This window comes from Ewingella americana (genome assembly GCF_006438725.1).
Taxonomy (GTDB): domain Bacteria; phylum Pseudomonadota; class Gammaproteobacteria; order Enterobacterales; family Enterobacteriaceae; genus Ewingella; species Ewingella americana_A.
On record NZ_RCZD01000016.1, the window covers coordinates 57,672 to 102,845 of the forward strand.

The 45,174-nt window shown below is 53.7% G+C and carries 47 protein-coding genes; 3 read left to right on the top strand and 44 right to left on the bottom strand.

What is annotated here, in order from left to right:
- Positions 1-397 precede the first annotated feature (397 nt).
- The 7 genes from EAH77_RS22130 to traD all read right to left on the bottom strand — a co-directional run bounded on the left by EAH77_RS22130 (position 398) and on the right by traD (position 12,330).
- Positions 398-1,462, bottom strand: coding sequence for a Replication protein (locus EAH77_RS22130; RefSeq protein ID WP_140475159.1), 1,065 nt, complete (start codon positions 1,460-1,462; stop codon positions 398-400).
- 286 nt (positions 1,463-1,748) lie between these two features.
- A complete protein-coding gene (repA, locus tag EAH77_RS22140) occupies positions 1,749-2,000 on the bottom strand; it encodes a replication regulatory protein RepA (protein ID WP_140475161.1) in 252 nt (83 codons plus the stop codon).
- A gap of 159 nt (positions 2,001-2,159) precedes the next feature.
- A complete protein-coding gene (locus EAH77_RS22145; protein WP_140475163.1) occupies positions 2,160-2,696 on the bottom strand; it encodes a phospholipase D family protein in 537 nt (178 codons plus the stop codon).
- A complete protein-coding gene (locus EAH77_RS22150; RefSeq protein WP_140475165.1) occupies positions 2,696-2,965 on the bottom strand; it encodes a hypothetical protein in 270 nt (89 codons plus the stop codon). Before EAH77_RS22150 ends, EAH77_RS22145 begins: the two co-directional genes overlap by 1 nt.
- Before the next feature lie 60 nt (positions 2,966-3,025).
- On the bottom strand, positions 3,026-3,820 hold the full coding sequence (locus tag EAH77_RS22155; protein WP_140475167.1) for a DsbA family protein: 795 nt from the start codon (positions 3,818-3,820) through the stop codon (positions 3,026-3,028).
- An 81-nt stretch (positions 3,821-3,901) separates the two neighbouring features.
- Positions 3,902-9,664, bottom strand: coding sequence for a conjugative transfer relaxase/helicase TraI (gene traI / locus EAH77_RS22160; protein WP_140475169.1), 5,763 nt, complete (start codon positions 9,662-9,664; stop codon positions 3,902-3,904).
- Complete coding sequence (gene traD, locus EAH77_RS22165; protein WP_140475171.1) at positions 9,661-12,330, bottom strand: type IV conjugative transfer system coupling protein TraD; 2,670 nt, start codon at positions 12,328-12,330, stop codon at positions 9,661-9,663. The genes traI and traD overlap by 4 nt, the downstream gene beginning before the upstream one ends.
- A gap of 88 nt (positions 12,331-12,418) precedes the next feature.
- On the opposite strand from traD, the gene EAH77_RS22170 reads away from it, so the two are divergent.
- Positions 12,419-13,540 (top strand): hypothetical protein, encoded by a 1,122-nt coding sequence (locus EAH77_RS22170; RefSeq protein WP_140475173.1) that lies wholly within the window; start codon positions 12,419-12,421, stop codon positions 13,538-13,540.
- 430 nt (positions 13,541-13,970) lie between these two features.
- Here EAH77_RS22170 and EAH77_RS22175 read toward each other — a convergent pair whose 3' ends face one another.
- From EAH77_RS22175 to EAH77_RS22310, 28 genes are all read right to left on the bottom strand, one after another.
- Positions 13,971-14,318, bottom strand: coding sequence for a hypothetical protein (locus tag EAH77_RS22175; protein WP_140475175.1), 348 nt, complete (start codon positions 14,316-14,318; stop codon positions 13,971-13,973).
- A 223-nt stretch (positions 14,319-14,541) separates the two neighbouring features.
- Entirely contained in the window at positions 14,542-15,276 is a 735-nt protein-coding gene (gene traT, locus EAH77_RS22180; RefSeq protein ID WP_140475177.1) for a complement resistance protein TraT, read from the bottom strand.
- Between the two features lie 128 nt (positions 15,277-15,404).
- Entirely contained in the window at positions 15,405-15,974 is a 570-nt protein-coding gene (locus tag EAH77_RS22185) for a hypothetical protein (protein WP_140475179.1), read from the bottom strand.
- 22 nt (positions 15,975-15,996) lie between these two features.
- Complete coding sequence (gene traG / locus EAH77_RS22190) at positions 15,997-19,149, bottom strand: conjugal transfer mating-pair stabilization protein TraG (RefSeq protein ID WP_140475181.1); 3,153 nt, start codon at positions 19,147-19,149, stop codon at positions 15,997-15,999.
- The gene (gene traH / locus EAH77_RS22195) at positions 19,142-20,509 is read right to left on the bottom strand and encodes a conjugal transfer pilus assembly protein TraH (protein ID WP_140475183.1); all 1,368 of its coding nucleotides are present in this window, start codon (positions 20,507-20,509) and stop codon (positions 19,142-19,144) included. The genes traG and traH overlap by 8 nt, the downstream gene beginning before the upstream one ends.
- Positions 20,506-20,892 (bottom strand): hypothetical protein, encoded by a 387-nt coding sequence (locus tag EAH77_RS22200; RefSeq protein WP_140475185.1) that lies wholly within the window; start codon positions 20,890-20,892, stop codon positions 20,506-20,508. Before EAH77_RS22200 ends, traH begins: the two co-directional genes overlap by 4 nt.
- Positions 20,893-20,985: 93 nt before the next feature.
- Positions 20,986-21,627: an F-type conjugal transfer protein TrbB gene (gene trbB / locus EAH77_RS22205; protein ID WP_140475187.1), complete on the bottom strand. Its 642-nt coding sequence runs from the start codon at positions 21,625-21,627 to the stop codon at positions 20,986-20,988.
- A complete protein-coding gene (locus tag EAH77_RS22210) occupies positions 21,624-21,836 on the bottom strand; it encodes a hypothetical protein (protein WP_140475189.1) in 213 nt (70 codons plus the stop codon). The genes trbB and EAH77_RS22210 overlap by 4 nt, the downstream gene beginning before the upstream one ends.
- A complete protein-coding gene (locus tag EAH77_RS22215; protein ID WP_140475191.1) occupies positions 21,829-22,314 on the bottom strand; it encodes a hypothetical protein in 486 nt (161 codons plus the stop codon). Before EAH77_RS22215 ends, EAH77_RS22210 begins: the two co-directional genes overlap by 8 nt.
- Before the next feature lie 339 nt (positions 22,315-22,653).
- Positions 22,654-23,451 (bottom strand): type-F conjugative transfer system pilin assembly protein TraF, encoded by a 798-nt coding sequence (gene traF, locus EAH77_RS22220; protein WP_140475250.1) that lies wholly within the window; start codon positions 23,449-23,451, stop codon positions 22,654-22,656.
- A complete protein-coding gene (traN, locus tag EAH77_RS22225; RefSeq protein ID WP_140475193.1) occupies positions 23,451-25,289 on the bottom strand; it encodes a type-F conjugative transfer system mating-pair stabilization protein TraN in 1,839 nt (612 codons plus the stop codon). The genes traF and traN overlap by 1 nt, the downstream gene beginning before the upstream one ends.
- The gene (trbC, locus tag EAH77_RS22230) at positions 25,286-25,915 is read right to left on the bottom strand and encodes a type-F conjugative transfer system pilin assembly protein TrbC (protein WP_140475195.1); all 630 of its coding nucleotides are present in this window, start codon (positions 25,913-25,915) and stop codon (positions 25,286-25,288) included. The genes traN and trbC overlap by 4 nt, the downstream gene beginning before the upstream one ends.
- 9 nt (positions 25,916-25,924) lie before the next feature.
- Positions 25,925-26,917: a conjugal transfer pilus assembly protein TraU gene (gene traU, locus EAH77_RS22235; RefSeq protein WP_140475197.1), complete on the bottom strand. Its 993-nt coding sequence runs from the start codon at positions 26,915-26,917 to the stop codon at positions 25,925-25,927.
- Positions 26,887-27,321, bottom strand: a complete 435-nt coding sequence (locus tag EAH77_RS22240; protein ID WP_241673513.1) for a hypothetical protein — start codon at positions 27,319-27,321, stop codon at positions 26,887-26,889. The genes traU and EAH77_RS22240 overlap by 31 nt, the downstream gene beginning before the upstream one ends.
- 231 nt (positions 27,322-27,552) lie before the next feature.
- Positions 27,553-27,828, bottom strand: a complete 276-nt coding sequence (locus tag EAH77_RS22245; RefSeq protein ID WP_140475201.1) for a hypothetical protein — start codon at positions 27,826-27,828, stop codon at positions 27,553-27,555.
- On the bottom strand, positions 27,825-28,445 hold the full coding sequence (gene traW, locus EAH77_RS22250) for a type-F conjugative transfer system protein TraW (protein ID WP_140475203.1): 621 nt from the start codon (positions 28,443-28,445) through the stop codon (positions 27,825-27,827). Before traW ends, EAH77_RS22245 begins: the two co-directional genes overlap by 4 nt.
- On the bottom strand, positions 28,442-28,858 hold the full coding sequence (gene trbI / locus EAH77_RS22255) for a type-F conjugative transfer system protein TrbI (RefSeq protein WP_140475205.1): 417 nt from the start codon (positions 28,856-28,858) through the stop codon (positions 28,442-28,444). The genes traW and trbI overlap by 4 nt, the downstream gene beginning before the upstream one ends.
- Positions 28,855-31,521: a type IV secretion system protein TraC gene (gene traC / locus EAH77_RS22260; protein ID WP_140475207.1), complete on the bottom strand. Its 2,667-nt coding sequence runs from the start codon at positions 31,519-31,521 to the stop codon at positions 28,855-28,857. The genes trbI and traC overlap by 4 nt, the downstream gene beginning before the upstream one ends.
- Positions 31,514-31,771: a hypothetical protein gene (locus tag EAH77_RS22265; protein ID WP_140475209.1), complete on the bottom strand. Its 258-nt coding sequence runs from the start codon at positions 31,769-31,771 to the stop codon at positions 31,514-31,516. The genes traC and EAH77_RS22265 overlap by 8 nt, the downstream gene beginning before the upstream one ends.
- A gap of 1 nt (position 31,772) precedes the next feature.
- Entirely contained in the window at positions 31,773-32,339 is a 567-nt protein-coding gene (traV, locus tag EAH77_RS22270) for a type IV conjugative transfer system lipoprotein TraV (protein WP_140475211.1), read from the bottom strand.
- A gap of 278 nt (positions 32,340-32,617) precedes the next feature.
- Complete coding sequence (locus EAH77_RS22275) at positions 32,618-33,004, bottom strand: hypothetical protein (RefSeq protein ID WP_140475213.1); 387 nt, start codon at positions 33,002-33,004, stop codon at positions 32,618-32,620.
- A gap of 7 nt (positions 33,005-33,011) precedes the next feature.
- Positions 33,012-33,212 (bottom strand): hypothetical protein, encoded by a 201-nt coding sequence (locus tag EAH77_RS22280; RefSeq protein WP_241673514.1) that lies wholly within the window; start codon positions 33,210-33,212, stop codon positions 33,012-33,014.
- A 15-nt stretch (positions 33,213-33,227) separates the two neighbouring features.
- Entirely contained in the window at positions 33,228-33,767 is a 540-nt protein-coding gene (rfaH, locus tag EAH77_RS22285) for a transcription/translation regulatory transformer protein RfaH (RefSeq protein ID WP_140475217.1), read from the bottom strand.
- Between the two features lie 14 nt (positions 33,768-33,781).
- Entirely contained in the window at positions 33,782-35,182 is a 1,401-nt protein-coding gene (gene traB / locus EAH77_RS22290; RefSeq protein WP_140475218.1) for an F-type conjugal transfer pilus assembly protein TraB, read from the bottom strand.
- Positions 35,179-35,910 carry an F-type conjugal transfer protein TraK gene (traK, locus tag EAH77_RS22295; protein WP_140475220.1) on the bottom strand — a complete coding sequence of 244 codons (732 nt, stop codon included), beginning with the start codon at positions 35,908-35,910 and terminating at the stop codon, positions 35,179-35,181. The genes traB and traK overlap by 4 nt, the downstream gene beginning before the upstream one ends.
- A 4-nt stretch (positions 35,911-35,914) precedes the next feature.
- Positions 35,915-36,514: a TraE/TraK family type IV conjugative transfer system protein gene (locus EAH77_RS22300; protein WP_140475222.1), complete on the bottom strand. Its 600-nt coding sequence runs from the start codon at positions 36,512-36,514 to the stop codon at positions 35,915-35,917.
- 49 nt (positions 36,515-36,563) lie between these two features.
- Positions 36,564-36,866: a type IV conjugative transfer system protein TraL gene (gene traL, locus EAH77_RS22305; protein ID WP_140475224.1), complete on the bottom strand. Its 303-nt coding sequence runs from the start codon at positions 36,864-36,866 to the stop codon at positions 36,564-36,566.
- An 8-nt stretch (positions 36,867-36,874) separates the two neighbouring features.
- Positions 36,875-37,300 (bottom strand): type IV conjugative transfer system pilin TraA, encoded by a 426-nt coding sequence (locus EAH77_RS22310; RefSeq protein WP_140475226.1) that lies wholly within the window; start codon positions 37,298-37,300, stop codon positions 36,875-36,877.
- 93 nt (positions 37,301-37,393) lie between these two features.
- Between EAH77_RS22310 and EAH77_RS22315 the strand changes: the two genes are divergently transcribed.
- Complete coding sequence (locus EAH77_RS22315; RefSeq protein WP_241673515.1) at positions 37,394-38,113, top strand: Arc family DNA-binding protein; 720 nt, start codon at positions 37,394-37,396, stop codon at positions 38,111-38,113.
- A 43-nt stretch (positions 38,114-38,156) separates the two neighbouring features.
- Here EAH77_RS22315 and EAH77_RS22320 read toward each other — a convergent pair whose 3' ends face one another.
- A complete protein-coding gene (locus EAH77_RS22320) occupies positions 38,157-38,546 on the bottom strand; it encodes a relaxosome protein TraM (RefSeq protein ID WP_140475228.1) in 390 nt (129 codons plus the stop codon).
- 829 nt (positions 38,547-39,375) lie between these two features.
- Between EAH77_RS22320 and EAH77_RS22325 the strand changes: the two genes are divergently transcribed.
- A complete protein-coding gene (locus EAH77_RS22325; protein WP_140475230.1) occupies positions 39,376-39,918 on the top strand; it encodes a lytic transglycosylase domain-containing protein in 543 nt (180 codons plus the stop codon).
- A gap of 127 nt (positions 39,919-40,045) precedes the next feature.
- Here EAH77_RS22325 and EAH77_RS22330 read toward each other — a convergent pair whose 3' ends face one another.
- The 8 genes from EAH77_RS22330 to EAH77_RS22365 all read right to left on the bottom strand — a co-directional run bounded on the left by EAH77_RS22330 (position 40,046) and on the right by EAH77_RS22365 (position 44,974).
- On the bottom strand, positions 40,046-40,336 hold the full coding sequence (locus EAH77_RS22330) for a DUF5983 family protein (RefSeq protein WP_140475232.1): 291 nt from the start codon (positions 40,334-40,336) through the stop codon (positions 40,046-40,048).
- Between the two features lie 57 nt (positions 40,337-40,393).
- Positions 40,394-41,218: a DUF932 domain-containing protein gene (locus EAH77_RS22335; RefSeq protein WP_140475234.1), complete on the bottom strand. Its 825-nt coding sequence runs from the start codon at positions 41,216-41,218 to the stop codon at positions 40,394-40,396.
- Positions 41,219-41,309: 91 nt separating this feature from the next.
- Positions 41,310-41,687 (bottom strand): hypothetical protein, encoded by a 378-nt coding sequence (locus EAH77_RS22340; protein ID WP_140475236.1) that lies wholly within the window; start codon positions 41,685-41,687, stop codon positions 41,310-41,312.
- A gap of 992 nt (positions 41,688-42,679) precedes the next feature.
- Complete coding sequence (locus EAH77_RS22345; RefSeq protein WP_140475238.1) at positions 42,680-43,435, bottom strand: N-6 DNA methylase; 756 nt, start codon at positions 43,433-43,435, stop codon at positions 42,680-42,682.
- Positions 43,432-43,803, bottom strand: a complete 372-nt coding sequence (locus EAH77_RS22350) for a DUF3085 domain-containing protein (protein ID WP_140475240.1) — start codon at positions 43,801-43,803, stop codon at positions 43,432-43,434. Before EAH77_RS22350 ends, EAH77_RS22345 begins: the two co-directional genes overlap by 4 nt.
- A gap of 52 nt (positions 43,804-43,855) precedes the next feature.
- The gene (locus EAH77_RS25270; RefSeq protein ID WP_140475242.1) at positions 43,856-44,101 is read right to left on the bottom strand and encodes a hypothetical protein; all 246 of its coding nucleotides are present in this window, start codon (positions 44,099-44,101) and stop codon (positions 43,856-43,858) included.
- An 88-nt stretch (positions 44,102-44,189) separates the two neighbouring features.
- A complete protein-coding gene (locus tag EAH77_RS22360) occupies positions 44,190-44,546 on the bottom strand; it encodes a hypothetical protein (RefSeq protein WP_140475244.1) in 357 nt (118 codons plus the stop codon).
- 47 nt (positions 44,547-44,593) lie between these two features.
- Positions 44,594-44,974 carry a hypothetical protein gene (locus tag EAH77_RS22365; RefSeq protein WP_140475246.1) on the bottom strand — a complete coding sequence of 127 codons (381 nt, stop codon included), beginning with the start codon at positions 44,972-44,974 and terminating at the stop codon, positions 44,594-44,596.
- Positions 44,975-45,174: the final 200 nt, after the last annotated feature.

Genomic DNA, 45,174 nt, shown 5'->3' on the forward strand with positions numbered 1-45,174 from the left:
TTCTTCTTTGCCGATGATGCTGTTGATCAGGTGTGGTTGCCCTGAGCATAGCGAAGGGACCTACTCCAGATGCCATGCCGTAGGCTGGCTCAGGAGTACTCTTTCTTTAGAAAGCTTGTTTTGTTCAGAAGTAACGTTCGAAATTAATGATATCCAAGGGGGTGCTTTCGAAGTTAATTGAAAGGCCGATGCGACAATATAATCCCTCCGAATTTAAACGATTATTTATTAATCACACGTTGGCCAGCGACGCGTGGAGATAACGCGTCGACCGCAGCCGGCGCGCATTTGGGCAGATAACAGACGTGGGGAAGCCTGCCAGGCATCCGCGAACGGAAAAAATGCCAGCATCAGGCCCGCGAAATCGCAGGAAGGGGAAAGGTTTAGATAGGTGTGTTTAAGACAGCGGAACGCCGGCGCGTTCAAGTAACAACTGATAGAACTTCTCGCCATTGGTGGCCAGCAGCGTCGGGAACTCGGCTTTGAGAGCGCTTTCCAGTGACATTTGCGCGACCATCGTCAGCTGGCCGGCGGCAGTATAGCGACGCCAGGCATTCTGGTAACGATTTGTCTCTTTTGCCGGACGCAGCTGCCGCACTTTACGCGCCTGTTCGTCAAGAACGGCACCAATATCCGCCTCAGTTCGCGCTTTTTCATCGCGCAGCTCCGGGCTGACAACCCAGCGTTTTATCTGTCTCAGACGGTTTTTGAGTGAATGGTGGCGGTCAATACTGATGCCCAGACGCGCCATTTTCAGCAGGTGACGCTGGTATTTCTGTTGCATCGACTCCGCCAGTCCGCTGGCTACCGCCCACTGGCGATATTTATGCAACCACTCCCGGATGCTTTCAACGGCGATGCCGCGTGAAGTGAAGCATTTGTCGGTGAGAAAAATTCGCATGGGCTTGTTCTGGCCAGAATCGGCGTCGCGGTCACGGTGTATCACCACGTAATCCAGCTGTTCCATCACCCGCAGGGCGTGCAATAACACGTCATAGGCTTTGCGGCCATTCTCATAAACGTGCAGCGCATTCATGCGGCGGGCAATCTCTTCCACGGGCAGCATCATTTCGAAAAGGTAATCGCTGTCCGGGCTGTAGTCACAATTTGCGGCCAGAACCAGAGACAGAGAAGTCAGTGCCTCACGGCTCTCAGAGCGTGGGGTTATACGCATAGGTTTAGGGGTAAAAGAGGGGTCAGACGCACGTGAGTAAGGCGTGTAACCAGTACGGCGAAGCGCGATCAAATCGGCATTTCGACGCCAGTCATGCTGACGGAAGCAGGCCACCACTTTTGCAGCCATCCCGCGCGGTGTCTTGCCCGTGTAGACCGGCTGGTTGTTGCGGTGCGTCTTCGACTGGCCTTTGCGCAGGCGGTTAGCCTCACCCCGTCGCGAAGGACGATAGACACTGGCAGAAGCACTGTTTGCTACCGGTGAGAATGGAAACAGTTGTTCAGACACGGCTCCCAACGCTTATGTTGCGCCGGAGGAGTTGACCTTTAAAAGGCATAAATCTATACTCCCTGCATAGAGCAACAAACTCTATACAGTTTTAGTGAGCCCCGATTATCTTTTCGACCCGCCAAAGTTGAGGAAGATTATCGGGGTTTTTGCTTTTCTGGGCCTGTAAATCTGTCTCTCAGCACCCATTCCCTGCCACCTTACGGCGTGACTCACCAGAAATTCTCTAACTGATCAGCAATCTAGCACTACCTGTGGGCACATGCAAGAATGTCAACCCACGCACTTATCTGGTTCGTTCAGCTTCATTCTTTATTAAGCGCTGAAGTACCTCAGCTTGCGTAACACCTTCTTCTTTGCACATTCCCATCAACATCGACTTTATCTCGGGGTCTACAAAGACTTTAATTTCTTTTTGGTTTAACCGCTTACGAGAAATTGAAGCGAGTTGTCGTTCAGTTCCCGACAATGGCTGGCCTTTTCTGTAAGCACGTTTAGGTTTCGATGAGGAAGGAGCTACATCTGTAGATTGTGACATTTTGGCCTCCCCAGGGATCTGAATATATCGTTTGGGAAAGCCTACTATAGATTCATTAAATCAGCAGCATAAAAAGCATTTTCACTCCCGTTGGCGCGGGATAAGACGAAAATGCGAAAAGAGGTAACGTTCGCCATTCAAAATGCCGGGGGATGCCTGTCAGTAGGATGAGACCCAGTCTGTGCCTAGCGCCCAGCGCGACTGCCAGTGAGCAAGGTAGGTTTGTGCCAGGTCAGGCACATCATGCAGTACCAGGGCATTCTCCGAATTCGACCGCGCGGCAGACCGGGTAAAATTGAATGAACCGGTTTCGACCGTCTGGCCATCAACAATAATCACCTTGTCATGCATGATTTTAAACTGGCTGACGGTACGCACCGGGATCCCCGCATTAACGAGTAAATTCATGGCGGCCACACTGGCTTTCCCGCGATTGCCGCCCTCATCCAGTACCACCTGGACGTCGACGCCCCGTTTCTTTGCTTCGACCAGCGCACCGGCAATGTCTGGCGAGGTAAACGAGTACCCCATCAGGCGAACGCTTTGACGGGCATCGTCTAAGGTCTGCAGTACCAGCTGCTGCGCGCTGCCTTCCGGTGAGAATCCCACCTGTACCGACGGGGCCGCGTTGGCAGTGCAAACGCCCACATTTAATAACATGGCCAGTAAGGCCACCCGCAATCTGTTGTTCTTCATCAGTCTGTTTCCTCCTTGTAGGGCAATGCATAAGTCCCTGCTGACACGCTGGCGGTCAACAGGCAAAAGGAACCTTCTCCACAGGACGTATCCCAGGTCAGGTTTTCCGGCACACTTTTAGTCAGACCGGCAATGGCCACTTTCAGTGCCTCGTGGTGCAATCCTGGACGGGTTCTGAAACGCACCCGCTGATGCTCGGTGTCATCATCCCTGAACATAAAGCCATGCAGGCCAAAAAAGTGGATCGTCAGTGTTTTTTCACCGTTCATCGTTTTTCTCCTGACACCGCGCAAAACCACCTCAAACCTGGTGGCCTGCACGGCCTCGCCTTATTTCATCGCATTATCGATGGCCTGCTGCATCACCTGAGCGGACACGGCGCCCGGAATGACCGTCGTGTTGTCAGCGGTCGCGTTCTCTGCCGGCATCACGATGATCCCCGGCGTCCCGTTTAATCCCAATAGCTCTGCCAGCGCACTGTTACCCGCGATCAGGGCATCTGCCGCTGTGCGGTTCGCGACGTCTTCTTCTCCTGCGCCCGCTGCCGTGGCCACTTTTTCAATATCGTCTGACGTCAGTTTCCCTTCGTTATGGCCGGTGCCGTAAATCCCGTTGTGGTAGGCCATATAGGCATCAGCCCCCTTCTGTTTCCAGATGGCCAGACCCCGGCGTGACGCCTGCGTAGACTCGGGGTAATGCCCGGCAAAAATCGTCCAGTCACGAAAAGCAAACCGCACATCCGGGTTGCTGACCATGACCTGCTCCATTACCGGGGCCATCATGCTGCAGGCAATGCATTCGTAGTCAAAAAACTCCGTCACAATCACTTTCGATTTTTGCGGGCCTTTCACCGGCACGCCATCAAGCTGCATCAGCAGCCGGTGCCCCTTCAGCACCGACTGTGCCATCAGCTGTGCCTTGATGGCTGCCTGCTGTGCCTGCAGCTTTTTGCTCACCTCGATAAGCACCTGCGGATGGGCCACCAGGTAGTCGGCGGCAATCTCGCCGATGCGTGACTGCTGCGCCGGTGTGAACTCTTGCGGCTCTGCGGCGCCGGCGTGGATTGAAGCGAAGGTAAAACTCAGGGCGAGCGAAAGCGCCGCTGCCTTAAAACGGTTTGTCATGATGATGTCTCTTGAAAGGGGATACCGGTGTCACCGGCGGATAAAAGTTGGAACCGCTGATATGACGTGTTGCGGTGATGATTAGCGTTCTTTCTGAATATTTCGGACAGTCTCGTGGGTAATTTCTTCCCGCTCCGGCTCCCGGCCCCGGCTTTCTGGCGGCAGCGTCAGTTGGCCCTGTTTTTCCAGTTCACGCGCCGCACTGGCCAGCGCCCGCTCTGAAAGGTCGTTTTGCGGATTTTTAGCAGTGGCGTGCGCTTTATCCTGTTCGGCCTGCACGTAGCGGAGTGCTTCTGCAGACACCAGGCTTCCCTGCGCGTTTTCAACCGGCAGCGCCGTACTGGCGAACTGCCCGGTACCAGCCAGTGACGCCAATACGGCCTGAACGGCACCGTTGTTGTCCTGCAGGGCTTCGTTTTGGGCCAGCTGGCCGGACGCCTGACGGATAAGTGCGGCGTAGTCAGGCTGTTTCTCTCCTGGCAGTACCGGCACCTGTTGCTGCATTGACTGCACCACCTGCTCAATCAGACGAGCCGACAGCGCCGCTTTTTCAGCGCCGTCAGGTGCCCCAGTCATAACGTGCAACGGAGGCGTTTCAGTGACGAGTGCCCGTGCGGCATCACGTAACAACGCGGACTCATCCTGACCCTTAGCCTCCTGCGGCAAGCGTTCTGGCAGTGTAGGCCGCGCCTCTTCAACAGCCCGGAGTGCCTGCCGAAGCAGGGCTGACTCATCCGCCGGCCGTTCTTCTGCCGGCAGATACCGCAGTATCTCCTGCAGCTCCGACTGAACCAGCCTGATCAAAGTGGCATCAGGTCTGAACGTCCGGTCAGTCACCCCGCCCGCCACTTTCAGCAGCTGCGCGGACGGCATCTGCCGGCCGGTGAGCAGCAATACGCCTGCCGCCGGGTTGCCTCGCGCCGCCGCCAGCGCCTGCGTCATATCGCTGACTACAATCGTGTCACCGTTACGGCTTTTTTGTACCACCGCCGCCTGGGCGCCCTCGGTCGTCAGCTGGCGTACCGGCCCGGTCTGTATCTGGCCGGTGTCTGACTGAAGGGGAAACATCGTCAGACCCGCCGTTTTGCCGTTGCCGTCATAAACCGGTAACGCCAGATGCGGCATCGGATATTTCCTGGTCGGCGGAATAATCCGCGCCGTCACGGGGTTCTCTTTTAAACCCTGTTCCCGCAGGTAGGTTCGTCCGATTGCCGTTTTGCCCACCGGCTGCCCCATCGCCCAGATACTCCGAGCCTGTGTCCGCTCGGACTCGGGTGTCAGGGCGTCATGTGCAGTCGTCGGGCCGTTATCCTTTTGCCGCAGCGTATCCATCCAGTCACGCAGGCCGTCCGTGTAAATCTGCACATGGTCGCGGGCGCGGGAGGCGTTGATGTAAAAGGCCCGCATGCCGCTCATTCTCTTACGCGCACCGTCCGTCCCCTCCAGCGCAATCACATAGTCCGTACTGGCCCCCTGTGCGCCGTAGCCCGTCACCGCCCAGGCATAATCAATGTGCTGGTCTGCCAGCGTCCTGCCCGGCGTAATGACCTTTTCACCCCCGGCATTTTTGAGCACCACCTCGCCGTTGTCCCGCAGCGTTTCAATCCGGTATTGTTCATGAGCATCATGCCCCGCCTGCTTTTGCGTTTTGCTCATGCGCACGCTGTCACCTTCCCGCAGCTCAATCTCACGCCGTTCAAACACCTCAATCTCGGTCACATTCAGCTCCGCCGGGGAGTAATAGTGCATACGGTCATTCTCATCGCGCAAAAACACCCGATCCGTGCCCTTGTCCACGCCCGTCACGCTCAGATAACGCTCGTTGGCCAGCACCACCTGCCCCGCCTTCCAGTCATTGATTCGGTTAAAATCGTGGCGACCCCCGGTAATGCGATCCAGTATCGGGACGGTTATCGCCTTATCCCCCAACACTTTCTCATCCACCATTGCCTGATGAATACCGGTGTTGATCGCCTGCCGGTCTTCATGCAGCTGTACCACAATCATGGTGCGCTCACGGGCGTCCGGCGTCCGGCTCATGTAGTCCCGGATAATGGCGGACACCGGCGAATCCGTTTCAATAACCGAGCCGGCAGGGGAGACGGTGTTACCCATACGCGGCACCGTCGTCGGTGACACCTGCTCAATTTTCTCGAGGGCTGCACCGGCTTTGTTCTCAATAACGCTGTAAACGGCAGATTTCAGGTCATGATTACGCTGGCGAACGATTTCGTTCATGACGGCAACGTCGATGGCACTGCGCTCCTGCATCAGCGTGAACGGTGCCCCACTTTCCGGTGACTGCAGCTGTCCGGTATCGCCCACCGGCACGGCACGCCCTTCCCCGCGCGATATCGCCTGATAGGCGGCAGCGGTGTCCTGATTCCCCAGCATCGAGGACTCATCAATCAGAAAAAGCGTCTTGGTATAACGCACGTCTTCACCTGCCGCCGTGCGCTGTTGCCAGTCCACCACGAAGGATTTAAGGGTCTGCGCCTCGATGCCAACATCACGCATTTCCTTCACCGCACGGTGCGTCGGTGCCAGACCAATCACGAGCGGTCGTTCACTTTCCGGCAGGGTGTCAATCGCGGCTTTCACTGCCCGGAACTGGGTGGTTTTCCCGACACCGGCATACCCCTGTACGGCGGTAAAACGATCGGGACTTTGCAGGATAAGCGTCGTGGCGGCCTTCTGCCCGGCGGTCAGCCCATTAAGCAAGACCGGGTCAATCGTGGCCATCAGCGGCGTCTGGGTATTTTTACCCGCATCAATTTCCCGGATAATGGTCTTTTCCATCTCCCAGGTTGCCCGCCCCACAAATCCGCCTCCGCCGCCGACTTTCACCGGGATAAGATCACCCTCTTTAACCTGCCGTGCCACTTCAGCCCGTAAAGCCCCCAGATGATTGAAGAACGTGCCCGCCTGCTCCAGCAGCTTCACCTCGGAAAATGCCACCTCCTTCATCTGGGCAACCGCCCGCGACACGGCTTTTTGCGCATCCGTGAGTAATCCTGCGTTTAACGCTGCCAGCGCTTCCCCGGTGTCTTCCTTGCCACTGGCCTGGCGGACTAACGCCAGCGGTGAGCGGGTGGTGCGCATACGGCCGAGTTTCTCTTCCGCCTTGTTTTGTGCTTCCCCGGTAAAGATTTCCGCCTCATGGCCCGACTGGGCCAGGGCGTTCATGATGTTGCCGGACAGGTCACGGGCGTTGAGGCTGGCCAGCACGATACCGTGCTCATTGTCCCGGCTCCCCGGTGCACTGACGTAACCATGCGTCAGATACAGCGGACGGTCGGTCGCGACCTGCAGCGGTTTTTTCTGGCCATCGCGTTGCACCGTTAATTTTCCCTCACTCACGGCAGTGACCGTCAGCCGGTCGCGGGCTTTCAGCCCATTGGCTTTGTCAGCGGCCAGGGCAAACAGCTGCTCTCCCTGAGCAACGTGCAACTGTTCACGGGTAAACAGCCGCCAGTCGCCGGTCAGGTCGCTCAGTTTTACGCGGCTCAGAACGCCGTCGCTGTCGATAAGTGACAACATGCGCGTCTCCTCATGCACCCGGTCAAGGATGTAGTGGCGGGTCTCATTTTTGTCTGACCGGTCTTCCAGCACCATCCCCGCCCGGTACGTGGCCGGGAGCAGCCGCTCCTTCACGCTGGCATAGACCGGCGTGCGGGCTTCGACGGTCACGCCATCCCGTTCAAGCTTGCCGGCGTTTTGCAGGGCGTCACGGATAATGCCGGTCAGATGCTGCTGTTCGCGTGCGCCGGTGACCACGGCGGTGACGGTGGCGTCCGGTGAACTCAGGTCAGCATAGCGCTCAGCCAGTGCCCGGTAACGGTCACGCTTATCGCCGATACTGATCACCCGCGCTTCCAGCCCCGCCACCGGTTCGGTCAGGCCGTGACGAGGCACGCCGGCGGATGACAGCACCGACAGGGCGTTGGCGTTGGACTGCCGCCCGGCGCTGTCCAGGAAAATAAGCTGGGCGTCTTTCTCCTTCGCTTCGCCGCTCAGGACCAGCATCTCCTTGAGTCCGAGGCGCTCCGCACTTTCCACGATGAGCGTGCTGTGCGGTGAGAGACTGAACCCCTTATCTAAAACGCGGCTGCGGTAGAGGATGTCGTCTTTGAGCAGCGGTGATTTGCCAAAGCTCAGGCCCCGTTCGGCAGAACTGGCCAATATTTTCACCTCGCGGCCATGCTCACGTGACATTGTCACCAGTTCTTCCGTCACCTCCCGCAGACGGCCTATCGACGCCGGCGCGTTCAGGATGGCCACCGGCGCAAATTCCACCGCTTTGAGCCGCTCAGGCGTTTCGATGTCGGTCTGCCGGAAACTGACCACTTTCCCTTCCTTCACGATATCGCCCGCCAGGGCCTGCACCGACAGTTCATCCAGCAGATGAATATGCGAGGTAAATACCCCTTTGTCCCCGTCCAGCGGGGCCAGCAGGTTTTCAACGATGGCCCGGTCGATTGCCTTGCGGAGATTGGGAATGGACTGTTGCCCTTCCCCCGCTTCATGCGCCGTCATCAACAGGTCACCGTAGGTAAAGCGGGTGCGGGTGTCACTCAGCACCGAAATCGCAGTACGCACCGCCTGCATAACGCTTGGCGGCATCGGGCGTTCTTCCTCCTGTTCAGGCGTCACGGCCCGTGTTTGCGCGGCATCCATCACGTCTTGTATGTTGAAATTCAAATCGGCCATCTGCTGATCCCACCGGGCCTGCAGGCGGTTTCGGCCAGCCTGCGTCTCTGGTTTGGCGATTGGCGGTTCCGCCGGTGCGCCCTTCGCATCCGAACTTTTTTCCGGCGTTACCTGTCCGGGGTCGGTCAGACTGACCGTCTCAGCGGTCGTGCGGACAAGGGCGTTCCCCTCTCCGCCCACCTCAATTGCAGGTTTTGAGGGGAAATCCACGCGCGCAGGGGATGATGATGGCACGCTGGCAGTGTCAGTTGGCGTCAGTGACGGGGCAGCCGGCGTGCGTGCGCCCTGCGCATCGGCTTCATCGAGTCCGTAACGGCTGATATCGACCTTTTTCTGCCGGGTGTCTAACGCCGCGACGTCGCGGCTTTTCAGAGACGCTTCATCCCCAACCTGGGCGGCGATTTCACGGTGGCGGGACGAAAACTCCTCCAGCACCGTCTCCGGAAACCCTTTGATTTCCCACAGTTCATGCTTGCCGCCGGTGAGTTCTGTCTCATACCCTATCGCCTCGGTTTTCGCCTTCAGGCTGTTACGGTAGATTTTGCCGAAGCTGACCTGATGACGGTACATCGTCTCAATAAACCCGGCACCGTAAATGGCATCGGTGGCCAGCGCCTTCCACTTCCCGTCCAACTCGGTCACGTTGGCAACCACCGCATGGGTGTGAATGGCCGGATCGAGATTGCGAGACGTATCGTGGGTAAAGAGCGCCGCCACCATCTTGCCGGTGGGGACGATAGAGGTGATGCCTTCCTTCGTGTCACGGGCTGAAATCGTCTGCTCCATGATGGCCAGCGTTTCTTTGACCGACTCAATATGGGCCTGCAGCAGGCGCTTATCGCCGCCGGCCAGGATAAGCATTGAGACACTTTTCGGTGCAGAAAAGGTGAAGTCGTGTCCGGGCCGGTGTACATGATTACCTGACACCTCCTTCCCCAGCTCCACGCCATTCGGCAATCGCCCGTGCAGGACATTGGTGAACGCCTCAAGGTCAACGTTCCCTTCCAGACCCAGCTCACGGGCGCCTTCCCCCAGCCACTGGCTTTGCAGATCATCGAGAAAATAGTAGTTATCTTTGCTGCTGTAATAGCCCGCCGCGTCTGCAGCAGACGCAACGGAGGCAACGGTCATCATCGTTCAAAACCTCCGGGTTCGTGGTGTTCATCCATATGCTGGTACGCGTCATAGTCATCGTGGTGTCGCAGAATGTTCTGTTCCTCCTCGGCCATCGCGCGGTTTGCCGCGCCGTACTCCGTCGCCTGGGCCTCATCCAGGCTTTCCGGTGCCGCCTTCAGGGCACCTAACGTGCGCAGAACAAGTTCGCCCTTTTCGTCAACCTCCACGTCCATCTGCAGGTCCGGTGCTTCCCCCTGTGCCTCTGTTGCCGCTTGGTCTTCGGTGCCGTCAGCGGTCGGCGCGGGTTTGCGCCTTTTTTGCGCGAGCATCTCCAGTGCGCTGAGTCCGACGGAGGGCACTGCCTGCTTAACCGCTACCGTAGGGGCTTTGGCCGCAGCCGGACTAACAGGTGGCACGGCGGCCGAGTCCGCAGTGACGGCACGTGGGGTCGCGGCATCAGACACTGATGATTTGACCGGTGCGGGAGCATTCGGGTGTTTGTCCGCCGTTCTGGATACGCCATCACTCTCTCCGGGGTTTCCCGCCGCCACATCCGGCCTCATCATTCGCGGCGTAAAGGGACGCACGTTGCTGGGAGGCTCCGTGAGGACGGCAGTGCCGGGCTGAGCAAAGTCTTCAGCCTCCGGCGGTGTTGGTGTTGCCGGTGTTTTCAGTGTTTCAACGGTGAGCTGCGTCGGCGAAACCGTGACGGGCACGCTTTTCCGAACGGGGCTTTGTGACGAAATGCTGCCTTTCAGGGGCGGCGTCTGGGGTTGAGGGGGTTGAGGGGGTTGAGTGACATTCTCCGGTTCTGCAGTCGCTGACTGCCCTTCCAGAATTTCGTCGCCGGTCGGGAAGGCAATGCCCACCATGCGCGTCGCCTGTTCGTTCTTGCTGATGACCTGTTCCAGCTGGGGACTGAGCACATCCTTGAAATCGCGCTCAATCAGCGCCTTGTGGTACTTCTTCTGCGGACGGTACTTCAGATCCAGTTTCACGACCGGGTATTCCCCCGGCAGGCGGGCGTAGAAGCGAAGGTTTGGCATAGACATGATCTGGTCATAATCGACCACCGGCTCGTTGACCTTGTCACGGCTGATGGAGATACCGTCACGGATTTGGTCAAGACCGTAGCTGTTCTGCTCACGCGCCTCACGACGGCGCTGATGCCCCAGCTCTTCCTCAACGATTTTCGCCACCTCGGCGCTCGGCGAACGGCCATAGAAACGGGTGTTGAGCAGGTCAAAAATAGACTTGGCCAACTCGCGTCCGTACACGTTGATAAGCTGAGGCATGTTCTGAAGGCCCAGAAAAAAACACCCACCGAATTTTCGTCCTTCAGCAAGCGTCTCAGCAAAATCCGGGATTTTTTGCAGACTGGGTATTTCATCAAAGATGAACCACACCCGCCGGTCAGGATCTTCCCCCATGCTTTGAAGATAAATAGTGGCCATAGACAGCCACATAGACATCAGCGGGCGAACGGATTTGCGATGACGGGCTGTGGTGGAGATAAACAGCCAGCTTTTGTCGTATTGTGCGTCAGTCATCCACTCCCGGATGCTGAACTCGGGCTTACCTTCCCGATCGAGCCCCTGCAGGTAGCGCAGGGCTTTGGCATAGTTCGTCACTACCGACCGGATCGAGATTGCCGTTTTCTCAATTTTTTCCTCTACCAGGTTGGCAGAGGGCGTGTTTTTGAGAAACTCGCGCAGGGTTTTCAGGTCGATCGACAAGAGGGCTGTCAGGAACTTCTCAATACTGCGATCGCTATGTGAGGCAAACTGCATCGCCGTATCGCTGAAAATGGTGCGCGAAGAGGACACCCAGAATGGGTCGGACTCCCCCTCCACCGGAATAAGCGAGGCCGTCAGGTTCTCGTAATCCACCACCTCCAGCGCTTCCCGCCACAGCACCCAGTTTTCGCAACGCTTGTCGTGCGCGTTGAGGATTTTATCGATACGTTCGTCATAGTGCGTTTCAATAAAGGTACCGCCAGAGTCGTAGACAATCGCCCGGTCACCCCGTTTACGTATGAAGTCGAGCAACCAGCGAATAAGGGTGGATTTACCGACGCCGATGGTGCCGTGGATCAGATAATTCATCACCTCGGCATTCCTGACCATATTCAGTCCGCCAATCTGCAGGTCAGACTTCTGCCCGGCCTTTTTCAGCTGCCGGTTCACACTGACAAGGTCATCCGTCAGCGTCATGCCGGATATATAGGTATCTTCACTCTCTTTCTTGCCAATGCGGCCCACGTACCAGGCAATCACGCTGAACAGCAGCAAACACAGCGTGCCGCAGCCGGCGGCGCTCAGTTTTAAGTTATTCACCAGCTGGCCGCCCATCGACTGCATCCACGGGTCGGCCAGCAGCTGCCCCAACGTCATTTTGGTGGTGCACAGCGTCTCGCTGGCATTGCAGTGCCAGCTGATATCCCAGGTCGCCGGGCTTTTCGGATTCATCAGCGGCACGAAGCTGGATAACAGTCTGCCGGTCCAGTACCAGAAACCGTTATTCAGCACATCGGCGGAGGTAACAGCCCAAAAAATGCCCGCCGTAGATATTAAAAACAACAGAAAAAGCCAGTTAAATATCCATTGGTTGACCTGAGCAAACATGCGCAGGCGGTAGGCCGTCATCTGGCCCCCCTGCGTGAGATACTTCGGTGTAAAACTCATTAAGGCATTCCTCATTTTATAAATGCGGGAATAAAAGTGTGTAAGATGGAAATGAAACGACAGAGGACTGGCTGAACAGGAGATAAGGGTGGAGAATCGCGAATTGATAACGGGCAGAAAAATTAGCCACCTGGTCATTGCATTGTTTTTTTGTCTGCCCCTGGCAATTTTGTTTTATATCGCTTTCAATAAAACACCTGACATAATCGACTATATTTTTTATAACGTAGGCCAACGCACCTCGGGTATTTATAATCCCGCGCTTTTGTCTCACCGACTGGTTAAAGAAGATGTCCGGTTATTTCCCGACCACCAGAATAGAGCGATGCTGGCGTGGGGTAATATCAACGATTTCCTGATGGCCTCAGCGTTGAAATGCTCAGGTATAAAGGAACCTCGTCAGTTTTTGTCATGCAGTAACGATGTGCTGGGTAAAAAGTTTTATTATCAGTCCTCGGATTTGACGTCTGAGGGCTGGTCACATCATGCCTCCGACTGTGACCTTAATGTTTATCTTCTTTATGATGCGGCTAAGCAGAATGGAATTGACCTAAAAATTGTGTATTTTCCTTGGCATGCATTAATTGCGTTTAAAGATGATGTGGGCGGGAACTGGGTTCAGTGGGAAACGACACTGAACAATAACCACGGTGGTTTAGCTGAAAGAGCCGATCCACGGTACATAAAAACGCCGGACAAATTTTTCAGTTCTCCGACGGATATGGCTGTGGCTGAAATGATTTATCCGCTGATGATAATCCCTCATATACATACCGACGCGGTAGCAATCAGCGAGTTTAATAAACTTTCAGGACAGACCAAAGAGACACCATTTTATAAAGATCTTTCACTGGCCATTCACAACTTGGCCTCTCCGATGGATATCGGGACACTTTCTATTATTATGGCTGAACGCCCTGCCTCCACCGGAATCAAATACCTTGCCGCACAATGGTACATATCACATGGTATGAACCTGCAGGCAGCAAAGTTGCTCTCCGCTGTTGCCCCAGATAAATGCCCGAATTATTGTCTTAAGATACTTTCAGCAGCAGATGCCTATTACACCCCGGATTCATACATTACTGCTGTGCTGGGATGGGCAGGTATGGAGGCGACGAGAAAAGACGTGAAATCGGTTTACATTTTGTCACTGATTTTGCTTGGTCTCTGTACATGCCTTATCGTTTTTAACCGTAAATCGAAATAAAAGAAAACAGCTTGCGATAAACACTAACAGACCACTTCCCTGAACCTGAGCACCCCAGCAATGACCGAAACTCATTGCGGTAAATGCCGTCAGAAGGAACACCATAAGATGAGATAGCACCAGGTATCTACCTGCAAAACGCATAAATGGTATCATGGCAAGTGCTGCTACCCGCTTTCGCTCAGGAATCAGGGGTAATATCACCCCTACAAGCGCGACCAAGCTACAAAGATTTGCAGTATACGCAGCTGTGAGCTGCTGGGGCCCCCACTGGCTTCGCAGCGGCACAGCAAGAATAAGCCGGATGCCAGAAAACATCATTATCGCCCATACCCAGAACAGCACCCGTTTTGAAGTCCGAAACAAAATCATGTGATTTTTCCCGATCAATATCACTGCCAGCTGCATTCAGTGAGAAAACGAAGACGTCTTAGTGAAACGACGGCGGGTTACGAGGTGCCGATGGGTGGCTGTACTGATCCTGAATAAGTGCACCCGCCGTTCTGAAGAGGAAAGCCACCGCATTTATCGTGACCACCGTGGCTGATGACAAAAGTGCACCAACCGCCAACACCAACATCATCATCAGTACGACCGGCAAAGCATCAGGCAGCATATCGCTGCGGGTCTGGCGTAAGGCCAGCGAGAAGGCGTACAAATGACTGTCGCGCATGATGAACTGCAGCAGGGCGACGCCGTGATACCAGAGAACAAATGCGTTCCAGATGAAAAAAAGGGTAAACCAGGCCATCAGGCCACGGGCACTTTTGTATTGCATGAGCAATTCCTTCATTTGGGAGTTTAACGGCAACGCTCGCCACAGTCCGGACGCGGGGATTTGCGTCTGGACGAGGAAGCGGAATATCACGAAAAGAAAAGCAGGCACGGCCACCGGAGAGTTAACAGGCAGGCTGCTGAATTATCACGTCATGGGAGTGGGTGAACATGGCACACGGGCGTGTGCCATCAGGACAATAAACAACAGCGATAAAACGTTCAGGTCAGTTCATGATCCCGGCGACGGATTTCGCAAGCTGGGCTTCCAGAACAGGTTTTGCCTCTTCGAACTTGAGGTTCACCTTGTTGGCGTTAGAAACCACGCGCGTCTGGTATTTCATGCGGTTACCTTCTTCACTGCTGGTCTGCACCTTCACACCGGAGTTACCCTGGCGTAACGCGGCGACGTTATCTGTTGTCACGGTCGCTTTGCTGCGTTCGGAGATCTGCAGATCGGTCACCATTGTGTAGTTGGTGTCTTCTACCATCGCGTCTGCCGCCATACCGGCAAGACCTGCAGCCAATCCTACCCCTAGGATCGCACCGCCGGATGTACTGTTATAGGCGGTGATCCCAGCACCCAGTGCAGCACCAGTGGCAGCACCTTCATACCCCGTTGAGAGCAGACCCTGTGCCTGACGCAGGTCCATTTTCTCGGCTTTCAGGACGTTGGCCTGGATCCAGTAATATGCAGAGTCCGGCGACGACGTGACGTTATAGCCTTTAGCACGCAAATCCTGTGCTAATAGCGTTTGCAGGTCGCTCATGTCTTTGTCAGAGGTGTTTCGGATCTGGATATAGACCGTTTTTTCGCTGGATGGCTCCAACCACACAGTCTGGCTCATCTGTGTTTTCACATCGAGGTTACGTTTTTTGATAGCGGTGCCCATCGCGCTACAGCCGGAAAGTACCAGACATGAGACGACAACAGCCGCCACAAGAGAATTGCGGTTTTTCATTTACTGTTTCCTTGTCAAAAAAAGTGGGGCAGGCATGCCCCGAAATATTGGCTATTTGGATATAAATCTGGAGGGTAAAACCCTTCCGTTAGAATTACAGAAGGGTTATAGGCAGTAGGGGATTTAACTTAAATGTTTTTGATCAACTTGCTGATTTTTTCGAGGGCCAAACCGGCACCCAAACGGTTAATTTCAAATGATACTAATATGCTAGACACAATAAAAAGTGATAGCAATAGCACAGGTACAGCTATGGCAAACCAAGCAGATAGGCCAGAAAGCAGACAGCTTATAATCATTAAAGTGCAAAATGTAATGATTGATTTGCGAACAATTTTTGCAAGGTGACTTACGAGCAGCGAATTGCTTCTCACTTCTAAGGGCAAAGACATATATGTAAGTTGATTATTATATGTCATTAAGAAAACAAGCAGACCTACTGCTGCGGTTATTGCCAATAAGTACCAGCCTTCTGATATAAGGAAAATTATGAATCCTTTAATTGAAGCGTCATCTTTATCAAAAGAGGCGTAGAAAATTACAGTACTCAATATACTCAATAAAACAGAAAAAAAGGGAATCGCAGCACTCCGTTTCATCAATTCCGTTGGTGATGGAATTTGTCGATGCTCAGTATCTAAGCCGTTTATTAGAAAGTTAACATCTGCTTCAATTTGTGCTGCAGTTAGGTTTCCCATCTGTGTTATTCCTTAAAATATATCATGAGGCTTTTCTCTGTTGTTCCCGAAGCTCTTTAAGCTTCTGCTCAAAATTCTTAGTTTCTGCATGATCAAAACCAGGTTTAGTCTGCCTAATGTCCTCTTCAGTGCGGCCAATCTGCTGGCTTTTCACCGCACCCTGATGCTCATTTCTGAGTATATCACTGGATGCCTGAACAGGGGTTTCGTTTTGCTCGATTTTTCCGCCATTTTCTCTAATGACATTAGAATTCGCAGATCTTTGTGCTGCAACCTGCCCCGCCACGTTATTAGGGATACCTGCACCCTCAGCGTGCTCACTCACTTTCTCAGCAGCCGCATTATAATTATCTGTTATTGACGCTGACGGTGGGCCGCCTTGCACATGGAGATTTCTCTCCTGGTTATGCAGGTTTACCTCACCCCCACTTGTCAATAATGGGTCTGTACCCCTTATCGGTGACGTTCCGTTAACTTCACCTGGTACATGACTCGCTGCTACACCCGGAGCACTTCCCGGTGTCAACGATCCTCGAGGGTCGGTTTCCGTGACGGCGCTAGAGCCTGTGACATCGCTCTCCTGGCTGCCGGCCACCGCACTGGCTCCATAGGGCACAGGGACTGGGTCACCTGCAGCGGTATGTTGCGCAGTGACCGCACCGTATTCTAGCGAGTTTGATGGTGTCAGGGGTTGCGTGTTTGTCTGTTCTGTCCGGGCACCATAGTTTTGCATAATCTCTGGTTCCAGACGCTCCTTCATAAACTCAGTTGCCGCTTCCCGGGCTGAGTTAACGTTGGTCAGAACACCCTGTGCATTATTTCCATACTTTGCCGTTGTCCAGTCCACAAATTCCTGGTTGTAGTTGGCATCAAGACTGGCACTTTCGTTTTGTGCCAGTGTGGCCATCCGGCTGAACTCCTGACTTTTGGTACTGCTGTCGGTGTACTGATGATACTGACTTTTCGCATCATTCAACGTCGATGCGTACTGATCAACCAGGGAATTGGATTGGTTATTTGTCTGATTTCCAGACTCACTGACTCGCGCCGACGTCACCATATCCATACCCTGACGGAAATCCTTCACCGTCTGACTGTTTTCGTCATGACGGAAATCTTTCCCTTCTGAGTTGGTATCCTGCGTACCGTGTGCGCTACCAGAAGTATGCTTCCAGTCGGCATTGACGTGTGCTTCGGCACCAACACTCACACCCGTGGCCCACTTGCCCACTTTCCCGACGAGCTGATCGCCAGAATCAGCCTTAACATTCGCCGATATACCAGCCCCACCGGATCCCTGATTGGTGATATCCATCAGATGGTTGTAAGCCTCCTGAGTAGAGATGTTGTGGGATTTCCCATAGCTTTCGGCGGCAGACATCATCTTACTCGCACCCACTGTCGCATTGGTTGCCTGAGTATTCTCGCTACCCTGCGTCATGGATGAGCTGTTTCCACTCTGACTGGTCAGTTGGTTCAGTTGCTGGAAGCCGCTGGTAATGCTGTGGTTATAGCCATCGAGCGCCGTTTGCGCCTCCTGCTGAGCCTGCCGCGACTGCTCCTGGAAACCACTGCTCGCCAGTGAACTTAATCGCATGTTAACCGGTAGGTTAGAGATGGCCTGAGACGTGTCATAGACGTTATGGCCGTCCGCCGTCAGGGTACGCATCCCGCCATTTTCCATCTGGTGGCTTTGTTGTCCCATACGCTGTGACAGGTTGGTATCAAATTTGTTGGCGTTAACATTATCCATCGACATGTTATTAAATGACCAGTTGCCGTCAGCGGTCGTTGATGCCTGTCCGCTGGCTGAGAACGCCGCTGAACTCATCACCCCGCCCACTACCTGCGACGCCACGGACGCTGCCCCTTTCGTCAGGAAAAAGGACAGTACCGGTATCGACATGCTGAGATAACCTGCGATATTGGCCACGTCAGAATGCTGCAGGGCTATGCGATCCTGATTCGCCAGCACCAACGCCGTTGAACCGGTTTTTGACTGGAGGTAGAAGTTGGCCAGGGAATTCAAAATCGCAAACATCACCGGCCACATCTGGAAATACAGGAAACCACCGGCGTACAGCTTCAGGGTATTAAACCCAAAGATTGCGTGGTTTGTCAGGGCAAGCGCAATCACTAGCGGGAACAGGCCAATCAGGATCAGCATCATCAATGACTGGAACATGGGCAGCGTTCTAGCGGCAATTGCGCCGCCTGCAGCCCAACTCAGACGCTGCTTGGTCATGGTAGATTCTGTCGCCAGATTAACCAGATTGGCCGTGTCTGACGAGCGGGCAGCAAAGCCTTTCCAGCCGTCACGAATGGCGGCATTGGTCACGTTGTTGCGCATAATCTGTGAAGCGCTGAGTCCACCGGTGTAAAAGAATCCGTAACTTTCATCCATCGCATTACTCAACAGCGAGTCGGCATTCACTTTGCTACCAAATATGCGGGTCGCCATATCGTGCCAGCTCACACCTCCCACCGAGATATCACTTCCAATCAGAGTTTTGATCGTCGTTGCTGCCTGCTGACAGGTGATAAATTGTTTGGTGCCACTGACTGTCTGATAAACCCCGCGTAAAGGACTTGGGTTAGTCGTAATAAGCGTCAGCGGGTCAGTGCTGTTCAGCAGTTGGTTAACGGTGTATTTGCCATTGAGCAAGATATCGCCAATAACACAATTTTCGACATAATCCGGCAGCATCTGTGCAAGTTGCGGGTTTTGAGTACGAAAATCTGACGTTTGGGCCACAATTTGAGAACCAAAAAGCATGCCGCTCTTGGTGTACGTCAGCGAATCTGGCCGTGACAAGGTGTATTCATACAGTTGCGCCACGCCATAGCCGGCTCCGGTCGACAATCCCGCAATCATGGCCAGTCCCAGGGGGACATTGTCAACTTCATACACAGCGGCCGGATCGGTAATGTCGATAATTTGCACCGAGCGTTTAGGCACCAATAGCACAGAAGTGATAAACATGAATACGGCAAGCCAGTGCATAAACACGCGGGGATCGCGCGTTTTGATAAAGGAAATCATCACACCCAGAACGCCGAACAGACTAACAATGCGGATCAGGGTATCAAATGTATCGGCACCCAGTATCGTCACAACGCCGTTGAGTACCTGCCGCCACATATCCCCGCCGAATATCGTGTACATTTCAGTCATTGCTCATCCCCCACCGGTAGTTGCTTTGATACGACGTTGAAATGATGGTCGAGACTTGTTGCTGTAGGTACTGCATGTTGCGGTCGATACCATCCAGCGCATTCTGATCTGCCGCAGACTGCAGTTTCATGTTGGCCAGCAACGACTGAGCCTGTGCCACGTTCTGACGTAATTCACTTGCCGCCTGCGCCGGGAAGTTCTTACCTGCCAGCGACTGGCTGGCCTGTTTCACCAGTTCCTGTAGGTACTGGATCATTAAATCCTGTGCGATGTAATCTGCCACCTGGATCAGGTAGGTCGGACTCTGCCCCATACTTTGAGAGTTGGTCAGGTATTTGAGGACTGGGACAGAAGTGGTGTTGAGAAATCCCTTTTCCTTATCAGACAAACCCGTGTCGTCGGTCAGTTTTTGGTTCATGGATAACATGATGTTTTGCACCAGCGTCACCAATGCGTTGTCGCTGGTAATGGTGACACTGGCAACTGTTGGACCCAGGCAAAGGTCGGGTTCATCGCAGCCGTAAATTTTTGCTGTCCCGCCACGCATCAACACGGTAATAACGTCCCGGTTATCGACCATCGGCGTCAAGATAGTGACCTGACCGGCGCTGTTGAAAATGATGGAGCCGACAATACTCATCACCAACTCTTTCAGCTGACGGTTGCCATCAAAGAGGTGGTTGCGCCCGAGTGCATCCCAGATGAGATTTTTGTTCTTCAGCACCTGGTCTTTCTGATTATCCGAAGCACGACCCGTGACGTTGTCACCCTGCCCCCCCACCGTACAACCCTGTCGTGATGACGCCCAGTCAGAAAAAATATTGTCGTCACCGGCAATGTCCTGACAGATTTTCTGGTTGGAAAGCTGGGATACGGGCCAGAGACCACCGATGATCCCCTGTGCTGCCTGACAGGAACTCATATTGGAAGAGTTAACGTCAGAGGCGAGTTTTTGCAGGAAATCTTTCGCCTGCTTAAGTTCTGGGACCATCGTCTGCAGTGCCAGGTCGAATGCATATCCTGTTGCGTTGCTCATGATCTGCTTAGCAAATCGTTGGATCGCTTCGCCGTTGATGTAGGAGAATGCGCCAAGATATGCATCGATCCCTCCACAACCTGAATTGAGGGAAGGTACTTGCATTGAAATAAGTTGAACCTGCTTGACGGGGTTACGCAGATATACTGAACCGCCTGTCATATATCCTGCCGCCTGCCCCTGCCACGCCTGCGCTTTTGACACGTTGCCGTCGTAGCCAAGGCTGCCAAAATATCCGTTCAGGTCTCCCTGTACGTCAGCCAACGCTGATGCGCTGATACACATTGCAGTCAGTGCAGAAAATATGACCTTTTTGAGTTTCATAGATGACGCTCCCCATTCGCCGAGTTTTCCGTTTTTTGGAGTTTATTTTCAACAGACTGATACCAGAATTGTGCTTTGATTCGGGTGTCTACCCACCCCATAAACTTATGCAGCAAAACCATCGCGACGGTTGTCAGCGAAGCGATCATTGCGCCGCTCCCCAGCGCCGAAAATACCCAGGCAGGCAGTTGTAAAATTAATGAGAAGGCCAGGGTGTATTGATGCATTGCGGGGTTTTGCATCTCTGTGTCAAACCAGATGCCTGCAAAATGAGGCCACAAACAGCCTGCCGCGAACAACGCGATCCCTATCAGAAAGGAAACGAAAACAACCTTTTCCATAAACGAGCGGTCTTTCGCGCGTAAGCGTTCTGTATTGTTCAAAGTCATGTCTCCGTATGCGCAGAAGCACTGCGCGCGATATAAGTGTGAGAAGAGTTTCGTGCCGGATGCTTTTCGGGGGGAACGTTGTGGTTGTTATTGCGCGGTGACGCCCTGACTGGTGGGCACGGGACCCAAAGTATCGGATGGCAGGTGATCAATATCTGCCTCAATCATCAGTGCTACGCGCTGGCTCAACGTTCCCATATCGGTATCACCCTGATAGAGCGGATAGGCAGGAATGGTGTTATCTGGCAGTAAATCCACTACGTTGACCAAAAAAGTCGTTGGCGTGGCGATGGGCAGTCCGTTGCCAAAAAACGTTAAGATCTCACCCGCTATCGGTTCATTTGCGCCCACTTTTCGCGGGATGAGGGCCACAGGGAATGCGCTGTCACCATAACCGTCGAGCGTGTAGGGATAGACTTTGATACCTACCTCCTCTGACCATTGCTTAAGCTTCGGATCGAACTTTGCGCTGTACTGACAGCCGCGCTGCATAAATACCACGATGGCGTAGTTATTCAGGTTCACTCCACGTCCGTCGGTGAGTCTCATCATATGCGCCGGACGGGCCGAGGAAACATGCGCTTGCGGCAGTCCCAGGCCGGGCAGCGCCGGGGACCAGTTCGTTTTTGTCTTGCCCTGTTCCAGCGCAGCAATCTGGTCGGCCACGGTAGCGTGGACGGCAAGTGGGGACATCAGGCAAAGGAAAGGCAGAAGCCGGCAGAGTTTCACGGTTTCGCCTCTCTTTTTTGCCGGCGCGCCTTACGATGCGCAAGGACCTCCGAAACGATGAGCACCACCAGAGACAGTATCAGGCAGGTAAAGGTCGCAAAGGTCAGCACCTGTTGCGTCAGCACCGACGAGTAGGCCAGCAACTCCCGCAGACAATTAGCAACAATGCCAATCAGAAACAGCACGGAGACAACCGGAAGCTTATTCATGCTGTTTCTCCCTGCCCTCAGCGTGTACGGCAACACCCATGGCCATCAACGGGGCACGATCTTTTCGGCCTGCCCCCTTCATCCCCATACGAAGTGCAAAATATAAAAACGCATAAAGCGTGGTGACCATCCCGTAAAGTTGAATAAGCGTATGGTTAAACGAGGTCGCGTAGGTTTCACGGCCTACCTGCTCGGGCAAACAGAAGTACGGTGAAAGAGGTTTAACCGGCTGCGGGATCGCCCGCTGGTTAATCTCCAGCATATCCGGGATAGGAGCGCACCCCCACACCTTGCCTGGCTCTGCACCCCTCACCAGACCTTCTGCCTGATTGATCATAAACGCCCCCGGAGAAGGCCATGCGCTAAACAGAATAAGGAGAGAAAAAATAAGCACCGGGCCGATGACCAGAATGTCTATCAATAACCTGACCGTCGTCCAGCAGGCACCGGCACCCGTTTTGAGCACTGAATATTGCATAGGAAATCCTTTGTTAAGAAGAAGTGAGGGACAAGAAAAGGGCGGTTGAGCGGGATGAAGTATTTGGGGGGCACGCCTGTGATATAGGGGACGTCGAGTTCACCGAGAACCAGCGGCGCGGCAAGGGTAATGAAACAGCCCATTCCGTCTTCTGGGTAATAGTTGAAGTTCAGTGTGTCACCACCAAAATTCGTCAGTAATCCGCTTTAAAGCCCCCGGCATCCAGTCCGGGGTGTGTCGTCAATGACGCAAGAACAAGCGTGATACCGTTAGACGTTTCTCCCCTTCCCCGGATGCGCTCTATCGTCAGGAAAATAACGCTCATCTTGCTGTCTCTGTTTAAAAGTTAGGCTTAAACCCTGTAGCCACATTTAGAAAACGTCTGGCCAGGTCATCCTGTGTCATAAAACCGTAAGCCAGCGGGCGGAAGTCGCGTGATACCGGGTTAACCAGGAACAAGGCGGGGAAATGACTAATACCCATCCGCGCACTCTGCCCCTCATCCTGACGGCTGTCTGGTACCTGGGGTGATATATTCCCGTCCACGCTGACTGTGATAAGTGAGATATGCCGCGTGCGAGCAAAATCCGCGACCACCCCAGCCATCTGCGCATCAATTGGGTCACTGCCGCGATAGAAGTAAAACATCCCGTACTGCGCCGAAAGTTCGCTGATAGCCTGAGCCTGTTTGGTTTGGTCACTGGCCTGCTGCAACGGTGCCGTACTGTTGTAATGTGGATGTTCGAGGTTGTAGTCCAGATCGGGGTGATCCAGTTGGGCCACCGCAAACGACTGGCTGAACATCGATGCACGGTCCGTCCAGAATTTCTGCCAGCGCAGAAACGTGGCCGTGTTTTCACTGGACGGGTTGAGAATGGCCCGCGACAGTGCCTCTCGCGTATAGCCCTTGAGAACATCAGCCTGCTCAGACGATGACAGCTTGCTGAAATCCGGCACGGGTGAAGCCGGAACCGGTTTCGGTGCCGGCACTTCCGCCGGTTTCTTCGGTTCGTTGTACCAGTGCCAGCCGGTAAAGGGGTCAGCCGGCGTCACCACGGCATCAGCCGGTGTGTCCGCGCCGCCTGCCCACGACGGTAACGTGACACTGAGTAGGCAAGCAAATAACCATTTTTTCATCATTTCCCTCCACCTTGTGCGTTAACCTGTGCGGCGATACGGTCTTTAACCTGCTTAACCATGACGGAAGAATCCGGGATTTTCTGGTTGGTCATCAGGTCGGTATAGAAGTCAGCAAAATTAATCAGGTCGAAGTTGATCGCCTGCAGTTCAGGAATGGTAATACCCCGGCAGTTCGGGGAATCGCCACTGCCAAAATTGACGCCAAGCTGGTCGCGCCGCCCCTGTTCCTGAATAATGCGAGCAAGTTTCCCGCCGAAAACGCAGTACACCTGTTTTTTCTGGATGCAGACGCCCAGCACGGCCTGGTTACAAGCCTCACCGACGGAGACGACCACTTTTTTCGCCTTAGCCTTACCGATGGCCATCTCGTCACTGCTACAGTTCGCCAGCCCCGCACCGTTTCCCCAGCCCGAGTCCACGCAGCAGTTGGAGAACCCCGCCATCGCTTTGCGACAGGCCAATGCCTGACCGGTGAAGGCTTTAATGTTGATCTGGTCATTGGCCACGTCGTCACCGGCTGACGCCAACCCGGCGAGCTTCGCCACGGCCGTATCAAAACCGCTGTCGCCGGCACCGTCAGTGTCGCTGCAGTCGCCGGTCAGACAGAAATAATCTCCGCCGCAGAGTTTTCCCGTTGAGGTGTATGTTTTCTGACACTGATAGGTTTGCGAAACGTGAGAACAGGCACCGTTCGTGGTTTCGGTACAGGATGTGGCGGCGGACGTGCAGTTAGGGTCACTCATCAATGAACTACATGTTCCGTTGGAAGCTGCATTGACCTGATAGGTATCAGTGTACTGCCAGCAATCGCTATAGACGGTCTGAGCCTGTCCGTTAACATATGTAGTTTGGCTTCCGCCCGCTACAGAACACTTACTATTGGTGAGCTGACTGGTGGCGGGGTCTATATTACAACTCGGCGCGGACCAGGAGACTTCGGGCACCCAAACCTGTTCTGTAGACATAATTGTTACGGTCAAATACCACTCAAGAAAATGCCCCTTGTAATAGCCCATAACAATATCGAGCGAGCTGCGACCCGTAATCAATGCTGTTACAACCCCTGTATTGGGGATCACCACCCCGCTAACATTAATATTAAAATTCTGATAGGAGTCCCCGTTTTCATTTTTTGTCGCAAGGTCATTTCCCCATATTACCAAGTGACTTAAGTAAGTGGGGGTGTGTTCCTTTTCATGCAGTTTTATTGTCCCGCTTACTAATGTAGCTCCAGCAGGAAGAGGAAATTGAACCTGCACACCTCCGCTGATAAAAGGGCCATACACCCAGGCTGCCGGGTCCACGTCAATTGTTTGCAAGGTTGACCGCGTTTCGTAATGCCCGCCCGGTGATGCACTCCGGGTGCAGCTGCCGGTATAGCTTATATCTCTGTCGCAGGTGTAATTCTGGAAGGTGCTTTTGCTAACCACCTTGTCCGTGCACTGCGCATAAGTCCCGGTGACCACCGCATCCGCCGTACTTTCAGCATCTTTACCGTTGGTGATGTAAGGTGCTTTCGGATCGATGATCACGGCAGGGTTTGAGGTGCCGGAATCAATAATTGCCTTTCCGGCATTGTTTTGGCCGAGTTCCGTTTGTCCCTTGTCACCGATGCTCCCATCTCCCCCCCTTACCCCACCGTAATAGCCGCTTTGCTCCGGGCTAGAGGTGTAACCCGGAATAACGCCGGAAGGTGACGTGTTTGCCATGCCCGCCGTTCCCTGACCGCTGTTGGTTTTTCCATAACTGGCACCGACGTTGTAAGCATCGCTGACCGCATCGGCCTGGGCACCCTGCACGCACAGCAGCATCAGTGACAAAAGAAGTCGCTTCATTTTTTAACCTCCCCTCCCTGCAGCAGCTTCGTCGCCGTGTCGGCACAGTCACCCCGCCGTTTGACCTCTTCCAGCGCCTCTTGAACCGGCAGGCTGCCGTAGAGCACGTCAAATTTCCCCTTGCAGGTCACTACCAGCGCGGGAACCGCTTTAATGCCGTACTGCTGGAACAGGGTAGGATCAATCTGGACGCCGATCTGTTTATCTTTTTTGGACAGTTCAAACATCACCGAGGCCGTTTTGCGAAAATCGTTGTCCAGCAGGCCGCGAAGCGTTGCCGGAATACCGAAGCGACGGGCATTTTGTAACATCGGTAACAGACCTTCTTCAGCGATACCGAGGCTCACGAAATAGACTGCCTGCGGCGTGGGGCGATCCGCGCTGTTCTGGTCAGCCTGAGAGGCAGCGATTTCGTTTTGCAGCTGAGACACCTTGTCTTGCTGCGCCTGCGGCAGGGTGATGTTCATGCCCTTAAGCTGTGCCTGGAACTGTTCAAGTTCATTTTGCTTTTGTTTCATGTACGTCGTGTCGCTTGCCGACACGGTAGGTTGTTCTGCCGCCTGCACCGTTTGGGCACAGAGCAGCGCGACGCTGAGGGCCAGCGCCGTTATCAGGTGCTTGTTCATGGAAAGTCCTTACAGATAAGCGCAGTTACGCTTTCGCCACAGGAGGTAGCCGAAGCTCTTCTTGGAAGCCGGAGAGTTGTGTACTGAACCCCAAAGCTGCGTGGTAGTACCAAATGGGTGGCAGTCGCTGGCTTCGGGATACATATTGACCATCTGATAACGCCATCGTGATTTCGGAATGATCGGGGACGGATACTCGTAGCACACGGCCACGTCTGCCCCGACAGTCTCCATCACCAGGCCCTCCCGATGCAGTTTGAAGGCCATCCGTTCGCTAACCAAAACTGAGGCTTCAAGTGGTGAAAACTCGTTGCTGGTGTAGCCAGTAAATGGGTACATCGAACCCTGTGCGCCCGCACACCAAAATAACGCATCCAGTGGGATACCGGCGGTTGAAGCAATCGAATCAGCGGCGCAGGCACCCTGTGCCAGCAAGTTGGAGAACAGGCTGACTTCGGGGTTGATGATCATGGACAGCGTACTGTCATTCCAAAGCGGGTCAACCTCAGAGAGGTAGGCAATGTCCATGTCGCCGGTCTGCATGCAGCCTGTGCTGGTGATAATATTCAGCCAGAAAATCAGCGGATACTTGTACCAGTGAACGTGATAGAACGCGCCCGGCGAGGGCTTATCACTCTGCCCGCCGGTGCCAGTACCGGTACGGCCGAGGTCAATTTTAAATCCCCCCATGTTCACCATCACACCGGGTTCACGCGTCACGTCAGTGAGCGCAACTGGCTCCCAAAAACCAATAGCTAATCCCAGACGGTATAAAATGCCGACTGGGCAAATCTGGATCGGAGAAGCCGGGTTGGGCGTGTCAGGGTGAGAACCGGTGGCCAGCGGAATACTGCCGAGCGTCATGGGGAACAGGCATTTCCAGCAGACGTCGCTGATGGGGTTTACCCAGCGGCCGTCCCCGGCATTTGCGCTGGCAGCGTGTGCTGGCGTATACAGTAATCCCGCCCAAACTAAAGTAAAACAGAGAATGAGCTTGCGCATTCGTCCTCCGGTTCCCTGACAACCGGCATAACCTTCCAGCCCAGCCGTTCACAGCTGTCGATAAGCTGGATAAGAAACTTCGGTGCCCGCCCGGACTGCATCTGATAGTCGATATCGGCTTTAATGTCCGAACCCAGCACGGTCAGAAATTCCTGACGGGCTCTTTCGACTTCACGGGCCATTGCATCAATGGTACTGCCTGACAACAGCGGCGCCACGCCGATTTCCCGGTCTGACAACGTATAACCCGCCCGCTGCAAACTGCGCAGAAAGGCAGAGAAAATGGCGTCAAAATAGGCTTCGTTCATCTGCGCATGTAAGGCTTTACCCGTAATGGCGGCCGGATACCTGAACAGCTTCGATGTATTGCCTTCGGCACGGGGAGCTTCGTCCTGACGGGGCATGGGTTTTCCAACAAAATCATTCTTCCCGACAGCTTTGTACCAAAAAAACAAGTAAAGGCAGAGGAGTAATAACAGCAGCCACAATATTTCGCCGGGTGTGAGTGATTCAATAAATGCAAATAATCTCATCGTTATTCAACCTTTTGATAATGAGGAGAAGATGCCACATATAATCCGCGCTGACGCAGGCGCCTGAGCATCCGGTGAACTTTCTGTGCACTTTCACCTACATCAATTTTTCCCCTCTTGAAACGAATGCCCATTACGCTGCAACACACTTTGGATATCGAGTTCATTCAGTGACGCCAGAATGATGGCCGTTCGCAGTTCTGCGCTAAGTACTAGAAAAGTCTGCAGTGCGGCACGGATCACCACCGACTCTGTATATAGCGGGTGTTCATCCGTCATTTCCCGCAAGCCGTTCTTATCGGTCTCGTCCATGCGCACGGTCGTCGCAAAGCGTTTGATTCTATCCGCGTCGTGATTGACTTTAACGCAGTGATTCATTTCAGTGCCACCTCCTCAACCTTAAGCATCCTGTCGTCGCGGCTAATACGTACCGGCGTGTGCTCGAAGCCAAATTTAGTTGTCAGGGTGCCGTACTGGTCGAAGTACACCGGTTCATCCAGCGCGTTGCTGCTGTCCCGGATATTGCCGTTCACCAGAATGACTTTGAAATTGACTAACCCGCTCAGCTGCTGTTTCATCCACTTCATCTGCGCCGGATTATCACCGTCAATAAAGTAAAGGGTTTCGCTAAACGGTACTTTATCTAGGGGGTTTACCTGGTCACCGGCGAGGGCAATCACGTTGCCGCGCATATCACGGATGGTTTCGCGCACGGTAAAGGTCGGGTCATAGTGCAGCGTCCTGTCGATTTTCGCAGGGGTCAGCCCGGCTACGGGATCGGGACGAACGGCGTGGGTTTTCACTCTCGCCTCGGCTTCACGCTGCAGCCGGTCCATCTCCCCGCTGTCTTTCATGCCTTGCAGGCGCTGTCCGATAAAGTCCAGCAGGTCAGGTTCGGCTATCGGAAACAGATGCCCGATAGAGCCTAGCTCCCTGGCTCCTGTTGGCAGGCTAATTATCCCGGCCAACAGGAGGACAGCCAGCCGTTTTGTCATGGGGCCTCCTGCATACGGTGTGCAATATCCGTTTGAATTTGTGGCGTAATATCCAGCACGGGCATCACCACTGCCGGCGGCACAAGGATCAGGTCATCATGTTCCTGATGCCAGGCACTCAGGCTTTCTTTAAGGGCCAGATCAAAGCGGGTGGTCATGGCACGCGCACTGTTCTCGTCCAGCTGCTTTTTGGCAGACTGCTGCATAAACAGGTCGATAGTGCCCTTCATGTCAAACACCACCGTTCTGCGCTGGAACTGTTGGGCGACCAGCGCGCTGACTCCGGCGCACACCGCCACCAAAAGCAGGGCCGACGCAACGGCCCTGACGGATTTTTTGTTGAAGAAAGCTGCATGACGAGCCGGCACTATGCCCACTCTGACAGCTTGTGCATCGAGTTCGGGTTCACTCACGGTCTTATCTCCTCTGTATCATTCACACGCAGCCCCGCCCACACTTCCAGTTCGCGCATTTCGTTCTGGTACATATCCGGCTCACATGCCAGCAGATAGGCTGCCTCTTCGCTGGTAGCCCCTGCTTTCTGCGCATCGCTCATGTACTGGAAGTCCTGCCCGCGGGTGCTGAACATCGCCCGCGTTACCGGATCGACAAAAACGCGATGGAAGGAGCTGGTTTCCCCGGTCGAAATCATCACCGAGCTGAACCCGGTTTCTTTTGCCGGCTGGAAGCCGCGAATGACCTGCGTTTCCAGTTCGCTGAACTGATCGGGGTTGGCGTTAAGGTAGGTTTTGAAGGCTTTTGCGTCCTGTAACAATGTCACTTTCGTACCGCTACAGTCCCATGCTGCTGCCGCAGCAGGCGGCGCCGCCTGGTCTTTGGTACCGGTAAAGTCCTTGATGCCCTGCGTGATGGTGATGAAGGCACCGCGATGGCGGCGCACGGTGCGGTAGCCAGTTTCGATAAAACGGGCAGCGTGCGGGTTGGAGCCGCTGAACAGACGCCAGGCTTCGTCGATAATGGCCACTTTTTTTAGGTCACGCGGCGAGTGGTACATTTTTTCCTGTATCGCCAGAATGAGCGAGTACAGGATGGCAGACAGCAGGTGCGGCTGGTTTTCCAGGCTCAGCAATTCCAGTACAGCAAAGCGGGTTTCGCCATCGAGCGTCGGGCTGTCAGAGTTAAAGTACTCGCCGTTTGCCCCCCAGGTGCACCAGCGGTCAAGTAGCAGAACCAACTCGTTGATGCGGTCACGGATGCTCGGCTGTGACTCGTAAGTGTTTTTGACTTCTTCCGAAATCATGTACGCCACGACGTCATCAATACGCGCTTTATTCCCTTTCTCTTCCCAGGCGGACACCACACCTTTAAGCAGAATGGTTTCGCTGACCTTATCCAGCGGTGCATTGGGGCTGGCCAGCACGGTGAGCAGGCCGGTGATCCCTTCTGCAGACTCCTTAATGTCCAGCACGTTAGCAAACGGGTTAAAGCGAAGGGTTTGACCGTCCAGGTACACGCCTCCAGCCTGGGCACAGAAGTTTTTGTAGCTGGCCCCCATATCGATGACCCAGGCGAAACCGTTGGAATTCAGCACTTGCCGCAAAATTTCCTGGATGAAGAAGCTTTTGCCCGCGCCGGTGGTGCCGGTCACCGCGATGTTGTAGTTGGTGCTGCCGTTGGATTCGCTGAACATGTCGAAGAAGGCCAGCGCGTTGCGGTAAGTCGGCAACGGACTGCCGACGGGCGACATCTGCCGTTCTGCTACCACCGGCATCAGATTGACAGCGTTAAAGCTCTTACAGCGCAAAGTGGATCCCATGACCACCATGTCTTCCCACAAACCTTCCTGCATCATGAAGGGGAAGGAGCTGATCCAGTTACGTAGTTGTTGAAAACGCGGTGCGGATATTTCCAAGTCATTTTTACGAAAGACATTGATCGCCGCCAGCTCGCACGTCTGTTGCTGACTCGGGTCATCTGGCGTGAACAGGGTCAGGTTCAGGGAAAAATTGCACATAGCAATTTCATTACTGGCCAGACCCTGCCGCAGTTCACGCCACTCTTCATACGCACGCTGCGTACCAGGGAAAAGCTTGGCGTAGGAGGTGCCGGCTTTCTTGCCGAGATCCTGCTCTTTGCGGAATGCATCGTTCTGGCTTTTAACCTGCTCCTCAACCGATACGGTCCAACTGATAATGAAGGGGCAGGGAATGCCCAGGTCAGGAAAGCGCATATTCTGCAAATTGTCTGACGCCTGCCAGAGTGCAAATTTCGCCGGCGCTTTGGTCAGTTGCATATTCACGATACGGGTGCTGGCCACCGCCGTATCGCGGCTGTCTCCGAGGATACGATCCTCCGGTTGACGTGCTGTGGTGACGCGCAGATAACCCGGATGCACTTCCATTTCGGTGCTGTGATCCACACACTGGCGGTGCAATTCCTGATCAGGGTTCCAGTGATCCGGGCTGCGGGTAACCTGCCCTGGCCGGTAGTTAAGCTGTTCACGCATCACCGACAAAAATTCCGGTGCTGCAATACGACGCGTTTCCATATGCGCGGCCATCAGTGAAACCCGCAATGTCTCACGCAGTTGCACAACGGAATCCATTGCCCGGATGCCGCCGCGACCTGAACGGGCATACACTAGGAACACGCGGTAGTTACGCAGATAAAGCGGGTATTCCCGCTCGTTGCTGAGCCCTTTCAGTGCCGCACGTTCCCAGTAGGCTTTGGTGATGGCGTTGAGCGGCTTCGCCATGTTCCCTTTCCACATGTCCTTGCTCAGGCCATTGTCGAGCATCTCACCGACGCATTTACTGGCCACCATCAGTACGGTGATAGGGGATTTACGAGGCATTTTTTTGCGCAGCAGGTCATCGAGAGCCTGCACAACCTGCTGATTTGCCCCCGCCAGCGGGGCGACTTCCATGATGAAACCAATAGAACGGTTGTTGATAAAAAGGTCAGTTTTTTCATCATATTCGCGGTAAGGCAAGAGGCTGGTGATCGAAGGGTAACTCAGGCTTTGCTGCAGCATATCTGCAGCTGACTTGGCGCCACCTTCATCTTTGCTGCTGGCAAAAATGTTCGCCAGCTGATCTAACCAAGAATCACTCATGAAGACCTCCCTTAGACGGTCTCTGGCTTAACCTGATCACGTCCTGGCTTCCAACACGCCAATACTCATCAAGCATGAACATCTTTTGGCTCGCCTGCACAGCCTCGTGGAATTTCCGGCCACCTCCCCCTGCAATACTCATATCCAAATTGCGAACGGGATGAGGTAACTGATGAGGGACCTGAAGTAACCCTTTATTTGCCATACCTACATCTATGACGGTGATGACATCTTTTAGTTTTTTGCACATTTCATTCCCCCTCACTGATCACTCGGAAATCAGCATCCCAGCGGGATTTGTTCTTCACAAACTCGACCACGGCGGGTTGATGGAAGCTGTCTTGTTCATCAACCCAGGGGGCTATCCACAGACGCTGTGTGGCGTCAGGAATACGGCGGGCATCCACCTGCCCTGGCCCTGAATAGTCTGAAGGTGTGATTGGTCGCGATGTGGACAGATAAGCCGTGTTACTGCCGCCCACCGGGATAGTCGATGCCCTGAGCATCGAGTTCTTGTTTGAAACAGACTGGCCGGCTAACGGCCGGGGTGCCAGATTAGCAACGCTGATGGGCCGGTCTGGCGACACGTTGGGTTTTATGTTGGTCGGTGATCCCAGAGACTCAGCGGCAGGCTTTGGGGTGGTCTGCGCCGCCGCCGTTAGGTCATCCAGGCTTTTGCCTTTTGCCGCAAGGTGACTGGCATCAGACATTGACAGGCACTGGTCGGTGGCGGTCTTGTTGCAGTCGAAGTCTGAATTCATACCGGCACAACCGGTCAGCATGCCGCACAGCAGCACGGCTGGAAGAAATTTATGCATGGGAATATCTCCGGGCAACAGTGTGCCCTGTCAGGTCAAGAGGTTGGTGATTGAGGTGATTCAGATTAGCCGGGTAGTAAGCAGAGCAGATGTGGGGAAGTACCAGATCATACGTCTTGTGAATTGTTGATTTTGTTAACTTATGAAGGATAAAAATGTACTAAAGGCTTTCGACAATTCCTCCGCAAATAACGACGCAACCTTCAATCAAGAATAGAGCCGCGACATCAACCGGTTGTTCTTACTCAGCATCATCATGGTCTTCTCTATTCGTTGTGCTAATACTTCACGAATTGAAACTTTTGGCCCCACACGGCACTCATGAGTGAAATGACGAAATGCGTCTTTAAAATATCGTTAATCAGTGATGGGCCGAGGTGAGGTAATTTCCAGGTGAGAAAGGCACACAGCACAAACACGATAGCCATAACACCCCAGAGTGCGGCCATCATGCAGAGCGTATTAATGACCGAAAAATCAATCGCGCTGGCATAAATCAGACCCAGATATATTCCGCCGGCAATGAGGGCAAAGCGCCAATCACTCCAGTCTGCCGGTGTTGCGTAGTGTAATTCGTATGCCCAGGTGCCATAAAATCCGAGGGTTATCAGACAAAGGATGACATAGGGAATACGGTTATTTTTACATTCACTCAGAAACATCATGTTCTCCTCAATATTCCGAATGGTAGGCTTCCGGCCCACTGGCTGGCTGCGTCGCGTTCCCGGCGTCAGCATCAGACTGGCCGTGCTCAAGCTTTTCAATGTCACTGAGCAGTGCCGACAACTCACAGGATGACGCTTTGCGTTTCCATGCCCGGCGGTAACGCACTTTTAATGCGCCGAGCCTGATACGTTGCTCCCGATTTTTCACCACGTTTCCCCTTTTTTATGCTGCTGCTCCCCGCCCCAACACCCGGACATGCAGCGTTTCCGGTGCCCGACGCCCGCTGACCGGCACCCGTACAACCTGATTCATCAGCGTCAGCATCAGCATGGCTCGCCTGGCTCCGTTGGGTTCGTCCCAAACTGCTTCCAGCCCTTCAAACACCCCGCTGAGAACCTCCACCCGGTCACCGTGCACCGGCATAGTCGGTGCGGGTGACAGGCAGTCATGGGTTTTCAGCCGCTCCACCACCTCATCGGGCACCACTGATGGCATGCCGCCAAAACTGATTAAGGACGACACACCCCTTGTGCTTTTGATGGTGGTGGTGTGAATGACCTCCGGATCAAAACGCACGAAGATGTAACCGGGGAAAAGTGCCTGGGGTGACACCGTTTTAATCTGCGGGCTGCCGAGTAACATGGGGGTGATGACTTGTGCCGTATAAAGCGGCAGGAAACATGTCACCCCCTGATTGTCCAAATGCTGCTGGGCGCGTTTTTCCTGTGCATACTGCGTCTGTGCGACGTACCAGTGTTCCATATCCCTTCCCCCTGTCAGTTAATGGTATCGCCCAGCTTCAGCTGGCTGGCCTGACGCAACACTTCGTCAGGATTGAGGACGGCTGCGCGAGTCACATTATTCGCCTGCGTGGCGGTATTGGCCGCCACCTGCTGCACCGTATTCTGTGTATTGCCCTTTTTGTCTTTATCCGCTTCAACGTCTTCGATGGTTTCCAAACGAAAACCCTGCTGGAAGACCACCGTGACCGAATTGCCCGCGCCGATATCGATAACCGCGTGATACTGTTCCGCGCGTTTTATATAGTACTGGCTCATCGTATCTGCGGCTTTACTTGCCCCTCCGCCAATTCCTTGTTTGAAAATATCCCCAGCCCCAACAGATGCCGTTGCCCCTAACCCGACCGTTGGTGTGGCTGCAGACTTAATGCCTTCTCCGAAGCCGGAGAGTAAACCTGAAGCGCCGGCGTTGAGGAGGATCGCACCATTACGCATTACCGGTTTGCCCCGGATGCCCTGCTTACCCTGGAAGGCCACATGCCCATCAAATACCATGTCAATGTGCTTGCCGTTTTTCAGGATGCAGCTAATGTTTTTGGTTCTGACTTCACCGCGTTCGCTGGAGATATCCCCCCACATTTCACCGGTGACGCGGCACTGGTCCATGTTGTAGGTTTTGCCGTTAGGCATGGAGACATCACCAATCAGGGTGATGACCACGGGGGAGGTATTTTGTTGACCGGTCACGCTCGCGTTGGCGTCCGCCCCTTCAATCATCACCGCTTCCGAGAAGGAGCCGGACGGTATCCACGGCAGTTTGGTTTTTTTCGCCTGCAGCGAGGCGTAGCTGAACGTTTTGCTGCTCATGCCGCCTAAATGACCGGTGCCGTTGCCGGGATAAAATCCGGCACCCTGCCCCTGACCTTGTCCAGGATAAAACTGACTCCCCTGCCCGGTTGCCGGTCCCCGTTTCGGATCGGTGACATTCCACTGTCCGGGACCGGCCGGTCCACTGGCGACCGGTCCGTTCGTTGTCATACCCGGACCGGTTGGTGTTGTGGTGGGGGGAGTCCCGGATGCCGGTGTCGGTGGCGTCTGACTCTGCAACTTACTCATAGCATCCATGATTTTGGCAAGCTGTTGCTTCAGCGCTTCGTTTTGCTGCTGCTGGTCTGCTTTGATCTGATTCATGCTGTTTTCCAGCACCGACGTTTTGTTCTGCTGCTGGGTCAGTGCTGACGTCGCCATATTGTCCGTAAAGGAACTGGTGACCACGCTGCCTGTCATGTCTGCGACAACCTGTTTAGCCGGTGCTTTCAGCGTGGCCTGATGGTGTGTATACGCCCATATACCCCCGCCGGCGGCGAGTGCCACAGCCACACAAACCCCAGATATTACCCACTGCCTGCGGCGGGTCACGGTGTTGATGTTGCTCATACCCCACCCTCCGTCCCCGTGGAGAAGATAACCCACACGAAGCCTTCACCCCCGGCATACAGGCTGTGCGTGGTGAGCATCACGGCGCGCACCCCTTTTTGCCAGAACTGCTTTTCTGACAGGGGCCGCGTGATGTAGCCGGTGTTTTTCATGCGATAGCGCATGACCAACAGGTGAGAGCCGACCAGTTGACGCTCTGGCGTCAGCAGCACGCCCGACACCGGGCTGTAGGCTGGCCCACGTACAGCGGCAACTTCGGTATAGCTATCCGGCACTCCGCCGTTCACCACGGTGCGGGCGACGCTCACCAGGGTTTTCTCCCATGGCTGGCTTTCTTCCCAGGTTTTCGCGTCCGGGTTGGCCTTCTGCGGGGCTGAGGCGGGGATGAGGCGCAGCGTGTGGCCACTGCCCGGTTTTGGCGTCACGTCGACGGAGGCCCCGATGCCGTTGGCCGTTTCCAGAAAGAGCGTGAAATTCTGGCCGGTCAGTGGCGTGATAAGCAGGGCGCCGTCTTCAGTATTTTCCTGCGTGAACGCGCCATCAGGTCCGGTGACGCGGGTGATAAGTTCACCCTCAATGACGATTTTATTGGGGCTGGTGTTGCTCAGCTGTGCTTTAAGATGTGCGTCGTTTTCAAATACGGTGCCGGAAGGGCCGCTAACGTCGGCCATCGCGGCGGGCGCGAGACAGACAGCGGCAACGAACGCGGCAAGAAGTCGTGCTTTCATGCGGTTATCCCTGATGCTGTTTTTGAACGGATTGAGGGAGCTGCACTTCGGGGAAGGCGGTCAGACGGATGATGCCGTCCACGTACTTCACGCTGAGCAGGTAGGCTTTATGTAAGTCAGGCATGTCCAACTTCAGGCTGCCGTTAGAGGTGCTGGCAGAGAGCGTTCCGCTGACGAGGGTGTCGCCAGTGCGGGTGTCCAGCTTTTCATCTTCGAGCCGAAACACGGTCGATATGCCGTTCTTTTTGATGTACTCCGCTTCGACGGCCAATGACTTTTTAAGGTCAGAACGGGCCTCTGGCGGCACCCATCTCAGCAACGCGGCGTGCTGACTGTCGACAGTGTCCGGCGTGACACTCAGGCGTAAATTGATAAAAGAGCGCACCAACATGTCGTTCAGGCTGGCATCTCCCTGCGACGCATCGGAGGTAAATGACCGATCAAACACCATCGGGGTGGTGATAGTTTTTTGCGAGGAGGCAAAGTGCCAGGCCATCGCGCTTGTGATGCAGGTGGCCACCAGGGCCAGGGTAAGCAGCGCACCCAGCGCCGCCAGAGCAAGCATCGTCACTCGGTTTCTGGTTTCTCTAACTTGATACTTCATAGTTTGTCCTTCCCGTAGGAAAAAACGCCACCCGAAAGTGGCGCATATACTACTGCATCCAGTGGCGGTTGCTTGAATCAGGCACCCGCCTGAATTGCACCCGGAAAATCACCGTTGGCAGATACCAGTAAAGAAGGTTCAACAGCCACCATGAGCCCTGCCCTTTTTTGAGGTGTCGGATGAGGAGCCAGAGCACGGCGCCCACGCACAGCATTACGATAAAAATGTCACAGAAAAAACCCGTCACGCCGCAGGCGAAAAGCACAAAGGCTTCCTCCGGTGGCAGGCCGGCGACTCGTTTTTGCTGATTGAGGGTTTCCGGGAATCGATATTTCAACGAGTCCTGGTCCATAGAATGGATTATCCGATGATGGTGAAGAAAGCGCGGGTGATGAGGACAAGCATAACAAGACCGGTAAATACCATCGGGTTACGAGTTTTAATAAACCCTGTTGCCGACACAATAACTTCACACAAATATATAACCCACTCCACAGTCGAGCCATGACCGAAAGTGTCATTAGCATCCGATTTTTGTGTGGCCATTAAATCCGTCGCCTGAACCAGGTGCGGAACAATAATCACAGAGAGGGCAATTGCAAATAAAATAAGGTTTCTTTTGGCCGAAGGAGATTGGCAAAGAGAATATTTAAGACGATTTGAATAAAAATGATTAAAGCCAAATTTAAGGCTGCCGATAACTCCTCCCTGAAGTTTACTTTCCCCTTCAGGCAAAGCTACCGCTACCCCTTCCGTAATGCCGGGATCGGACATGACTGATTTCATTGTAAAAAACCTCGATTGAGTAAGAAAAATGTCAGCTTGCGTAAACAGACGTAACGCACGCCTATCTTACATTGAGTCAAAAAAAAAAAAACTGTGACCCAGATCACGTTATTTTCACTTTATAGGATTTTTCTTACCTTTCTCCAAGAGTACGCTCACACTCTCATTTCCTGTGTTATTTCAATCAGGCACAAAATTATGAAAGTAAAAGAGAATATGTACGAGCGGCGCGGCCGTCCGAGGAAATATATGCTGGGCGAAGTGCGCTATCGCGTACTATGGGCACCTGATAATCTGCTGCTGGAGTTACGTATTGCCGCGCGCGTTCGCGGCGTGAGCATGAATGATGAGGTGGTGGGCCGGCTGGTACAGTCATTAGATTTCTCCCCCAAGAAACCGATTATTAAAACCGAGGAAGGTGAACGCCTGTTGGCCCTTGCCCGGTTATTTGATGAGTTTATTCAGGAACATTTGGATATGCTGCGGGAGAAATATGCCCAGGAAGCAACGGTGGTGGATGATAAGCGGCAGTTTTTGGCCGGTAAAATGCGCCGCTTCAGCAGCAGTTTCCCGGTGAATTTAAAAAAGGACATGGAAATTAGCGCGCGGTTTAATCAGCGCAGTATGAATCAGGAAATCGTTCAGCGGCTGCTGGGGTCGCTCAATTATTTTACCGAACAGCAGCTCCCAGAAAATGAGGAAATACAACGACTGCGTGCGCTGGCGATGCTGTTTGATGAATTTATTGTGTCGAAGGTGGCGGTAGCAGAAAACCCGTTAACCAATAAGTTAAATAACGAATTGGGATCTTAGCCATCCTGATGAGATATGCCGGGCAGTACGCCCGGCATAAATTTCATTCTTCTGCGATAAAATGTTTTGATTCCGCCCTGTCTTCGGCGGAACTCATTCCGGAAAGATTTCTGTCGAGCAGTTCCTCCAGTTTTTCATTCCCGCTCTCACCACGAAGCTGCAAATACATTTCCGACATCATGGCCATCATGATGCTGATACCCTCACGGCTGCCGGAAACTTTTCGCATTAAGTCCCGGTTAAATCCTTCCTGGTCAAAGCTATTTCCTTCGCCCTGGTGTTTTTTTACCATCAGCCCGATGTTAACCAGTTCATTGACCACGGAGGAAAAGTTCACCTCACCGTGCGTGGCACCGTTTTGCAACTCAATCTGCACCAACTCCAGCACGTCCCTTTCTGTTTTTTCTTTGAAATAAATATTGCGTCTGGCCATCTCTTTTTCCTGTGTGTCCGGCAGGGATTTATTGCCGGTGATGTTCGCGTTATTTCCCGATGTATTAGGCAATCGCATGGGTGACATAAAGCGAAAGGTGTTATTCTGTTGGTGGCGATTATTCTGCCGAAACTCAGTGTGTGTCAATACGGCACTGCAAATTAACATCTTCCGCTTTGGTTTGGGTGTGTTAATCCGGCACTGTGGAAGAATTTCATGTGTGCGAATCAGGCACTGCATGCCGCTTTGGGGGGTGTTAATCCAGCACTATACGGTATTTTGATGTGTGTTAATTAGGCACCATGCCGTAAATAAGGGTGTGTGGATTAGGCACTACACACCATTTTACATTATTTAATTTATTGATATATAACGAAAAACACTATTAACACACCATGCAGTGCTGGTTAGGGTGTCGGATTAACACACTATCAGGCACTGTAAACACACACAATATGGCACTGAGCTAGCACACAATACGGCACCCCACTAACACACCATTCAGCACCGCAAGGTGTGCTAATTAGCACACTCTTTCCGGGACGCTTGTAAAATTACATTAAAAATCACGGTTAACATCTTGAATTACAACAACAAAACTGCAAGATGAAATCTTGCGTGGGGTGTGATGTAAGTTGTAAGAAAAAGCGGCCTGGTGAAATATCCCTATTCTGTTGATTTATTTAATTCCGTGGTGACATCAGAAGGCGTTCGCAGAGCGCCCTGTGCGCGCCTGTAACTAATTATCTTGCATCGGGAAAGGTGAAAGCGTATTTTCGCCAGAAATCACGCCGCGCTTATCCGGCGCATTCCTGGGGAATATAAAATAATGAAATGGTTTGCTCTGCTCACGCTGGCGGCGGTGTTTTCTGCCCAGGCCAGCCCGGAAATGTGTTTTAACAAGGCGGGACGCGATTACGGTATTGATCCGCTTTTATTGACCGCGATTTCAATACAAGAGTCACGGATGAGAATGGATGCAATAAATAATCACAGCGCCCATAAAACAGAAGATGTCTGCGGCATGCAGATAAACAGTTCACATTATCCTGCGCTGCGGAAATTTGATATTACCCGTGAGCGGTTACTGAAAGAACCCTGTACCTGTATTTACACCGGCGCATGGGTACTGGCCCGAAATTTTCAGGCTTATGGTAAAAACTGGGACAGCGTCGGGATGTATAACACGGGTCCCTCACCGAAACTGATAAAGCAGAGAAGAGCCTATGCTAATCTTATTAAAAATATATATCGCATCTTGGTGGCCACGCAAATGATTCAAAATAATCAAATCACTCAGCGTGACGAAAATCCGCTTCTGGCCAGGTCAACCGCATCAGCCAATACAGACGCAAAAATAAACAATAAATAATATAACCACGAGGCGTGCGTATACGTTTTTTGATTTTATGGTGCGGGAAAGGAAATAATTCTTGGGGAGCATCGGGTAATCATGAGAAATATCCGGCGTTTTTCGATTGCGCCGGACGGATAAACCGCTACCATTCAAAAACATCGTACCCGTCAAGGGTATCAGCGTCCGGGTCAAAACAGATCATCCCTATTTGATGTTGTTTCCGCATACAAAACACTAACTTCCTGACGGGCTTTGAAATCCCCATTTCTTTTAATTTCAATACCGGATACCGGTATTCACGCAGCATTAAAAGATAGCCATAGCCTGTATCAAATACCCAGGGGAATTTTTCACAAACGTATTGCGATAAAATTTCTCCATCGCCCGGCGTTATATGTGCCGTGCTGCATGTCATGCCGTGAACCTTTTCCATGCTGTTGACCTTATACACAGGGAGAGCGAACACTCCCCCTCATTTAAATGCAAAATGTTACGCCTTCATTTTTTTAAACTGCTCGGCAATGATCCACAGCGCCCGGTTTAATTTCACGTCGCCGTCAATACCGTTAATCGCGCGCGTCGTTGTGCGCTTTCCTTTTTCGGTGCGACCGATTAATCCCCCTCGGATCATATTTTCCTGCACCCGCTGAAAGGTGACCCACAAATCATTTTGACGGTCTTCATTGCGACGTGGCATTAATACACTCGCCGGGGTAACGGGGATTTTTTTATCGTCTTCCCCGTAGCGATACATGAGCGCCGCCTGTGCAAACAGGTCTTGTTCGTCCCGGTTGAGGGGGATCTCTTTCATGATGTTCATGTGCTCATCGACCTTGTCAAAGATGCCGAGCACCTCATAGGCTCCCTCGATCACCTGTCCGGTGACGTCGCCTTTGTGCGGAACACGGACTTCCCCAAAATCCTCGCCGCACACCATGCCGTTCGCGCAAACAAAACGGAAAATGCCGGGCAGCATCTGGTAGCTGCTGCTGCCATCGTGTGAATTGAGCAGGACAATTTCCGGCACTTCGCTGCCGATGATTTGGCGCTCGCGGCGCAGCCGCAGCATGTGTTTGGTATGGCCTTTTCTGGCCTCATCACGGACGCGGGTCTGACAGGCAAAGAACGGCTGAAAGCCTTCTTTGCGCAGGCTGTCGAGCAGCTGGATGGTGGGAATATAGGTATATCGGTCACTGCGTGAATCGTGTTTTTCCTCAGAAAATACGCTCGGGACGACGCTGGCCAGCTCGTCATTGGTCAGCGGACGGTCACGGCGGATCTGATTTTTGGAGCCAAAGCGGGACGATAAACGCATAGTAATATCCTCAATGTTGATAATGTTGCTAAATCAGGGTTAGGCATGAGAAACGCGCCGGACGGTTGACGCTGGACGTCCGACAAGGACGCTATTCCTCTTCGAACAATTCATTTCGCAGGTCGCAGTAAGCGTTTGCACTGCGTACCAGTTCTTCATCCGTCAACGTCAGCCCCTGTTTTTCAGCCGCGTGTAAAAAGGCGGGATGGTCTTTCTCCGGCAGGCGCTTCAGGTGCGCCATTGCGCTGACAATCAGGTTGTATTCATAGATTTCGGCATGCAGACCGCAGCCCTGATGGGCTTTTTTACTCAGGCGGGAAATGACCGCATCGGCGCGGATCACATCGAACGGATGGGACGACGAAACATCAGTAATAAAGCCGTCCATGCGCAGGGACGTGCTTTTCGCCCCCCATCTTTCGGGTGGGGTAGTCGTGGCGGTTTTGCTGTTGACGTTATGTGTGTGCATGCTGCAATCCTCTTCAGGGTGAAAATTCATCTAACGGTATGGGTCTAGTGCGCGGCAAAGGGCAACGTTGCTCCACCGCAGGCAGCCGGAAAGGGGCGGAGACAAAAAGTTTTCGGACGGAACGGGAGAAAAGTTTTTGGCGGAGTTTATTTACCCCTTGGAGGATGACCAGGTGGTGCTACGTTAAGCCCTTCGCGTCTAGCCCCCCATCTTTCGGGTGGGGTAGTCGTGGCGGTTTTGCTGTTGACGTTATGTGTGTGCATGCTGCAATCCTCTTCAGGGTGAAAATTCATCTAACGGTATGGGTCTAGTGCGCGGCAAAGGGCAACGTTGCTCCACCGCAGGCAGCCGGAAAGGGGCGGAGACAAAAAGTTTTCGGACGGAACGGGAGAAAAGTTTTTGGCGGAGTTTATTTACCCCTTGGAGGATGACCAGGTGGTGCTACGTTAAGCCCTTCGCGTCTAGGCCATACGTTGGATGACGCACCTGAACAGACAGCGTGCACACACCCGACGGCGAGGAACGCGCCGGCGACCTTAGCGGCCAGCGTCGCTGGCCAGTGTCTGTGCGGCGGCGCAGCCGCCTGCGGGGGTTGACCTGGCCGTTGCCATCAGACCCTAGCCGTAGGCCGTAACCCCGGAGGGGTTACGCGGAGCTTACCGGCTTGCCGGTTAGCGCAGTCGGGCTCGACGACCGGCCGCAGGTCGGGAGCCGAAGGGGGCCAAGCCCTGGGGGTGATTTATCCTGGGAGAAATGGCCAGGAGAATGTCGGAAAGAATGCGCACAGAAAAAATCATGCACAGCAGCTGCACGAAGAAGAAGAGAGAAAGCCCGGAGAGAAAGAGAACGACGGGAAAGCAGGAGACAAGCCCCCGGAACAGAACGGAGAGAAAGGGCGGCGCAGCCGCCCCGTCACTCTGCATTGGGCAGGCTGTTCGCCTGCGGGCGGGTTTCAGCGGGTCAAAAGGCAGGGATTGCTCCCCGCCCTCACCTCAGAATGTCCGGCGACTGCCTTTGATGCGATACCAGAACGGCGTGTACATCTCTCGCGTGATTTTCTGGCTCAGCGAGTTACCGATCCTGACGCATGCGGGAATACCCAACAGTGATAACTGCACGTAACACATCCGCGCCGCCACCGGATCCAGATCGGTGCACTGCACTAACAGCTGCGTCTGCGGATTATAGCCACGGTCAAGCAGCACTTTAGCCGCCGCGATCACCATACCGCCCGCGCCGCAGGTCGGCTCATCGAGCGTGATATAAGGCGCACCGGCTGCCAGTTCCTGCACGCGCTGCCCCATGACCAGCCCCGCAATCAACTCGCTCAGGGAAAACGGGGTGAAAAACTGCCCCATTTCCTTACTGCCGATCTCCAGCTCCATGAAAATGGAACCCAGAAAATCACACATACCCGCATCAAGCCCTGACGTCACCAAAGCCAGCAGCTGAGCCATGCGGTTCAGGTCGGCTTTTTCATAACCGGCAATCGTCTGAAAATATTCATTTTCCAGCTCCTCACACTGCAAAAAGACATTTTCCAGAGCCACGGAGGCCATCGTCACGAAGTCCCTGAATACCTGATACCGGTTGTGATGCCGAGCCGTTTCGCGGAACAGTTTCACAAAGTCTTTGCGGTGTTTGTCCAGCAGAGAGACGGCGCTGTCCCGCGCAGGCCGCGAAAGTGAAACCGCGTCAGCAGGCGTCTCCGGCAATGAAAACAGCGAATCAAACGATAGCTGGCTCATGCTGTTTTATCCGCTTCGCGCTGGCGGGCTGTACATATAAACCCGCTGTCTGTGACCTCGATCGTCAGATCCGCCGTGCCCGTCATCAGGTCATCCAGCATTTCAGGCGCTAACGTCACGCTTTCCCACATATCACCATTGCCCAGTACGAGATCAATCGCGTCAAAATGCGCCCCTGCGTCGTCCCATAAATCCGGATCAAACCCCTCCGCATAACAGATATTGCGTTTTTTCCGGATAAAGGTTGCGGTTGACGCCGTGAGATAAATGCCGTCATCGGCCATAAACCACAGCTCACACGCATTTTTCGTCACGTCCTGAATGACCGGCGTCAGCGTTTCCGCTCTAAAAATCAGTTTGTTCGGCATTGTTCACCTCTGAAAAGTCATTGAATTGCCGCCCCGCAGGGCGGCAAGGGGATCAGGCGTAAGCCCGTTTCAGTTCCAGCGTGCGCAGCACCTGACCGAGTTCACTGCCCCGCATGGCGGGCACCCTGACGGACTGGCGTTTGCGCTGACATTTGGCGATATGACGTCCCAGCGCCTTAAACGGCACGGCGATGTCCTGACTTTTCAACGGTTCCCGCACAATGCGCGGGTGTTTTTTTTCCGTATCAGACTTTACAAACGGCGCGGGGGATGCAATTATCTGCGGGTCGATATTCATAGCATTAACTCCAATCGAGTATTGATAGCCGGTCAGACCTTCCTAGGGGAACAACCGGCACGAGAGAGCAGACGAAAGTCTGCTTTTTTCATTTCTGCGATACGGTTTCTTTGCCTAACACCTCCTTAATACGTTCCACAATTTCGGCATGGCTCAGGGTGCATTCATCGCATAGCTGGAAATACCGGCCTTCCACTTTCGCGTAAATGTCCGTCACGCTGCCGCACATCATTTCGGCAAACTTGAATGATTCGCTGTCCCGCCCGCCTTGCCAGTCCATCGGCGGTAACGTCCCCAGCACGTCCATATATCTGTGCAGGTCGATTTCCACCGGCGCGGTCACATAAGATTTTGCCCGCGCCTCCCAGTAAACGGCCTCCGTGCCTGCGCTCCATTCGAACCGGTTTTTACTCGCGTCGCCGGTGGTAATATCGGGTGTGTACATGGTGTTTCTCCTCGGTGTTGACGGCGGGACAATCCCGCCGCCGTCTGTTATTCCTGCTCTGCCGCAATCTCTGCCATTAATTCGCTGTAGGCGTTTTGAGCCTTTTCCTCTGCCGCCCACGTCAGCGTGATCCCTCTGCGGTCTGCCGTGCCGATAAAGACCGGACGGTCTTTCATCGGCAGGCGGGAAAGATGATCTAACGCACTGCCGATCAGGCGGGATTCGTAAATCTCGTAATGCAACCCGCACCCAGCATGAGCATGCTTTTCAAGACGGGAAATCACCACGTCCGCGCGGATCACATCGAACGGATGGGAAGACGAAATATCGGTAATAAAGCCGTCCATGCGCAGGGACGTGCTTTTCGCCCCCCATCTTTCGGGTGGGGTAGTCGTGGCGGTTTTGCTGTTGACGTTATGTGTGTGCATGCTGCAATCCTCTTCAGGGTGAAAATTCATCTAACGGTATGGGTCTAGTGCGCGGCAAAGGGCAACGTTGCTCCACCGCAGGCAGCCGGAAAGGGGCGGAGACAAAAAGTTTTCGGACGGAACGGGAGAAAAGTTTTTGGCGGAGTTTATTTACCCCTTGGAGGATGACCAGGTGGTGCTACGTTAAGCCCTTCGCGTCT

Bases quoted from the DNA above. Each gene is read 5' to 3' on its own strand.
- repA (WP_140475161.1), bottom strand. From the start codon at position 2,000: ATGTCACAATCTACAGATGTAGCTCCTTCCTCATCGAAACCTAAACGT.
- EAH77_RS22145 (WP_140475163.1), bottom strand. From the start codon at position 2,696: ATGAAGAACAACAGATTGCGGGTGGCCTTACTGGCCATGTTATTAAAT.
- EAH77_RS22150 (WP_140475165.1), bottom strand. From the start codon at position 2,965: ATGAACGGTGAAAAAACACTGACGATCCACTTTTTTGGCCTGCATGGC.
- EAH77_RS22155 (WP_140475167.1), bottom strand. From the start codon at position 3,820: ATGACAAACCGTTTTAAGGCAGCGGCGCTTTCGCTCGCCCTGAGTTTT.
- traI (WP_140475169.1), bottom strand. From the start codon at position 9,664: ATGATGACCGTTGCCTCCGTTGCGTCTGCTGCAGACGCGGCGGGCTAT.
- traD (WP_140475171.1), bottom strand. From the start codon at position 12,330: ATGAGTTTTACACCGAAGTATCTCACGCAGGGGGGCCAGATGACGGCC.
- EAH77_RS22175 (WP_140475175.1), bottom strand. From the start codon at position 14,318: ATGCAATACAAAAGTGCCCGTGGCCTGATGGCCTGGTTTACCCTTTTT.
- traT (WP_140475177.1), bottom strand. From the start codon at position 15,276: ATGAAAAACCGCAATTCTCTTGTGGCGGCTGTTGTCGTCTCATGTCTG.
- EAH77_RS22185 (WP_140475179.1), bottom strand. From the start codon at position 15,974: ATGGGAAACCTAACTGCAGCACAAATTGAAGCAGATGTTAACTTTCTA.
- traG (WP_140475181.1), bottom strand. From the start codon at position 19,149: ATGACTGAAATGTACACGATATTCGGCGGGGATATGTGGCGGCAGGTA.
- traH (WP_140475183.1), bottom strand. From the start codon at position 20,509: ATGAAACTCAAAAAGGTCATATTTTCTGCACTGACTGCAATGTGTATC.
- EAH77_RS22210 (WP_140475189.1), bottom strand. From the start codon at position 21,836: ATGAATAAGCTTCCGGTTGTCTCCGTGCTGTTTCTGATTGGCATTGTT.
- EAH77_RS22215 (WP_140475191.1), bottom strand. From the start codon at position 22,314: ATGCAATATTCAGTGCTCAAAACGGGTGCCGGTGCCTGCTGGACGACG.
- traF (WP_140475250.1), bottom strand. From the start codon at position 23,451: ATGAAAAAATGGTTATTTGCTTGCCTACTCAGTGTCACGTTACCGTCG.
- traN (WP_140475193.1), bottom strand. From the start codon at position 25,289: ATGAAGCGACTTCTTTTGTCACTGATGCTGCTGTGCGTGCAGGGTGCC.
- trbC (WP_140475195.1), bottom strand. From the start codon at position 25,915: ATGAACAAGCACCTGATAACGGCGCTGGCCCTCAGCGTCGCGCTGCTC.
- traU (WP_140475197.1), bottom strand. From the start codon at position 26,917: ATGCGCAAGCTCATTCTCTGTTTTACTTTAGTTTGGGCGGGATTACTG.
- EAH77_RS22240 (WP_241673513.1), bottom strand. From the start codon at position 27,321: ATGCCCCGTCAGGACGAAGCTCCCCGTGCCGAAGGCAATACATCGAAG.
- EAH77_RS22245 (WP_140475201.1), bottom strand. From the start codon at position 27,828: ATGAATCACTGCGTTAAAGTCAATCACGACGCGGATAGAATCAAACGC.
- traW (WP_140475203.1), bottom strand. From the start codon at position 28,445: ATGACAAAACGGCTGGCTGTCCTCCTGTTGGCCGGGATAATTAGCCTG.
- traC (WP_140475207.1), bottom strand. From the start codon at position 31,521: ATGAGTGATTCTTGGTTAGATCAGCTGGCGAACATTTTTGCCAGCAGC.
- EAH77_RS22265 (WP_140475209.1), bottom strand. From the start codon at position 31,771: ATGTGCAAAAAACTAAAAGATGTCATCACCGTCATAGATGTAGGTATG.
- traV (WP_140475211.1), bottom strand. From the start codon at position 32,339: ATGCATAAATTTCTTCCAGCCGTGCTGCTGTGCGGCATGCTGACCGGT.
- EAH77_RS22275 (WP_140475213.1), bottom strand. From the start codon at position 33,004: ATGATGTTTCTGAGTGAATGTAAAAATAACCGTATTCCCTATGTCATC.
- rfaH (WP_140475217.1), bottom strand. From the start codon at position 33,767: ATGGAACACTGGTACGTCGCACAGACGCAGTATGCACAGGAAAAACGC.
- traB (WP_140475218.1), bottom strand. From the start codon at position 35,182: ATGAGCAACATCAACACCGTGACCCGCCGCAGGCAGTGGGTAATATCT.
- traK (WP_140475220.1), bottom strand. From the start codon at position 35,910: ATGAAAGCACGACTTCTTGCCGCGTTCGTTGCCGCTGTCTGTCTCGCG.
- EAH77_RS22300 (WP_140475222.1), bottom strand. From the start codon at position 36,514: ATGAAGTATCAAGTTAGAGAAACCAGAAACCGAGTGACGATGCTTGCT.
- traL (WP_140475224.1), bottom strand. From the start codon at position 36,866: ATGGACCAGGACTCGTTGAAATATCGATTCCCGGAAACCCTCAATCAG.
- EAH77_RS22310 (WP_140475226.1), bottom strand. From the start codon at position 37,300: ATGAAATCAGTCATGTCCGATCCCGGCATTACGGAAGGGGTAGCGGTA.
- EAH77_RS22320 (WP_140475228.1), bottom strand. From the start codon at position 38,546: ATGGCCAGACGCAATATTTATTTCAAAGAAAAAACAGAAAGGGACGTG.
- EAH77_RS22325 (WP_140475230.1), top strand. From the start codon at position 39,376: ATGAAATGGTTTGCTCTGCTCACGCTGGCGGCGGTGTTTTCTGCCCAG.
- EAH77_RS22330 (WP_140475232.1), bottom strand. From the start codon at position 40,336: ATGGAAAAGGTTCACGGCATGACATGCAGCACGGCACATATAACGCCG.
- EAH77_RS22335 (WP_140475234.1), bottom strand. From the start codon at position 41,218: ATGCGTTTATCGTCCCGCTTTGGCTCCAAAAATCAGATCCGCCGTGAC.
- EAH77_RS22340 (WP_140475236.1), bottom strand. From the start codon at position 41,687: ATGCACACACATAACGTCAACAGCAAAACCGCCACGACTACCCCACCC.
- EAH77_RS22345 (WP_140475238.1), bottom strand. From the start codon at position 43,435: ATGAGCCAGCTATCGTTTGATTCGCTGTTTTCATTGCCGGAGACGCCT.
- EAH77_RS22350 (WP_140475240.1), bottom strand. From the start codon at position 43,803: ATGCCGAACAAACTGATTTTTAGAGCGGAAACGCTGACGCCGGTCATT.
- EAH77_RS25270 (WP_140475242.1), bottom strand. From the start codon at position 44,101: ATGAATATCGACCCGCAGATAATTGCATCCCCCGCGCCGTTTGTAAAG.
- EAH77_RS22360 (WP_140475244.1), bottom strand. From the start codon at position 44,546: ATGTACACACCCGATATTACCACCGGCGACGCGAGTAAAAACCGGTTC.
- EAH77_RS22365 (WP_140475246.1), bottom strand. From the start codon at position 44,974: ATGCACACACATAACGTCAACAGCAAAACCGCCACGACTACCCCACCC.